A 57,671-nucleotide genomic window follows, 5' to 3' on the forward strand; every position below is an offset into this window, starting at 1 on the left:
CATTCCTTTCTTGGTCGTTGTTTGTCGTGATTCAATTATACCAAATGAAGGAATGTTTTTCTATTTTTTATGATGGAAACACTGAAAATCCAGGCCAACGCCTTAAAATACAAGTGCGAAAGTTGAGTTAATATATTTAAATAATATTGTATAATCTCTATCAAGTTTAGTGCTAAGTATCATATTACTATTTAATTTACTTGCCATCCTTAATGATTTGCATATACTCATATTCCCTAAATCCCCTTCATAGAAAGCGATACTTTATGTTTTTGTAAGTCTATTTGTATAACTTTAACATCTACTATATCTCCTATAGATACAATTTGCATTGGATCTTTAACGAATCTATCGCTCATTTGTGATTTATGAACTAATCCATCATTCTTGATTCCAATATCGACGAAAGCTCCAAAATCAACTACATTTCTAACAGTCCCCTTAAGTATCATTCCTTCTTTAATATCTTCTATTTTCAAAACATCACTTCTAAATACGGGTTTTATACTCTCCTCTCTTGGATCTCTTCCAGGTTTTTTAATTTCATTTATTATATCCTTCAAAGTTAAGATTCCTACATTTAATTCCAAACTCAAATTTTCTATATCCAAACTTTTGATTTTATCGTCTATATCTTCTATCCTTTTATTCTTTATATCATCAATTGTATATCCCAATCTTTTTATTAGTTTTTCGCATATATCATAACTTTCTGGATGGACCCCTGTATTATCTAATACATTTTTTGAATTATCTATTCTCAAAAATCCTGCACACTGTACAAAAGCTGATGGACCTAATCTTTTGACCTTTTTAAGTTCTTTTCTAGATTTGAATTCCCCTACTTCATCTCTATATAATACTATATTTTTAGCAACCGACTTACTTATTCCAGCTACACGTTCAAGTAAAGAGTAAGATGCACTATTCAAATCGACTCCTACAGCATTTACACTATCCTCAACTACACCGTCTAATACTTCCCCTAATCTCTTTTGGTTCATATCATGTTGATATTGTCCGACACCTATATGCTGTGGGTCTATCTTTACAAGCTCTGCAAGAGGGTCTTGTAGTCTTCTCGCTATAGATATTGCTCCTCTTAAAGACACATTAATGTCAGGATGTTCCTCTGTAGCTAATGATGATGCTGAGTAAATAGATGCCCCTGCTTCACTTACTATTATATATTTTATATCTTTATCTATTTCCTTTATTAAGTTAGCAACAAACATCTCTGATTCCCTTGATGCAGTACCATTGCCTATAGCTATTATATTTACATTGTATTTATTTATAAGCTCTATTAATACCTTCTTAGATCCTTCTTCATTATTTTGAGGTTTTGTAGGATAGATTGTAGTTGTATCTAGTAATTTTGAATTTTCATCAACTATAGCTATTTTACACCCAGTTCTATATGCAGGATCAAAACCCATAACAACATTTCCTTTAACGGGAGGTTGAAGTAATAATTTTTTTATATTTTCTCCAAACACTTTTATAGACCTTTCCTGTGCCTTTTCCGTTAAATAGCTTCTTATTTCTCTCTCTATAGAAGGGAAAATAAGTCTTTTATATGAATCGTCTATAGCTTGTTGAATATAATTTGATAAATCATGGGATTTATTTTTTATGTAAATACTTTTTATCTTGTCTATAATCAAATCTTCATTAAGCTCTAGTTTAACTTTTAAGAATTTTTCCTTTTCACCTCTGTTTATGGCTAAAATTCTATGGGATGCCATGGTTTTAACCTTTTCTGAGTAATCATAATACATATCATATACAGATTTTTCATCTGTACTTCCTTTACATGATATAACTCCATCACTTAAAGCTATTCTTCTTATAATCTTTCTAAGAGAAGAATCCTCAGATATCATTTCAGCTATTATATCAAGAGCTCCTTTTATAGCTTCATCTTCATTTTCGACCTCCTTTTCTTTATCTATATATTTTTTTGCTTCATTGTGTATATTATCTATATTGTAATTCATTATACAAATAGCTAGTTTTTCTAGTCCCTTTTCTTTTGCTATAGTAGCTCTAGTTCTTTTTTTAGGCTTAAATGGAGCATAAATATCCTCAACCTCTTGTAATGTTTTAGCATTTTGTATATTCAACTTTATTTTATCTGTTAAGTTTCCGCCCTCTTCTATTATTCTAACTACATCTTCTTTTCTACTCTTCAAATTTCTAAGATAATTTAATCTATCATAAAAATCTCTTAATACAACATCACTTAAATCTCCAGTCATCTCTTTTCTATATCTAGCAATAAATGGTATAGTATTTCCATCATCTATTAATTTTATAGTATTTGCTACCTGAGAAGACTTTAAATTCAATTCTTCTTGTAGTATTTTCTCTATATTCATCTTAATCTCTCCTTATTTAAACTTACAAAGTCATTATATCAAAAAAACTATATATTAAAAAACTAGTTTGATGTAAAATAATACTTTTTTTGAATTATCTTCAATTTTCACCCATTGTATTCTCTTTATATTACGAAAAAAGTCTCGCATTATTATCCATAATGCGAGACTTGTTATTACCCTTTTTCCCATCTATTCTGATTGTTCATTACATTTTCATTAACATAACCTTTTCCATACGTCATTCCAGCAACAAGCTTTGGTCCTTTATTTTCTTGTATATTATTCATATACATCTTTTCTCCAAGCTCATTCCAACCTTCGTATAAAGGTGTCATAACCTTTACAGCTTCTTCAAACTTAGATTTATCCTTCATAATATAGCCTTCAGTCATAATATTATTAACATATAAATACAAACTCTTATAGTTACTTGCTACTTCAGAATCTCCACTCAACGTAGCTATAAGTTCTGCTAATATATCTCTACACTTATCCATCAAAGTATCTAAACTTTCTTTTTCATTTATATATGTTATACATTCGTTAAATGTATCAATTAGACCCTCATATATAATAGCTACAAGCTGTGCATCATTAGCTGTTGCAACCCTTGAAGCTAAATATTCTTTTTCTATCATTTAATTACCTCCAATTCTATCCTAGTAATTTAAGAATTGATTGCGGCTGTTGATTAGCTTGAGCAAGCATTGATACACCTGCTTGTTGAAGTACATTTAATTTTTGATAGTTAGCCATTTCAAGCGCCATATCAGTATCTTCTATACGAGACATAGCAGCAGTTAAGTTTTCTGCTGTATTATCAAGATTTGCAATAGTATGTTCAAGTCTATTTTGAGTAGCTCCAAGTTTTGATCTTTCAGATGCTATTTGAACTATAGCATTATCAAATACTTTAATAGCAGCAGAAGCTTTTCTTTCGTCACTAACATCTATTGCATATTCTGATTCCGATGAAGATATTCCATCGGTAACATTTTTAACTTCAACATATGAAGCATCCTCTACACCTGGATTTCCTGTTGGTCTATCCGAACTAATCCTTAAAGCTCTTGCTCTTATATCCCCAATCTCCAGTCTGAAGCTTTGTCCTGTATTTGCTCCTACTTGAAGATTTGTATTAAAATCTTCTAATGTTCCTTCAAGTTCTATAAGATTTCCTTCAAATCCTACTTTTTCAGATACTATTACTAGTCTACTTGTATCGTCCTCATCAATTGCCATATCAATATCAGAAATAGTATCGTACATATTAGCAACCTCATTAGCTATATCTGTTGTACTTTTACCATTTATATCTATACATAAATTTGCTCCTAAATAAGGTGCTACACTGCTGTCATAAAAATCAATTTTTGAATCTCCTATTTTTATATACGACTCATTTTCTGGTATAGAATCAAATCTTATATATCCATATGAGTATTTACCTGCATTTTCTGCTGTTCCCATAGCTTCATTTGTCATACCACTTGAATCAACTGTTATTGTTGATTCATTCATATTAAGTAGTGCTGAATTTTCATATGGCGAAGCAGGATCATATGCAGGTGGTGTTATTACATATATATTATTTCCTACTAATTTTTCTACAGCACTTCCCTTTAACTTAACACTTGTATTTCCACCTATATCATTTGTTCTTATTTCTAATTCTCCAACTGAATTTATTGAAGCTGTTCCTTTATCAGTTAAAGCATCATTTATTCTTGTAATTAATTCATCCTCGCTTAATGTTCCACTTCCATCGAATCCACCTATATCTACCTTTGTTTCTTCACCATTAACCTCTATAGATAATTGTGTATTCGTTAAATCTAAAGTCCCCATATTTGTTCTTATATTATAATCTCCTTGTAATATTACAGGTGATCCAGTTGACATAGAAGAAACAGTAGTATTGCTATTAGGCTCTTCATTACCTCTTAATATATTTCTTGTATTATATTCTGTTCCATTTGCAATTCTATTTACTTCTGATGTCAATTGATTTATTTCATCTTGTACTGCTTGTCTATCAGATTCTGACATAGTTCCATTTGCCGCCTGAACTGATAATTCTCTCATTCTTTGAAGCATGGAATGAACTTCTCCCATAGCCCCTTCTGCAGTTTGAACTAAAGATACACCATCAAGTGAATTTCTCGAAGCCATCTTAAGTCCATTTATTTGAGCTCTCATTTTCTCTCCAATTGCCATTCCAGCTGCGTCATCTCCAGCTCTGTTTATTCTCTTACCTGAAGATAATTTTTCAAGTGACTTTGATGCAAAACTATTGTTAACATTAAGTAATCTATGTGCATTCATAGCAGGTATATTATGATTTATTCTCATTCTATTAATTCCTCCCCGTATTATTAATTCCATATATCTTATCGTCTTATATACATCAAAACTTTACTCTTTTTTATTCTTTCTTTCGTCTATGTTTTCAACAAAAAGTAGGACTTTAGATACAATATCTATTAATTCCTTTGGAATATCTTTATTTAAATCTTTTTCATTTTTTAAATTTTCAATATCCATAATTGTCTCCTTTAAATTTTAATATCCAAGAATCCCTTAATATCACTTTCTATTTCTTGTTCATTTTTCAAATCCATTATATTCTCTTTATCAAAATCAAATTCTATATCTTCTAAATCATATCCTATCTCTTCTAAAAATATATTTAATACACCTTTATTTTGTTTTATATACTCTATATCATTCTTATCGTCTAATCCTATTTTCACTTTAACCTTGGATTTATTTACTCCTAAATAGATATTTATATTTCCTAAATTCTTAGTATCAAGACTAATTGCCACATCCATATCATCCTTATCTATATTTTCAGATGAATTTTTTCTATTTTTATAATACATATTTAAATTTGAAAACTGCTCATTTATCACAAGAGGATATTGAATGAACTTTTCGTCTTTATTTGATATATAACTTTTTTCAATTGATTCTCTTACTTCCTTTTGTCTATCATTAATGTCTTTATTGGACTCCTTAGTCAAATCTATATTTTCACTTATATTTTTAATATCTTCACGTATATCTTCATAAAATTTGTTAGGTCTAAAATCTCCTTTTTTTACATTATCAGAGTATTTTTTAATTGTACTTTCTATTTCATTAGCGTATTTTTTCAATTGAGTATCTTCTTTTTTATCTATCTTATTAAGATTTTTTATTTCATCTAAAAAGTTTGATATTTTATGACCTAACTGATTCTTATTTTTTAAAAAATCAGATGTGCTTTGAATTTCTTTTAGAATCATATCTTTATTGTTCTTTATATTGAAAGCTATACAAGTATTTTTTTCTTTGTCTATATTCTTTATATTATCTGTTAATTGCTTAATATACTTGTGTAGTTTCATGTTCACTCTATCAATATCATTGAATTCTCTTATATAATTACCAGCTTCTTTCAAACTCATATTCTCTATAGGAGTATTCTGTTTGATACCTTCCTTAACCATAGTACTTGTTAGATTATCTTTTATATATTCATATTGATTGTATGCATTATATAACTTTTGAATATTAGCTTTACTTAAACTTAATTTATTTTGAACCAAAGACTTAGCTACCTCAAATGCTTTATTCAAATCTATAGTTTTAGTATCATTATCTTTTGTTTTAAATAAATTTATATTGTCTTTTACATGTTTTTTAACTATATTTTCACTGTTTTGTTGAAGATTTGTAGGCATATCTACTTTCTCATAATGATCATTCATCGCATTTTCTTTATTAAGAACTTTATGAGATACATATATATTGTTCAATGTCATAGGTATTGAATTTTTTAAGTTAAAAGATATATTGTTAAAGTCTAAGTTCTTCACCTCACTAAACAGTTTGGTAATATTATTTATAGATTGAACCGATGAATCTATAATGCTATCAAAGTTTTTAATTTCATCTATATTAGAATTTGATATAACTTTATTTAATTTGCTTAAATTAAAATCTACGTCTTTTTTAATCAATTTAACTAAATCAGTTTCATCCAATTCTTTTAGCTTTTGTAATTTTCCCATTATATCTGATACTTCTTTTGCCTCTATATCAGATATTTTATGTATATTATCTATATTTCTCAACTTCTCAGCTATATCTCTTATATCCATTTTTTCTATGTCTATATCTTCTTTTATAATAGATGCTATATTTTCTTTATTTAAGTTTTTTATTACATACTCTAAAGCTTCCTTCATTTCATTTATACTCTGGATATTTTCTTTTGTCAGATCTAGTTTATTCTTTATCATCTTCTCAGAAAGCTTTATATTATCATCCGTAACATTTATTTGCATTCTATCTAGACTTTCCTTTATATCATCTTTTAGCAGATTAAGTTGCTTTTGTGTAATGCTAGTTGCTTTAGGGACAAAAGATTCATAAGCTTTAACAGATATAGAGCTTATTTTATCCGCAATTTTTATTGCCCCATTTTTTACAAAATTCTTTATGTTATACAAATTATCTATTGTAGGATTTATGTTGTTCTTTACTGTATCTATAAAAGTTTCTTCTTCTACATCTTGTAATTTATCTAGTTTATAAAATATATCATTTACTCGTTCTATATTTTTTTTATTTATAGTAATATTTTTTTTATGTAGAGTTTTTACTATATCAGTTATATCTTTACCCATCTTACTTCCGTACAGTTTTTCAGTTATTTTCTCAGCTTCATCAGTTGTAAGTTCTTTTTTATTTTTAAATAGTTTTAAGAATGAAAAGCTTTCTTTCTCGCTTTTAACTTCTTTTATAGTGTCTGCTATCTTTTGAAGTGAGTCTTTCTCAATATCAACACCCTTTTCCATTATCTTAACAGCACTATCATAATCCAAATTAACTATAATATCATCTAATGATTTTTTGCTGTATACAAACGACATAATATTTTCTTTAGTTATACTTATATCATGGTTTTTAAGTGCATTAATTGCTTCTAAGTTTTCATCATTAACATCTACATCGAGTTTTTTTAGTATATCCGAGTATTCTATTTTCTCATCCTCAGTTATTTTTTGATTTCTTATGTCATTTACTTTTTTAGATTCAATTATATTTTTTTTGTCTATTACTACTGTATCTCCAGCTTTTGCATCTATATTTTCTTTAAGCTTCAAGCCAAGAAGTTTCTTATCCCCAACATCTATAGTTACATTATCTTCACTAATTTCAACAACTGTACCTCTAACCTTTGAAGTTGTATTCAAATTATTGTAGGCATCACTTACAGCAGCATATGCTGCTTCAGCTGAAACTTTATTTATCATATCCTCACCCTTTTAAAATTAGTTATATTTATTTATCGACATCAATCGATTATAAGTTTATATAATATTTGAGACTATAAATTTGCAACAAAAATAAATATAAATGCCATAAAATTTCTATTTATTTTGCCGATATTATATAATATAGTTGGTGAAAGAGAGGAGATACGATTTTGAATAAGGTTAATCCAGTTAATAACATAAATCAGATATCCAATGTTAATAAAGTTAATAAATCAAAAGAAATAAAAAGAGCGGAATTTAAAGCTAAATTTGAAAATATAAAATCTGATAAAGTAAAAGAACATCTGACAGAGCTTTATGATAAAATAAGCGAACAGTCTGATAAGATAGGAGAAAAGTTATATCTTAAAGATTTGATCCAATATAAAAAGTTAGTAAAAGAATTCCTTAACGTAGCTGTTAACAATTCTCATTCCTTCTCCCAGCAAAACTTCCTAGACAGAAGAGGCCGTCATAGAGTCTATGGGATAGTAAAGAATGTAGATAGAGAACTTAGCTCATTAACTAAAGAGTTTTTAGGAGAAGAGGTAGATAGGCTTTCTGTAATAAAAAAGCTTGATGGTATAAAAGGTATGTTGGTTGATGTGATGATGTAGTAAAAAATAAGGAAGAGACTAAGTCTCTTCCTTATTTTTTGGTATGTTTTAAATATTCATTCATAAATGGGTCTAAATTTCCATCCATTATACTTTGAACATTACCTATATCTAGATTTGTTCTATGATCTTTAACTAGTTTATATGGTTGGAATACATATGATCTTATTTGACTTCCCCATGCTATTTGTGAATATTCACCTTGTATATCTTCTATTTTTTCTTTCTGTTCAAGTTCTTTTAGCTCTATAAGCTTTGCCATTAACATCTTCATAGCTTTATCTTTGTTTAAATGTTGTGATCTTTGATTTTGACATTGGACCACAACCCCTGTTGGTATATGCGTTATTCTAACAGCAGATTCTGTTTTATTTACATGTTGACCTCCAGCTCCTGATGCTTTATACGTATCTATTTTCAAATCACTAGAATCTATATCTACGCTAGTATCATCATCAAGTTCTGGTAGTACATCTATAGATGCAAATGATGTATGTCTCTTTCCAGATGTATCAAAGGGAGATATTCTAACTAATCTATGGACTCCCTTTTCTCCTTTTAGATACCCATATGCATTAATTCCTTCTATTGACAATGTTGCACTTTTTATTCCTGCTTCAGGATCTGATATTATATCTAGTAGATCAACCTTATATCCCTTACCATCTGCCCATCTTGTGTACATTCTAAGTAACATTTTTGCCCAATCCTGAGCATCAAGACCACCCGTACCTGAATGTATAGACATTATAGCGTTATTTTTATCGTACTCTCCATTTAGAAGAGTTTTTATTTTCATTTTATCTATATCTGAATGTAAATCCTCTATAGACTTATTTACCTCTTTTTCAAGAGATAAGTCATCTTCTTCAAGCGCAAGCTCTATTAGTACATTTATATCTTCTAAAGAGTTTACAAGATTTTCAAATTCTTCTATGCTCTCTTTTAGCATCTTGTTTTCTTGAAGTAACTTTTGAGCTTTTTCGTTGTCATCCCAAAAGTTTTGATCAGACATTTTCTTTTCTTGTTCTTGTATTTTATATTCTAGTTTTGCTATGTCAAAGGGAAGCCCTCAATTCTTCTATTGAATTTCTCATCTCATCTATTCTTTGATTATACTCTTGAATATTAAGCATTTTACCCTCCTATAAATTTTTTCCACAACATTTTTTATATTTTTTACCACTACCACAAGGACATGCTTCATTTCGTCCTGTCTCATCACCCTTTACAACAGTCTTATTACCAGGTTCATCCGATGCAGTAGATAAGTTATCTATATCAACAACCTGTTTTCTTTCTATTTTCTCTTCTACTGTAAAGTTATATAAATATTTGATAGTTTCTTCTTGTATAGATTTTATCATCTCTTCAAACATATCGAATCCTTCGAATTGATATGCTCTTACAGGGTCTTCTTGCCCTATCGCTCTAAGACCTATACCTTGACGCAATTGTTCCATAGCATCTATATGATCCATCCACTTAGTATCTACTACTTGAAGTAAGATAACCCTCTCTATTTCTCTCATTCTCTCAGGTTCTATATCACTTTCCTTCTGATTGTATATACTAATAGCTATATTCATTATATCTTCTTTTATTTTATCTCTATCAAGGTCTTCTATATTATTAAACTCTATACAACCCTTTGGTAAAAATATATTGTATAGATGATCCTTTAATCCTTCTAAGTCCCATTCTTCAGGATAATCTCCATCTGCTGTATATAACATAACTGAAGAATCTATAGTACTTTGTATCATATTAGTTATATTTTCTTTTATATTTTCTCCTTCAAGAACACTTCTTCTCTCTTTGTATATTATTTCTCTTTGTTTATTCATAACATCATCATATTGAAGAACGTGCTTTCTTATAGAGAAGTTTTTACCCTCTACTTTCTTTTGAGCTCCTTCTATAGACTTTGAAAGTATTTTATGCTCTATAGGCATATCTTCTTCCATTCCTAATCTATCTACAACTCCCATAATCTTTTCGCTTCCAAATAATCTCATAAGATCATCTTCAAGTGTTATATAAAATCTAGATATTCCAGGATCTCCTTGACGCCCAGCACGACCACGAAGCTGGTTATCTATTCTTCTTGATTCATGTCTTTCTGTACCTATTATACAAAGTCCTCCAGCTTTTAATACCTCTTGCTGCTCTTTATCTGTTTCCTTTTTTATTTCAGCATATATTTTATTGTACTCTTTTTTAGCCATTTGAACATACTCATCGTCAACTTCTATAGGAGATGTTACAAGTGCTAATACCTCTTCAGTATATCCTTTTTTCTTTAATTCTTTTTTAGCTAGAAATTCAGGATTTCCTCCAAGTATAATATCAGTACCACGCCCTGCCATATTAGTTGCTATAGTGACTGCTCCTAATTTCCCAGCTTGAGATACTATTTCTGCCTCTTTCTCATGCTGCTTAGCATTAAGGATAGCATGAGGTATCCCCTTTTTCTTTAACATATTAGATAAAGTCTCAGAGTTTTCTATAGATATAGTACCTACAAGAACAGGTTGCTTATTGTTATATCTTTCTTCTATCTCTTTTACTACTGCTTTAAACTTTCCATTTACAGTTCTATATATAGAGTCTGATACATCTTGTCTTTGGATAGGTTTATTAGTAGGTATTTGCACAACATCCATACCGTATATAGATCTAAATTCTTCTTCCTCTGTTTTAGCTGTACCTGTCATGCCTGAAATCTTTTTATACATTCTAAAATAATTTTGGAATGTTATAGTAGCAAGAGTCTTTGATTCCCTCTGCACTTTAAGACCTTCCTTAGCTTCTATTGCTTGATGTAATCCATCTGAGTATCTTCTACCAAACATAAGTCTTCCTGTAAACTCATCTACTATTACTATTTCTCCATCCTTAATTACATAATCAACATCTCTCTTCATTTGATTATGAGCTTTTAAAGCTTGATTTATATGATGATATATTTCCATATTTGACATATCAGTTAAATTCTCAACCGCAAAGAACTTTTCTCCTTTATGGATACCATCTTCAGTTAATGATACAGAATTTGCTTTTTCATCTACAACGTAATCATCTTCATTTTTTAACATTTTAACAAATTGATCTGCTGCAAAATACAGTCCTGTAGACTTATCTCCAGCACCAGATATTATAAGAGGTGTTCTAGCTTCATCTATTAATATAGAATCTACCTCATCGACTATTACAAAATTTAATTTTTTTTGAACCATCTGTTCTTTATGTATAACCATGTTATCTCTTAAGTAATCAAATCCAAACTCATTATTAGTACCATAAGTTATATCGCAATCATATTGTATTTTTCTTTCTTCTGGAGTCTGTCCATGCACTATAACTCCGACACTTAATCCTAGATATTCATACAGCTTAGCCATCCACTCTTTATCACGTTTAGCAAGATAATCATTAACTGTTATTACATGCACTCCGTCTTCAGTTAACGCATTTAAGTATACAGGTGCTGTTGCAACTAAAGTTTTACCTTCTCCTGTTTTCATCTCAGCAATTCTTCCTTGATGAAGAACTATACCTCCTACTAACTGAACTCTATAATGTCTCATTCCAAGAACTCTCTTTGATGCTTCCCTTGTAACTGCAAAAGCTTCAACTAATATATCATCCAATGTTTCTCCATTTCTTAATCTTTCTTTGAATATATTAGTCATACCTTTAAGTTCTTCTTCACTCATACTTTCAAATTTACTTTCCATAGCATCTATCTTATCTACAATCTTTTCAATCTTCTTTATTTCTCTTTTACCTGAAAATCCTAATAAATCTTCTAAAAAGCTCATATTATTTACCTCTCTTTTGTATTAATTTTCATTAATATCTATTTTAACATAGCCGCGTTGATAAATAAAATTATATTATCAAATACATGTAAATTATTTGTAAATAAAAAATTCGTCTATTCGCTAACGCGATGACTCATGTCGCCAACGAGTCCTACGGACTCCGTTGCTCAAAAATAGTTGGTACTGTAATTCTTTAAGCAATATTATACACAACTTGAAAATCATATAGCTTACTAACAAGCATAATAAAAGGTGGGATATATATCCCACCTTTTATTATGCTTGTTCTATTATACCATAATCGCCTGATTTACGTTTATATGCCACATTCATTTCATTAGTCTCTGAATTTGTAAATACAAAGAAGTTATGTCCTAAAAGCTCCATTTGAAGTATAGCTTCTTCTTCATTCATAGGCTTTATTCCAAATTTCTTTCTTCTTGCTATATTTATTTCACTTTCATTATCACTTTCAATTGAACTGTCTATATTCTCAAATCTAATACTTGCATTATCATGATGTTTGTTTATAAGTTTTGTCTTGTATTTTCTAAGCTGTTTACTCAATTTATCTACAACCACATCTATAGCTGCATATAGATTTTCTTCTGAATCCTCAGCTCTTATTATATTTCCACTCACAGGGATTATAGTTACTTCTATAGTTTGTCTGCTTTTCTTAACTCTAATAGTAGCTCTAACATCTATATCATCGTTGAAATATCTTGTTATTTTACTTAACTTTTCTTCTACTGATAATTTAATTCCTTCTGTTAATTCAATGTTTTTTCCCACTATAGTTAATTTCATAAAGCCATCCCCTTTCGTTATATAAAACTATTTAATATATATTACATAAATAATTATAAAATTCGCTTTATGCTAACGCATAGCTCATATCGCCAACGAGTCCTAACGGTCTCCGTTGCTCAAAACAGTTGAAATTTTAGCCATTTAATCAACGCTATGCATAAACTGAAAATTTTATAATTTACTATCATTATAAAAATATTAAACATTATATATATATGTGTAGATTTATATAATATATTCTTACAATTTTATTTATGTAATTATTGTTAAATTACACCTATTATAATATAAATCTTGGATTTTAAAAATAGGTATTTCAAAATAAATTATATTAATAATATTTTACCCACTAATATATTATTAAAACAGTTTTTTTAGAATTAAATTAATGCTTTTTTTTTAAATTTTTACAAATAAACTATAATAAATATATATTAAAAAGCAAAATAAATTAATATTATACAATATATTAATTTAATCATACAGATGCTTGATTTTATTAAAATCTACAGTGGATAACTTTCAATAACGTCTGTGGATAATGTGTATAAACCTGTGAATAAAGTTTATAACTGCTTCTTAGATGTGGACTTTTGTTGACAAAAATCCACAAGGTTGTTAGTTTTTAATTTTTCTAAATTGTCGAACTTTTTGTTAATACATTAAAATATTCAAATTTCAACATTCAACCTAATATCTTTGCAATAAAATCACACAAAAAAAGAGCATCTATATAGATGCTCTTTCAAATATTATAGCTGACCTGGTTTTTGACCCCACACTCGCCTGCTGGAGATTTTGCTCGGGTTTGCCTCACTACTAACTCTCTCGATTTTGTACCGGCAGGGCTTACATCTAAGCCGCACCATGATCATTAACTCGCTTTTGAATTAACTTACGTGGATCCTTTTGCCTGCGACTGGCTTGGACTTTCAACCACAGACCTATAATATCAACCTCAATATTATATCAATTCTATAATTTAATGTCAATAGTATTTCCTAAATGAGGTGTAACTGATTTTTCCATAACTTTAACATTAGTATTCATCATTTCATTAATCATATCTGCATTTTGTTGGGATGTATCCATAACCTTTTTCATAACAGAAAGACTTACTTGTTGTCCAAGGTTTGCTTGACTAAGTCCAATTGACATGGCTCCAATATCCATTTAATCTCCTCCTTCTATTTTTTATTGTCTATAAATACTCCTTGAGCATGATTATATTTAGTGTTATATCCCTTATATGCCTTCATATTGTTACTTAAAGACTTCTTATCATTTTTTATATTCTTTAGATTTTCTTTTATTTTTTCTAGTTCTTCTTTTACCTTTTTATTATTTACCTTATCTATTTCATCTATTTCTTTAGTTAATTTTAATATATTTTCTATTTTACTTTTTAGTTCTTTAATTTCAGGATATTTTTGAACATCTATATTTTCAATAGAGTCTATATCTAAATCCTCTTTTAATTTTATATACAAACTATAAAACTGATTATCTAGTTTATTTATGTCCTCTATTTTATCCTGCTTTTTTTCAATATAATTAATAAGTGAATCTGAATTACTATTCTCTATATCTATTTTTTGCATTTTAGTTATTTCTTGTATTTCTTTCATTGAATTATACTTCATTTCGCTAATTTGAATTAGACTATTTATTAAATCTTTTATGTTCATCAAATTACCTACTTTCCTTGTCTTGCAAGTTTCATAGCTTCTTTCCAAGTATCTCTAAATTCAACCACAAATTCTTTAACTTCTTCAAGTATATCCTTGTCTTTTTTTAAATTGGCTTCAATTAACCTCTCCTTAAGGTAATCGTATAAAGGTCTTAAATTTTTAGATATTTCATAATCCATGTTAAGAGTTATATTAAGTTCACTTATTATATTTTGAGCTTTTATTATGTTTGTATTAGATTTTTCTATATTTTTTTCATCTATACCTACCATACCTAAATTAATAAACTTAATACAACCTTCATAAAGCTTTAAAGTAAGCTCTTCTGGTGTTGCCGTATTTATTGATTGATTTTTATATTTTGCATATGGATTTGCCATTGTCATAATTTGTTCCTCCTTACTACATATTCAAATTTTTTCTACATACCTCCCATTTGAGACATAAGCCAAGAACTTTGAGAGTTCATCTGACTCATTGCCTTTTCCATAGCCGTAAACTGTCTCCAATATCTATTTTCAACACTAGTTAATCTACTATTTTCTCTAGATATTTGCTTTTCAATATTAACTACATCTTTATCTAATAAACTTATAGAGCCACTTTTTGTTACGAAATCTACAAGTATAGTAGATTTTACCTGTCTATATAACGATGCATTATCTCCTGTCCCTGATTTATCTATTATACTTTTCATCCCATCTATTATATCATCATAAACTCTATTTATTAGTCCCGTTTCTGCTCTTTTTTCAGTGTCATCAGTTATTGTTGAATCTGGAGTTTTAAATAATAAATCCATTACTCCATCTACATCATTTGTAATTGCTTCTTTTAATTTATCTTCATCTATTTGTAATTTTCCTTTTTCTTGATAAGTTCCTGTAGTTATACCGATTTCAGCTAAGAAAGAAAATCCAGATAATTTTGTATCATTGTTAACCCCATCATCTGAATAATCACTATATACGGATTCATATAATCCACCTCTTATATTACCAAGTAATCTATTTACATGTTCATTATTTCTTAAAAGCCCTGATTTAGCTTTCTCTTCCCAAAGTTTTATTGTATCTTCATCCATAGCCTGTTTCTCTTCATCACTTAATGGCTTATAATCTCTATAAGTTTTTTCTGATGTTTTTTTATTTAGCTTATCTATAACTTCATTATATTTATCTACAAATCCTTTTATTTTATCAAATACTCCATTTACATCAGTATCTACTTTTACAGTGTATTCTGCTCCTAAATCAGCAGATTTTAAATCTATATTTATCCCATTTATAGTAAATTGATTAGATGAGTATGTTATATCTTTAGCCCCATCAAAATCTATTTTTGCATCTTCACCAGTAAGAGTAGTTGTTATATTTGTTTTTAAAACACTTGAAGCTCCTGTAAATAGATTTTGTGTGTCACCTGTAATATCAATTTTAGCATCTTTTCCTGTTTTAGTAGTAGATAAAAACATTCTTCCTGAATTAGAATCATAACTTGCTTTTACTCCAGTTGTTCCTGATTCGTTATTTATAGTATCTACTACTTCTGATAATTTCATCGTTGAAGCTAAGGTAATCGATGCCCCATTTAGAGTTATAGAACAATCACCTGTAACTCCACCTTGTAATTCTCCTATAGTTACATCTGAACTAGCGGTTGTTATCCCATCTGCTTTTTTTACTTCAGATGCACTTCCAATATTAATTCCTTTAGCCAATTGCGTTACTTTTATACTATGCGTTCCTGATACTGCACTTGATGTAGCTGTAGCATCAAGTATACTCGTATCAGAAGATGTAGCTTTTTTAATCCAAGATGCGCTACTTATTGATCCTCCAAACCCAACCCCAAGTTCTTTTTTAGTATCTAAAATAAAATTTGCTAAATCTTTATTTATATCATTATAAGCGTCTTGAGTCCATTTCTTTATTTCCTTAGCCTGATTATATTTATTAAGTCTAAGTTTTTCAGCATCCATAAGTTGCTTAACCATAGTTTCTGTATCCATACCACTTGCTATTCCACTAAATCTAATACTTGACATATAAACCCTCCCTCTATCCTCTTTTATCTAAAAAAATACCTGCTCTTTCACACATATCAGCAATCATATCTAATATTTTTTCTGATGGAATTTCTTTTATTACTTCTTTAGTTTCATCATCAATTATTTTTACAACTATTTCTTTTGTTTTTTCATGTATAGAAAATTTAAGATGATTATTTGTTCTTTCTAAACCTTCATTTGCTTTTTCTACAGCCTCTATTAATTTTTTTTCTCCAGGAAAAGACACATTGGCTTCTTTTTTCTCAGATTGTTTTACTATATCTTCTTTATTTTTTGGTATATTTTTATCGTTAACAATTTCTGATTTAGTAGGATTGATTTGATTACTAAACATAGAAGAATCTATTCTCATAATATGCACTCCCTTTATGTATTTTCTATTCTAGTTATCGGCAATAAATATATTTAAGTTTACATTGTATATTTAATAAAGATAATTTAATTTTTTTTTGGTATTTTTTATTATTTTGCCTATTATGATGTATATTATGATGGTTTATCTACTAACATAATAATATTCACATATAAAAAGATGATTAAATAACTTTTATGTTTTGTATTCTTTCAATACTATGACAAGTTAATTAATCACCCTTAAATATATAACATTTTAATGTATCTATATACGTTTTCTAAAAACTCAATGTATTTTTTAGTAAAGACTATACATTTTTTATATAATTATCTATGTTTGATATAATATTTTCTACACCAGCGAAAGATATTAATTTACTTGATTTATTATTAAAATCTTTTCTTAAAATATAATTTTCTATTAAATACTTAACTCTATCTGATAATTCTCTATCTCTTATATCTTTAAACCATCCCAAATCCATCATTGCCCCTAATTCATTCATTTTCTCAGCTACTTTAATCTGGTTATCAGCTTGTACAATTAAAATAGTAGGTATTCCTAATACTCCTAATTCATAAGTTGTAATTCCTGCAGCAGATATAGCTATATCATTTTTAATCATTATATCTTTTATATTTGAAGGATTAAAAATCAAAATAACATTATCATTTTTATATGCAATTTCTTTTAAGTCATCTATACATTTAAATCCAGGTCCTACAATCACATTTAGATTTACATCTAATTTTTTTAGAGAATTTAATATAAATGAAGTATAGTTATTTATATCGTTTCCTCCCATTGTAATTAATATATTTTCAACATTTTTTTTAATCTTGATTTTAGATACATTTCTAAATTCTTCTCTTAGCAAAATATAATTAGTACCTAATAAAAATTTAGTATCATCAAATACTTTTTCATATTTCAAATCTTCAGCATAAATATTTCCATTTATAACAATATTACTTGGATATTTATATAAATTATTGTCATCTATAGAAATAAGTAATTTAACTGATTTTCTAATTTCATATAAATATTCACTACTTAACCAATAAGAATCAGTGATAATTATATGTAAATTTTCTTTATTTATAATATTTTTGACTTCATCAATTTCTTCTTCTAAATTATCAGAATATAAATTTATATAATTAAACCCATTGCATTTTAATACTTCGTTTACGTTCTCATTATTCTTGGTTAAAAAAATTATATTGAATCCTCTTTTTTTTAATTCTTTAGAAAGTGCCATACATCTCATAATATGACCCATTCCTTTTCCTTCTCCTCCATCAGCTCTTATAGCTATTTTCATTATTTAATCTACCTTTCCAATTAACTTAAAGGCCTATATGTGATCTTTTCACATATAGGCCAAGATTTTATAGCTACTATAGTATATTAATTTATTCAAGCATATCCCATTTTAAAGGAGTCCCTCTTTCTATATCTTTAATAGATTTTTTGCCTAATACATCTTCATAATACTTAGGCTTTAGTCCATAAGCAGGCCTAATAACTCGTATATTATTTTCTGTTAATATTTCTCCTCTTTTTATATCTTCTACAACAAATATAGATCTTCTAAACTTTAAGTTCTTACTTTCTCTTTCTGATCTATCATAGCTTATTTTTCCTATTGTTCTTTCTGCACTCCTAATATCTTCAACCATTCTTTTAAATTCATCTGGTTCCATAGAGAATGAAGAATCTGGATTCTCTATTTTCCTACTTATGCAAAAATGTTTTTCTATTACTTTAGCTCCTAATGTAACACCACACACCGCTCCAATTGAACCCATTGAGTGATCTGATAATCCAACTATTACATTAAATGTTTCTTTTAAATGTTGCATAGTCTTAATATTCATATCATCAGAAATAGCAGGATAAGAACTTGAACATTTTAATAAACACAAATCATTATTCCCTTGTTCCTTTACCTCCTTTACAGCTTCTTCTATCTCTCCTAAAGTAGCATTTCCTGTTGACATTATAATAGGTTTTCGTTTTGAAGCTATATACTTTATTAATGGTATATCAGTTATTTCAAAAGAAGCTATTTTATAAAATTTCACATCTAGATTTTCTAAAAAATCTACAGAAGTTTTATCAAAAGGCGTAGATAAAAAATCTAACCCAATTTTTTCTGCTTCTTCTTTCAAATTCACTTGCCACTCCCACGGTGTATATGCTTTTTTATATAAATTATATAAATTTTCACCTTCCCAAGTTCCTTCTTTAATTTTAAAATATTCTTTATCGCAGTCTATAGTCATAGTATCAGGAGTATATGTTTGTATTTTAATGCAATCTGCACCTGATTTTTTAGCTGCATGAATTATTTCTATAGCTCTATTAAAATCACCTGCATGATTAGCTGACATTTCAGCTATTATATACGCAGGTTGATTTTCTCCTATTTTCTTATTACCTGTATTTATAATTTTATTCATGTGCATCACCTAAATTTGTAATAAATTCTATATAATCTTCCTTTTCATTTTTAATATAGCCTGATTTTTCAAAAGCTTTAATAGAAGGTATATTTTCATGCTTTATTCTTCCAATTAAATTCAGATTTGAAAACTTCAGTCTTATCAATCCTAAAATTTTTGTTCCAATCCCTAGCCCTCTATAGTTTTTATCTATGCTATAAGCAATAATTCCAATATCATCTTCTATCTCAATTCTAATTTGGCCCACTTCTTTATCTTCTAACATACATATATATATTTTCGAATTATTTGATTCAATTTTAGATTTAAACCAATCTTTATGTTTGTGATAATCTATTTTTGATGAATTGAAAGAGTTTTTTCTAACTAAATCATCATTTGTCCAATCAAATAATAAATCACAGTCTTTGTAACTAGCTAATCTAAGTTTTATGTTCATAAAATCAATCCTTTATTTAATCTTTTTTTGTTCTATATGAGCATTTATTTTAGATATTTCTGGATTTTTAATTATAAAATTAACTATTTCATCTAAGTAAAAATCATGTTCCCCTTTATAAAACTTATCATATACTCTGCTTATTAATTCAAAATCTTCTTTTGTATCTAATGTCCATCTATATTTTGAATAATTTTTATCATTTAAATAATAATATATACTATTTATATTTTCATAAATATAAGGAGTAACATGCTCCCTTTGATAATTTAATTTTGCATTCACAAATGCATCCTGTAAAGTTTTAAATAAAAATACCTCTATATCTAATCCTCTTGGATAAGTTCTTTGACTTAAATCTACTCCTGCATTAGTTACTAATTCATAATTATTATCTAAATAAAACTTTATTATCACATCAATAACGTTAGGATCTATCAATGGACAATCTGATGTTATTCTTACTACAATATCTGCATTATTTTCTTTAGCAGCATGATAATACCTACTTAAAACATCATTTTCGCTACCTCTAAAATATTTAACTCCACAGTTTTCACATTCTTCAGCTATTATATTATCTCTTTCTAGTGTAGTTGTACCTATTACTATTTCATTTATAAGCTTAGATTGTTTCACTCTGTTTATAACATGTTCTAATATAGTCTTCCCCATTAAATTTTTCATTACTTTCCCTGGTAATCTCGTAGATCCCATCCTTGTTTGAATTATAGCTACTACTTTTTTCATATAATCAACTACTTTCTATAGTAAGTTATAACCTTATTTATAGCATTTACTACATCTTGTAAATCTTTATTACTCATTTTAGGGAATAGCGGGAGAGTTATAATTCTTTCATATAAGTTTTCTGCATTTAAACATATTCCCTTTTTATACCCTAGTTTTTGATAATAAGGAAGTAGATATACAGGTAAGTAGTGAACATTCACTCCTATATTTTCAGCTTTTAAAGCTTCAAATATTTCTTTTCTAGTGCACTCCAACTTGTCTAGATTAAGTTTTATTACATATAAATGCCATCCTGAATTTGAATATTTAGCCTCAAAAGGAATAGTTATTTCTTCTATATCCTTAAAAGCATTATTGTATATATTTGCCATTTCTCTTCTTCTCTTTATAAAATCACACAATTTATCCATTTGACTTAATCCTAAGGCACATTGAATATCTGTTATTCTATAGTTATACCCTAGTTCTATTTGTTCATAATACCATGGCCCCTCATTATACGTTAATAGATTTTCGTCTCTAGTTATTCCATGACTTCTAAACAACATCATTTTTTTATATAATTCTTCATCATTAGTAACTATCATTCCACCTTCTCCAGTAGTTATAGGTTTTACTGGATGAAAACTAAATGTAGTTATATCAGCCAAAGTTCCTACTTTTTTATCTTTATATTCACTACCTAGAGAATGTGCTCCATCTTCTATAATTATTAAATTATGCTTATCTGCTATTTTTCTTATTTCATCCATATCAACTGCTTGTCCTGTAAAATCTACTGGAATTATAGCTTTTGTTTTATCCGTGATTTTTTTTTCTATTTCTCTAGAATCTATATTATATGTAGTAGGATCTATATCTACAAATACAGGCTTCCCACCACAATAAAGAACACAGTTTGAAGATGCCGCAAATGTTATAGGTGGTACAATTACCTCATCACCTTCTTTTATTCCAGCTGCTAAACAAGCTATATGCAACGCTGCTGTTCCATTAGATACTGCAACTGCATATTTTGCACTTACATAATCTGCTACTTTTTGTTCAAATTCTCTTACAGTAGGTCCTGTTGTTAAATAATCTCCTTTAAGTGTATTGACAACTGCATTTATATCATCTTCATCAATATGTTGTTTTCCATATGATAAAAAGCTATCTCTAATAGCCTTACCACCATATATAGCTAATTTTTCTTTCATCGCTATAATCTCCTTTATGTTACATTTAAAATTGTAAACTTCGGTAAAATACCATGATAATTTACCAAATATTCACCATTTTTAGTTTTTATATTAATATCATTTTGTAAATCTATTGAACAATCTTTATCAAAAGTATCTGCAAACTTTTGATAAGCTAATTCAAATAGTTCTAAGAAATCCGCATCTAACCCATGGTTTGTTGATTTAAATATCTTGCCATCAACTCTCTGTACATTTATTTCATTATATGTACAGTTTTCTATAGATTCACAAAAACTTTTTTTATATTTATGACTAATAAGATTATCTGTAATACCATGATAACTAACTATATTACAATTATTTTTAAAGTTAGAATATAAATAAGATAAAGATATCAAATCCTCATCTATATCTATAGTTTTAGCCAAATAATCAAATTCAACATTTAGGATCATATTATTTATTGGCATAATAATACATCTATTTTCTTTAATATAACCCGGATATAACCAAGCAGAATTATCTATTATTAATGAAAATAAAGTAGGGGCAAATATATTACATAAATATGCTAAATATGCACCATGAGAATGCCCATATATTATTACCTTTTTTGTATTAAATTCATAGTTATTATTATATAATACAGCCATAACTTTTAATACCGCTGTAATATTATCTATAGCTTGCATTATACTCATATCATTAAAATTACTTAAATTTTCATTAGATAAATCTGCTCTTAATTTTACATTTATATTATAATTACTAGCCATCTCTAAATATCTATATATGTCAAAATTACCATCTTTGTAAATATACTCTATCTCTTTAACAGAAAAATTTTTTTTTAGTTCATCTATATTGAAATTTGGAGAATATATACTTTTTTGTTCTTGCATAAACTCCCATCCAAAATAATCACATTGCACGGTAACCATATTGTATTTATCAGCAAATTCTTTTCTCATTTTCTTATATACATTTGAATTTGCATTTCCCCCAAATCCAGATATAAACAATATTATTCCTGTATCTGAATTTACACCATTATCTGGTATAGAGAAACATACATTGAATTTTCTATCATTGTAATTAACTTGTTCATCTTTAACATAAATACTCTTATGCCCCTCTGTTTCAAAACTATATTCTTTACTCATACCTAAACCCCTCTAACATCTTTTTATATTAATTGTGTTGTTTTTATCCACGTTTTAGTTTCTTCTATTCCTTCTTCTAATGTATATTCAGGTTCCCAACCTATTAATTTATTTGCTTTACTATAATCACATTTTAATTTCATAATTTCACTTTGAGGATGAATATGCTTAACGTGATTTATACTAACACATCCTTTGGATATAATATCCGCAAGTTTCTTTATAGTAACATCTCTGCTTGTTCCAGCATTTACAATTTCTCCATTTACTTTATCACAATATCCTGATTCTACCACGAAGTTTGCACAATCTTTTACATAAAGTAAATCTCTTGTTTGCTTTCCACTTCCATATATGTCTAAATCTTTTCCTTCAAGTACATTTTTAGCAAATATTGCTACAACTCCACCTTCTCCTCCAGTTTTTTGGAAAGGTCCATATGTATTAAAAGGTCTAATAACTACTGTTGGTATTCTATAAGAATAATGGTATGAGAGTACCATATTTTCAGCAGCTATTTTACTAGCTCCATATGGAGAAACTGGTTTTGTTGGATGAAGTTCATTTATTCCTTTTTCATCAGATTTATCATAAACCATACATGTACTCATAAATACTACCTTACAAGAATATTTTTCTTCTTTTTCATCTAAAATCCATTTATCTCCGTCCATTTTTGCATTTTTACCAAACATTTGAATTTTAGCTCTTTCTAATATATTAAAGGTTCCTACTGTGTCATTATAAAATGTAGTTTTTGGATCATCTATACTATCTTGTACGTTTATAGAAGCTGCTAAGTGATAAATTATATCAAATTTATTATCATTAAATATTTTATCTAAAAGAAGTTCATCTTTTATATCTCCTTCTATAAATTTAAATTTATTATCATTTTTAAATTCTTCTATATTCTCAATCCTTCCATTAGATAAATTATCTAATGCTGCAATACAATGTCCCTCTTCTAATAATCTTTTAACTACCCATCTTCCTATAAATCCAGCTCCACCAGTTACTAATATATTCATATTAAATTTCACACTCCTACATACTATATTAATTTTTCACTAAGTATTAATCTTCTAACTTCTTCTTTATCTATAGGATTTTTCCCATGTGAACTATACTTTCCTATATCTGCTTTTTTATATTTTGAATATGCTTTTTCATAATTCTCTAATCCACAAGTAATAGATCCTACAGCATACATATCTCCCCTATCATAAGCAAATTCTGATTCTTCTTCTGTCATTAATTCCTCATACATTTTTTCTCCAGCTCTTAACCCTATAGTTCTTATATTTACATCATCAATATCTATACCATACTTTTTGCAAATTTCTTCAACAACAACTTCTGCTAAATCTTTCAGCTTGATTATAGGCATTTTAAGTACAAATATTTCTCCACCTATACTTTGCTCTCCAGCAATCATAGTAAGTTTTACTGCATCTGTTAATGTCATCATGAACCTACTCATGGCATGATTTGTTACCAATATTTCTCTTTGTTCTAATATTAATTTCTTAAATAATGGTATAACAGACCCACGTGATCCCATAACATTACCAAATCTTACTGCTGCAAATTTTGTTTTAGCTTTCCCTTTTGTATAATTAGCAGTTTGGATTAGCCTTTCTGCTAAAAGCTTAGTAGCTCCATAAGCATTTGTAGGGCTTATTGCTTTATCAGAACTTGTTAAAATAACACTTTCTATATTGTGATGTATTGCAGCTTTTATTACATTTTCTATTCCCGTTACATTTGTTTTTATAGCTTCTGAAGGGTTATATTCACATGAAGGAACATGTTTCATAGCTGCTAAATTAAATACTATATCTATATCTTCCATAGCTCTTTCTACTCTATCGTAATCTCTAACATCCCCTATTAAAAATCTTAATTTTCTTTTATTTATATCATCTATTTCCTTTTCCATAATAAATTGCTTATATTCGTCTCTACTCAGTATCCTAATAACAGATGGTTCTTGCTTTAATAATTCTTTTACCATCCTTTTACCTATTGTTCCTGTTCCACCTATTATAAGTATTTTTTTATCTGTATAGTAATTCATCTTAACACCTACTTATCAAAATAATGTACCTTTTATCGTTCTTATATTTATATCGGTAGAAGTTTTCATATGTTTTACTATAATTATACCAAAATATCAATAAATCGACACAATCATATAACGGAATATATGTTATAATTTATCCTAAATTACAAAAACTCCTATATTTAACTTAGTTAAGTTAAATATAGGAGTTTATTATAAGTCATTCTATTTAAAATCATATAAATGTTAATAATATTTATTTTTTAATACTTCAATTAATTTTTCTAAATACTTCTGTATTTTTGAAACGGCCTCATATCTTGTTTTATATAAATTTAAGTTCCGATTAGATATTCTAATAACTGCATCTCGGTCATTTTCTTTTATTTTTTCGCTATAATTCAATGTAATATCTATCATGCTAGGTTGCAAATAATATGTTAAAAGATTATTCTCTTGACAGCTTTCTATTGAATTGTCTAATTCATCCATTTTATTTAAAACACGATCAATATCGATGTCGCTTTTCAAAACATAATAATCAATTAATTTCATAGATAAATTCATATTTTCATATATATTTTTTTTATTGTTTTCTAAATTATTATATACATTATTTAACATTTCTACTTTTTCTTTAATTTGATTATTACTTTTATAACTTATTAAATTATCAATACATTCATTTATGTTAATTTCACATTTGCAATATGTATCTATTGCATCATCTAAACTCATGATTTCTGTACCTTTAATATTTGCTCCACCTTCGGTTGCATTAATATATATACTATCATTATTGTTCATTATAAATTCTTCGAACCAGCATAAAAAATAATATAAACTAGAACTTGTTAATATATCATTATTGTTTATATCTTTTATAGTAATTAAATCATTATCAAATTTGTTAATTTCATTTTTACCTATAGAAGCTATATCACTATGATATTTGTTTCCAGTATATGCAAGATCTTGTCCTACAAATATTATTGGATTACATCCTAAATAGTTTGCAATACAAGTTGCATAGTTTGCAACTGAAGCACCTGATTCAAGTGTGTCATATCTCTTCTTTTCTATTTTACATATTAGATCCTCACAATACTTATCATTAGTAAATATAATTTTTCCTTTATATTTATTTATAAGCTTATTGTTAGCATTTAATAATGTTATAAGAGGTATATCGCATATATGATTTTCAACCAATTCATATGCAATATCATTAGGATCAATATTACATATAAAATGAGGTCTTATTCCTTTTTCTAAAAGAGGCTTTAATGTCCTTACCCCAGAGATTATAATAGAGTTATTTTGTGCTTTTTTTAATTTATCTATGTTTTTTTCTAAAGATGGCCCTGCTGAAACTATAATAGCTGATTTACCTTTAAATTTATTTTTCAATTTGTTTATATCGTTTCCTCTATATATAAGATGTTTTATATTAAATATAGAATTTTTAGTTATTTTTTCAGCTAAAATATTCGCAGTATCTATATGAAACTTTAATTGTTTTTTTTGTATATAAATTATGTCTTCTATGTTATTGAAATAGTTTTTATATATGTTTTCGTAAGAGTTTAGTCTATATAATTTTATATTTCTATATTGATTTTTCAAGAAAATATTTTTCAGTTCAAATTCGAAACTTTCTATATCTTCTTCTAATATAACTTTTATATTTGATTTTTCAAGAATTTCTTTTATTTCTATATTTTGATTTGCTAAATTAAATATTTCTCTATTAGGTTCTAATACTATTATGTCTGCATTTTCATTTACTAATTTATCTAGTTCTATAAGATTATATCCAAGACCCATTCCTAATAGTATAAATATATTATCTACATTACATTCTGTTATATCTTTAATATTGTTTATAGCTTCATTTATAGGATCATATTTACTATGAATATAAACTTGCCTATCTTCAAATTCTGCTTTTATTGTATATCCTCTTTTTTTAGCTTGTTCTATATGTATAATCATAAAGCTACTTCCTCTCTTTTAGAATATACTCTTCTATAAAATCTTCTAGCTTTATATGTTTACATCCATCAATAAAAGCTCCTTCTTCTGTGCAATTTATAAAATCTACATTTAGAGTATCTTTTATTTTATTTTCAATCCAATACTTAAAACTCAAAAGACCTAAAGTTGTATTCAAAATTTCTCCATTTTGACCTTTAACCTTTCTCATATTAGGAAGGCTTTTTACTTTTTCTTCTTCTCCATACATATCTCCTTTAGCATGATGTTGATTATTTGTATATGCCAAATCCTGCCCTATAAAAACTATTGGATTTCCTCCAAATTTTATAGCTATATCCATAACTGCAGTAGCTACAGAACCACCAGAATCTATCAAATAATCTTTATTTTTTATTCTATTTATATCATTACACACAACATATTTAGGTCCTAAATATCTAGAAACAGTATATGAACTAGCTGTATCTAAAAATACTAAAGGTATATCTAAATTTTCATATCCTTCTATTTGGTTGTATGTTATTTCTTGTGGATCTATTATGCAAAACATATTTGGTTTAAATCCTATCTCTAAAAGAGGTTTTAAAGCTGACCCCACTGCAAATATAAAAGCTTTATTTTTTATATTGTGAAGTAGCTGTTTATTCTTATTTAAAGAAGGTCCTGCCGATACTATAACTATAGGTATATTTTTATATTTATTAAACAAAACACCTATGTTTTCACACTTAATGCTTTTATTTTTTTCAAAATTTTTAGATAATAAATTTACCCATTTATCTGTAAGACTTTTCTTAATATTCCAATTTTCAATAGCAAATTTAAATTTGTCATATCTATTAGGTATTGTTTTTATAGATGCTGGATGAATAAAAAATTTATTTCCTTCTATCAATAAACCTTTTAATTTACTCGAAAGATATTTTTCATCATCAGAGATTATAAGTTTTAATCTATTATCTAATAATATTTCACTTAAATTCCTCAATTTTAAAGCTAATTTAAAAACTTCTAAGTTAATATCTACTACATACAATTTTTTATTTTTATCTAACTTTTTTAATATTTCTTCTATATGATATCCAAGACCAAACCCATAAACTATATTAACACATGCTTTATTGTCCAATTGAGCATTCGCAAATAAAGTAGCCTCTTTTTGTGGATTATATTTGCTATGTAAAAAACATTTATAATTATTTAATATATCATTATTTATAATTTCCAAAGTATAATCATTGGCTTTAGTTTTTACAATATTATATGTATAATCAGATTTATTAGTTTTTGATATTTTATTAAATAAGTTAAAATCTATTTTTTTTAAAATATCTATATTATTATTGTAAAAATTCATTTTTTACATTCCAATCATATCAGTTATTTTATTTTGCCACTTTTCTAATATTGGATTAATTTCATATTCTAACAAATCAGCTATAAGTACATAATCTCTATTTTCTAATGCACATACCATTTCCATAAGCTGTTCATTTATTTCAGAAATATCTATTTTTCCATTTTGTATGTCACTTGTAATATCTATACCTTCTGTTATATCCTTTAAAGCTTGTATAATTTCTACCACCCTTTCATTTCCTTTACCTTCATTTCCATTTTGAAATAATTCAATTGTATCTCCTATATCTTGAATAAGTTTCCCTAAATACTCACCAATAGTTTTTAATATTTCTAGTTTTTGATTATCCATTATCAATACTCTCCTTTAGTTTTTTTATAGATTTATCTATTAATTCACACGTAACATCTACATTCTCATATATCCCTTTGTATAATAACTTACTTTTCATAGCTAATCTCATACCTTGTTCTCGTTCTGTTTCATTTATCTTTTCTTTTAAGGTTTTATCTAAATTTATGTTTAAAATAACAGGCTCTACTAAATAATTAATCGCTATATTGCTATTCTTAGATTTCAACATATTATTATCTATTTTTTCTAACTTAATCAATATATCTCCTAATTTTTTTGATTTATCCTTTTCATATAATCTATACATTTCATCACTTAATTTAATTGCTTGTTTGGCATATTTTTTTAAATTTAATATATCATGTTTAACTTTGTTCAAATTAAATATTACTTTATCAATTTTTAACCTATCTATATTTTTACTTTCCAATTTACTATCTAAAACACATTTAGCATTTATATATTCTTTGCAATATTCTCCTATAGTTTCATTTAATGTTAATATATTTGTTCCTTTTATTTTCGCTCCACCTTCTGTTGCATCTATAACAGTTTTATTTGGTATACTTTCTATATAATTTTCAAACCATTTTAAATATGTATATAGAGGAAAACTAGTAAACACTTTAGCTCCATATATATCTTCTACTTCTAAATGTAGTTCTTCTGATTTATTATTACTTCCCTCAGTCTTTGAATTTTCTGCATGACTTTTCCCTTCTGTAAATGCTAAATCCTGACCTACCAAAATCAAAGGATTACATCCCATATAATCACCTAATGAAAAACATGCATTTGCAACCGATCCTCCCATAGATATAACATCCATATATTTATCGGTTATATCATTTATTAACCCTATAGTTTCAGGACAGTTTATATATATTTGTTTTCCTTTGTGATTTTTCATTACTTTACTGTTGGATATCACTGTAGTAACTAATGAAATTTTACTATGTTTATGCTTTAAGCTATCCTTTATTACATCATAAGCCATTTCTCCTGGATCTACAGAAACTATAATATCTGGAATAATATTGTTTTCAAGTAATGCTTTTAATGTTCTTCCTCCAGTTATAATAACTGACTTATCCTGTGCTTTTTTTAAATATTTTATATTTTTATCCAAAGATGGACCAGCCGACACTATTATTGCAGGTTTTTCTGCAAATATGTCTTTTAATTTTTGTATCTCATTCCCATGTGTAATACTATCTATATTCTCAAATAAATTTTGATTAAATTCATAAGAAAAATAATTTGTTGTATTAGCTTCAACTTTATTATATATTACTGAATATTTTAATTCTTTTACTGTCTCTAAATAAAACTTTTCGTATATTTTATCACATTGAGAAAATGTTAAGAAGCTAATATTTGATAAATCATTTACAGATACGAAATCTTTAAATGCTTTTTTAACTTTGTTTATATCCATACCTATACAAAAATAAATATTTTTTGATTTTATCAGTTTTGTAAAATCATTTATACTGATAGCTTTTTTAAAAACTTCTATACTCGGCTCAATAATTATAATCTTATTATTTTCTGTTAACAAATCAAATAATTTTAATATGTGATAACCTGGTCCCATACCAAATATCACAAAAACACTTTCCCCATTATATTCACCTATATTCTCTATAAATCTATAAGCTTCTTTCTTAGGTGAATATTTACTATTTATATATCTAGTCTTGCATTCATTTATTAATTTCATTGAATATGTATTTTCTTTAGTTAATTCAATTTCAATTTCATAATTATCATTAAAATCCACAATATAATCTACATAATCTTTTTCATAATATTCTTTTAACACACCTATGTTTCTTTTAAACATTTTTCCCATCTGTGTCCACCCTTCAAATCCAATATATACTTATATATCGTCAAAATAAAATAAAAGTTAATGTCGGGTAGGAGGAAAATAATTATTTTATTTTCTGTCCTCTCACACCACCGTACGTACCGTTCTGATCACACCCAGGTCAAGTGTACACGTAAAAAAAACGTATTATTCGACCTGATTACTATATTCAATAAGAGTCAGGTTGTTTAATTTTAACCGTAATCTCTCATTATTATAAAAATTTATATATTTTTTTACAGCACTAATAACTTCTTTTAGATTTTTAAAATTCTTAAAGTGAAATAGCTCGAATTTTAAATGGCCAAAGAAGCTTTCTATACATGCATTATCTAAGCAGTTACCCTTTCTAGACATACCAAATGACATGTTATTTCTTTTTATTAAGTTATTGTATCTTCTAGATGTGTATTGAAATCCCCTATCACTATTTAATATGACATTTTTAGTATCGCGTTTTCTTTTTGCTAATTTTACAGTATCAATGACTAAATCTATATCATTTTTATCGCTAATTTTAAATGCTACTATTTCATTATTAAATAGATCAAGAATTACGGATGAATAAAGCCTATATTTTCCGAATATTAAGTATGTAATATCTGTTACCCATTTCTTACCTTGTCTATCTGTCTTAAAATCACGATTTAAAAGGTTATCCGATACTACATTCTCCTTGGATTTAAAATATTTAGGTTTACGTTTGAGAATCTTTGCTTTAATGTCTAATTATTTCATTAGACGATAAACTCTTTTATGGTTTATAGTTAGTTTATCCTCACGTTTTAGTCATATTTTGATCCTTTTATATCCATAAATACCTTTATATTTTTGATGGCATATTTTAATTAATTCTTTTATATTATTGTCTTCAATATCTTTAGGAGTTTGAATTTCTTGTCTATGTATCCATTTATAATATCCACTTCTAGAAACTCTTGCAATCTTACATAATATCTTAATTGAGTTTTTATGTGCTAATTCATGAATAACTTTATTCATAAAATTATGCCTGCTAGATTAGACTATACGGTTTTTCTATATATGTCTACCTATTAGGGATAATATCAATTTTACATTGGAGTTTCTATTTTTTCTACTCATAACTATAAGCTTTTTTGAACCACAGGTCTAACCCGTGGTATTCCTTATACAAAAAAAGTAGAAGATTTAAATCTTCTACTCAGACTGTTAACAAAGAGATGTTAATTCTAAGTAATTAACATCTCTTTGTTTGTCCATAATCATAAATAGATATTTAAGCAAAAATGAAAATAATTTAAATACCGCTACTTAATCAATCTTTTAATAACACTAGAGATTGTATCGTTTAAATATCCGTTAAGAAACTTCGTTGTTTGACCGTAAGGGAGTTTTAGAAGTTTTTAGGCTATTTAAACGATACAATCTGGGTTTCATAGTAAAAGATTAATCAAAAGTAGCTAACATTTAAATTACCTTCATTTTAAGTTGGTTGATATAGAAATTTTATGATTTTGGAGGTTGATTTTATGTTATATAAAAGTTTAGAAGATGCTAGAAATGAAATGAACTCATTCTGCATTAATGACTTGGTATCCAAGTATAATCGAGTTAGAAAAATTGAAAATGCTATGAATTTTGATTTTATATATGATTTAGTTGAAAGCTGTTATTCTCCCGACAGGGGCAGCCCTAGTTTAGATCCAGTTATATTAATAAAAATAGCATTAATACAATATATGTTTGGAATATCTTCTCTGAGAAAAACTATTAATATACACGATAGTGTTATGTTTGATCCCCTATATAAATGACTTAAAGAAAAGTTTAAACCAAAAGCTATCGCTGTTGATGCTGAATATAAAGTCCCATATATATGTAAAACTTCATTAGATGATAATGTTATTCCTGTTACTCCGTATAAAAGACCTATGACTAAAAAAGGATTTTTTAAGAAATATGAGTTTGTTTATAATGAATACTATGATTGCTATCTTTGTCCTGAAGGTAAGATATTGAAATATACAACAACTAATAGAGATGGATATACAGAATATAAATCTGATAAAAATATATGTGAAAATTGTCCTAATCTAAATAAATGTACTAATAGTAAGAATACGACTAAAGTTGTAGCTAGACATGTTTAGGAAGAATATATGGAAGAAGCTAAACACTTAAGACACACTTCCTACAATAAAGAAGTTTATCCAATTAAATCTCAAACAATAGAAAGAGTTTTTGCTGATATTAAAGAAAAGCATGGTATACATTATACGAGCCTTAAGGGGGTTAAAAAAATAAAATGTAGGCTTTGCTTGTTTTTACTTACCTTAATTTTAAAAAATTAACTCTTTGGGTATGGAATCCTACTCCAAAAGAGGTGATTTTGTGTATGAATAGCAGAATAAAAGCTATATACCATGTGATTTTCACCAATAATAAGAAAAACTTATGTATAGCATAGCTAAATACATAAGTTTTGTCTTTAAACTGAGTAAAAGATTTAAATCTTCTACTTTTTTATTAACTATCTTAATAATTGAAGTACTCCTTGTGGAGCTTGGTTTGCTTGAGCAAGCATCGCTTGAGAAGCTTGAGATAAAATACTTTGCTTAGATTGGTTCATCATTTCCTTAGCCATATCAACATCTCTTATTCTTGATTCTGCTGCTTGTAAGTTTTCAGATGCGTTATCTAAGTTCTTAATAGTATGCTCTAATCTATTTTGGTATGCACCAAGCTTAGATCTTTCCGAAGATACTTTATTTATAGCGTCATTTATTTTTGTTACTGCACTACCAGCTTTAGTCGCAGTACTAACATCTAAGTTATTTACCGATAAAGCTCCAGCACTCATTGTTTTAATAGTTAATGCAATAGTTTGTCCTTCGTTAGCACCAATTTGGAAATTTTTACCTGCAAAGCTTCCAGTTAATAGTTTTTGAGTATTGAATTCTGTTGTACTTGCAATTCTTGATATTTCTTTTTGTAATTGATCAATTTCTGATTTTATAGCACTTCTATCTTTTGTAACATTAGTATCATTTGCTGCTTGCACTGATAATTCTCTCATTCTTTGAAGTATAGCATGAGTTTCATCTAATGCTCCTTCACCCGTTTGAATAAGTGATATAGAGTCTTGAGCATTTCTAGAAGCTTGATTTAAACCTCTTATTTGTCCTCTCATCTTTTCAGATATAGAAAGTCCTGCTGCGTCATCTCCAGCTCTGTTTATTCTCATACCTGAAGATAATTTTTCGATAGATTTAGCTTGTTGCCCTTGAGCTGAACCCATTCTTCTGTGTGCATTCATTGCATTCATATTATGATTTATTATCATTTTATATTCCTCCTTGAATTTTTTTGGCATCCTTGCCTAATTTTTTAAGTCATTGGCCAATAACTTTTACATGATATATATCGAATATATATTTATATACTTTATAGTTTTTTTATAATTTTTTTAATATTTTTTTCAAATTATTCATATCTATTTTTCCAACTGCTTTTTTATTCTCATTAACCACAGCATCTTTAACTTCTTTTCTAAGTATTTCAACTTTTCTAGGAGCTTCTATCCCAATTTTCACTTTCCCATCAGATATTCCAATTATTTTTATTTCTATGTTTTCATTGATTATTATGCTTTCATCTAACTTTCTACCTAGTATGAGCATATCACTCACCTACCTTTTCAAATATCATATATCTTAAAGGATATCTTTCATCTAATATTAATTGTTTTCCTTTTTTAGATTTAGTATTTATAACAATAGGCCCTTGAAGATTAGTTCTCATCTCTTTTATATTTTCTGGTATTATTACTATTGTATATATTAATACATCTTCTTGTTTTTCTATGTCTAGTTTTTTTATAGTATTGTCTGGTATTTTAAACTCATACTCTTTATTTATTAAGAATGGATTTATTATAGGAAAAGTTATATCTTCTTCTATACATTGAAGATAATCTATAACTAACTCTTCTTCTCTTATTATTATAAATTTACTTAAATGCTCAAATCCTGGCATTCCATCGTCAAAGTTTATTATTTCACTATCTTCTATATCTATTTCACCAAAATACGTAGTATTAAGTTTCACCAAGATCACCCCATGTATAATTTATTTTAAAATTCGCTTTATAATAAGTATGACTTATATTTCTAGTTCTTGTAATTTAACCTGATTATAAGAATACTATGCTTAAATAACCATACTTAAAAATGATGCTCATTAAAATGTTAGATACTTTTTATTAATATTTTTCAATAAAACTTAGATTATGCTGTTAAAATATCCGTTAAGAAACTTATTTGTCTGACCATAGGGAGTTTAAGAAGTTTTAGGATATTTTATAAAGCAGAATCTATTAGTTTTATAAAAATATTGATTAAGTAGCGGTATTTCAATGAGCTTCATTTTTCGCTTCAGCACTATATTATTAAGAATCCCTAAATACTATTTTAAATAATATTTAGGGATTCATTTATCTTATAAAGTCTACAAGTGTTGGTTGTATAATTTTTGCACCTACATTAAGAGATGCTTGATATACGCTTTGCATTGCCATAAAATTCATAGATGTTTCCGCCATATCAGTATCTTCTGTTTCTGACAATAATTTTGCAAAGTTAACCTCAGTTTGCTCTATTCTATTTTTTATTGTTTCTGCTGTATTGCTTCTAGCTCCTATTTCACTTTTTAATCTAGATATATTTTCTCTGTGTCCATCTACTTCATCTAATATTCCAGATACTTTATCAGTATCTCCTTTTTCAAGGTGACTTATAAGGTCATTCATAGTATCCATAAGAGTTTTATCTCCAACTCCATCCTCATCTGTATCAAGGACAGCTCCAAATACTTGGTCTCCTCTTATATTTATATCTAAATCTGCAGATATTCCTACATGGTATTTTATTTTTTCATTACTCTGAGATACATTTAATGTTTCTAGCCCTAATTGTTTTTGAAGTTCTTTACTATCTATTTTTAATGCAAACTTTTGATCATCTTTTATATTCTTATTAGTTATGACTAAATTGTTGTTTTCTATTTTAACTTCAAAGGTTTTGCTACCTGCAGGTAAAGGAGTATTGATAGCTGATTCTAACTCAGTTCTTAACTCTTCTGTATTATTGTAAGCTTTATTAGTTAAACTAACTGTATATTTTTCACTAGTTTTAATACCATCTGCACTCTCAACCCCAGTTACTGTAAGTTCAAATTTATCATCCGGAGTTGCTACTGTAAATGGCACCTTTATATTATCACTTCTAATTTCTTTATCCATCGTTAGATTGTAACTTCCGTTTTCATTCATATAACTTTTATCTGTTTTGTAACCCGAATAAATATGTCTTCCAACATATGTATCATTAGATATTTTAATTATCTGCTCTTTAAGTTGCTCAACTTCTGCTTGAATATTTTGCGTATCCCCTTTTGTTAAAACTCCATTCGATGCTTGTGTTGTAAGTTCTCTAACCCTCAATAATACAGAATTCAATTCCCTAAGAGATGTTTCTGTTTTATCTAGTATCGAACTGGCATCATTTATATTTTTCTTAAATTGTTCATTTTCCGCTATATCAGTATTTATTTTAAGACTTCTAGCTACAAGTACAGGATCATCAGAAGGTCTGTGTATTTTCTTTCCTGTAGCATAATCTTCATACATCTTGTTCATTTTACCTAGATTTTTATTCATATTCATCATCATTCTGTTTACCATCATAGAGTTAGTTACTCTCATATTATACTACCTCCTACATACCTACTTTTCCCATTCTGTTAACTATAACATCTATCATTTCATCAACTGCTGTTATCATTCTAGCCGAAGCATTATATGCATGCTGAAATTTAATCATGTTAGACATTTCTTCATCTATAGATACTCCCGATATTGATTGTCTTGTATTATCTATTTGAGTTACAAGAACCGCTTGATTATCAACCATTCTTTGAGATTCTTGAGCTTCAACTCCAAGATTTGAAACCATAGATTTTATAAAGTCATCTGGAGAACCCCATGTAAACATGCCATCATCATGTCTTAAATCCCAAACTGCATTTATATTTGAATTATCTCCTGCTATACCTTTGCCGTCATCAGTATGTTTTTTTGCAGCTGCTATATAGTCTACATCTTTATCTATTTTAGATGATATTTGTAAGTCTTTAGCTGATAATTTTTCTACTTCATACCAGTTACCCTCATCATCAGACGCTAAAGTGTATCCTTTATATGTATCTTCCCATTCTTTTATAGCTTCACTTTCTGTCTTGCCTAAGTCTTTTTGTTTTTGTATATAATCTTTTATAGATGTTACAGCAGGTGTAGGTGCTGGACTTATTATTCCTGTAGGATCATGTATTTCACCTAAACCAAGCTTTTCATTAGTTGTAAATTTAGTAGAATCCATTGTATCTTTTGCTATATCTCTTTCTTTAAAGAATAGATTTCCAGTTCCTGCTGAGTCTAGTCCATATCCAGCAAAATGCTGAACATCAAGTTCTGCTGCAAATCTACTTACAAATTCATCTAGTTTATTCATATAATAAGGAATTCCTTTGGCTCCATCTGCATCATTAAGATTGTCTCTCATATCTATTTGAGCTTTTAATGTACCTTGTATATTATTAGTATTTATTGGAGAACCAGATTTAAAACCTATACTTTTAACGTCAAATTCTATCCCTAATTCATCTTTGTATTTATGAGGCTGTTTTTGGATAACTATAGGGTCTACTTTATCGTGAGCTACTAGAGGTTGTCCATTTATACAAATTCTCATCTTCTTTGAAAGATTATCATTGCCTTGACTAACTTCAGTTATTTCTACATCTACAAGCTCTGATAAATCATCCAGCAAAACATTTCTTTGATCTCTTAAATCGTTAGCATTAGATCCGCCTAGTTCAGCTTGATATATCTGATCATTAAGATGTGCTATATCGTTTGCATACGTATTTATTTGATTTACTGTATATTCTATTGATGCATCAGTATTTTTTAACATATTATCAAATTGGGAATGCATTTGATTTATTGAGTTAGTAAAAGCTATAGCTCTTTCTCTAACTACTGTTCTAGTTGTTATTGATGATGGATCCTTTGATAATTCTTCAAATGAACTAAAAAAATCATCCATAACCTTTCTTATTCCACTATCCCCTGGTTCATTCATTATAGCTTCTATTTCCTCAAGTGATTTATTTCTAAAATCCCATTGTCCGTATACTGTATTTTCGCTTCTGTATTTTATATCTAAAAATTCATTTCTTATTTGAGTAACATGTTTTGAGTCAACCCCAGTTCCTATCATTCCCGATCCATTTGGAGAACTTAATGGGTTGCTAGATACTAATTCTATCCTCTGTCTACTATATCCACGAGTATTTGCATTTGCTATATTATGGCCTACTGTATTTAATGATTTTTGAGCTGCAAACAATCCTGATTTAGCTATATTTAATCCGAAAAAACTAGACATAATTGCACCTTCCTTTTAATATTTCGCGTCAAAGAACGTATTATCTTTATTCTTTTGTTCACTTGCAGATTTCCCATATATCTTCGGCTCTGCTCTTGATGTTAAAAGATTTATATTGAGGTCTAAATATTCAAGTGTAATATTTAAAAGCTTATTGTTTAGATTATTGTTATGCTCAAGCTCTTTTAATACCTTTCTAAGCTCTTTTGCTATTAAATCTACTTCTATACATTTGTCTTCATTTATACCATTTATAACTTCTTTTATATTTTCTATCTTACCTATACCTAATTCTTTTTGTATATTAAGAGTAAGTCCGGCTCTTAGCTTCTCAAGTTCTATTATTCTCTTAACATAATTTTGTTCTTTTATCATTAGGCTCGAAAGTTCTTTTGAATTATTATTTATTATAAGATCCTTTTTTTCAATAGCTATTTCTAAAAGTTTTTTGTTAATAATCAATTCTTCATTTAAAACTTGTATGAATGAATCTATAGATTTCATATTAACTTCTCCAATTCAAATCTTCTTGTATCATAGATTTTGCAAGTTTATGCTTATCGATTGTATAAGTTCCATTTTCTATTCTTATTTTTATATCATTTACCTTATTTTGTCTTATTTCTTCAACATTTTTTAATGCATCCATTGCAAATTTATAATCCTTACCTTTTTGAGATATTTCTATTTTATCTTCTGTTAAGGAAACTTTATTTACGTTTTGAGTTTTATTAGTTTTATATGCATTCATAACTTTGTGTATATTACTGATACCATTTATTTTCATAAAAAAAACACCCCTTGATTAGTCTTATGCTACTATTATCGACTAAATAGGATGTTTTCTTTACATAAATTTTTATTTATTATTATGAGAATGATATTTTACTTTAGATCCTTTGCCTTCATTTAATGATTTAACAGCTTGAGTAAGTTCTTTTTTTATTTCAGCCTTACAAACTTCACAATATCTACCTGTTTTTATGCTTTTTGAGCATCTCTCACACGAAAGTATAGAATTCCCATCTTCAATTATTTCTATCCTCTCCTGTTTTAGAAATTTTATTATAAGTGTTTCTGATACACCAGTTCCCTCTGCAACTTCTTGAACAGATGCACCTGGATTATCATATAAATACTCTCTTACTTTTTTAAAATCAGCATTATCATCTACTCTACATTTAGAACAATAAAGCTCTCCATTTTCACTTCCAAACATTCTACCACATTCTTTACAATTTGTAAGTTCCATAGAACATATCTCCTTTTTAATATATATTTTTACCTGTTGCAAATGTAATTACATATATTTTACTTGCTCCAGAATTTAATAAGTTTTTAGATATTTCATTGGTAGTAGTACCTGTTGTAAATATATCATCCACTATTAATAAATCTTTTTTATATATTCTATTCTCGTTTTTAGATAATGTAAATACATTTTGCAATTTTTTAATTCTTTCTTTTTTAGACAGCTTTGATAAGAAGTCTGTGTTCTTACTCCTAACAACTATATCCAATACTTCTTTTTTGTTAATTTTTGATAATTGATTAGCTATAAGTAAGGATTGATTGTAACCTCTTTTTCTCAACCTTTTTTTATGAAGTGGGACAGGTATAATATAATCAACATTTATATTTTCGTATTGCAATTTATCATTCATAATTTCAGCAATATTATATGACAAATAAGTTTTCGCTCCATATTTGAGCGAATATATAAGTTTGTGGATGTTATCATCGTATTCAATGCACGATAAAGCTCGTGTAAAAACATATTCATTAGTTTCACAATTTAAGCATATATCATTCTTATAAAAATCAGTTAATGGTTTCCCACAAATTAAACATCCCTTATTTATAAAGTTTAATTTATTAAAACAATCTTTACAAAGAGAATACGAGTTATTCTTTGATATTGGATTTTTGCATATTATACATTTTATATTTCTAGGGTATATATAATTTATAATATCACTTATCATTCTATCAATAATCCTTCCTCCTTAAATCTTGAAAGCTTGATATTGAGGTTTGAATATCTATCATATATTTTATTATTTTTTATCATATATTCCAAGTATTTAACATCTCCAACTAAAACTACTAATTTTTTAGCTCTTGTAACAGCTGTATATAAAAGATTTCTAGTTAAAAGCATAGGAGGAGCCCATGTTATAGGCATTATTATCACAGGAAATTCACTTCCCTGACTTTTATGTATTGTAGTACAAAAACTATGATCTATTTCATCAAGTTCATTATAATCATACTGTGCAATTTTATATTCATCAAATAACACATATACTGTTTTTTCTTCTTTATCTATATGGTATACATATCCTATATCTCCATTATAAACACCTTCACCATCTTTTGTTTCATCCTCATTTTTCCATTTCTTCGTATAGTTGTTTTTTATTTGCATTACTTTATCGCCTACTCTAAATGTCCTCTTTTGAAACTTTTCTTCTAGTTTACATTTATCATTTGGATTTAGAACATTTTGAAGAGATAAGTTTAAATTGAACACCCCAGTATCTCCCTTTCTCATAGGAGATAATATTTGTATATCCTTTAAATTATCTATTTTATAATATTCAGGAAGCCTTTTATAAGCTAGATTCACTATTTCTTTTAATATATCTTCTTTTTCATATCTTGGAATAAAATAAAAATCTTTCCCTTTTGCATTAAGCTCTAGTTTTTCACCTTTGTTTATTTTATGTGCATTAACTACTATCATGCTCTCTTTTGCTTGTCTAAATATTTCATCAAGTTTTACAACCTTTATTATATTAGAATCTGTTATATCCTTTAATACATTTCCTGCTCCAACTGATGGAAGCTGGTCAGAATCCCCAACCAATATTACTCTGGTTCCAGCCTTTATAGCTTTAAGTAAATTATACATAAGTAGAATATCTACCATAGATACCTCATCTATTATAACAACATCTGCATCAAGTTGATCATCTTCACCTTTCATAAATACTAGTTCTTCATCTTCCGATGAGTACCCCATTTCGAGTAATCTATGTATTGTTTTAGCTTCTTTTCCAGTTGTCTCACTCATTCGTTTGGCAGCTCTTCCAGTTGGTGCTGCTAAATATATATTCATTTTTAAATTCTCAAATATTTTTATTATAGTATTTATCGTAGTAGTCTTTCCAGTCCCTGGTCCTCCAGTTACCACCAAAACTCCTTTTTGTAAAGCTTGGGTTACTGCTTCCTTTTGATTTTTCGCAAGAGTTATATCATCTTCTTTTTCTATTGAAGATATTTCTTTGTCTATATCTAATTTTAAATCATCGAATTCATATTGAGAAAGCTCTATTAACTTCTTACAAACTCCATTTTCAGATATGTAATATGGAATTAAATATATATTATCTTCGATTGGACCCTTCTCTATTTGGATTTTTTGATCAAGTGCAAGCTTAAATATAATGTCTTTTATATATTCATTTTCTATTTCAAGTAATTTAGAAGCATCTCTTAAAAGATTACTTTTAGGTAGGTATGTATGTCCCTCACTCAAACTTTGAGTTAGTGTATATATTATACCTTGAGATATTCTATCTTTTGAATAAGGATCTATTCCCATTTTTGTAGCTATATTATCTGCAAGTTTAAATCCTATTCCTCTTATATCTTCGGCTAGTTTATATGGATTTGTCTCTACTATCTGAATAGATTTATTTTTATATTTTTTATATATTTTAAGACAGTAATTAGGCGTTATTCCGTACTTTGACAGACTTATTATTAGATTTCTAAGTTCTCTATTATCTTGAAAGCTCTTTCCTATTGTTTCAGCCTTCTTTTGACCTATTCCATCAACTTTGGTTAGTTTTTCAGGATTCATCTGTATTATATCAAGTGTATTTAATCCGAATGTCTCTACTATTTTTCTAGCCATTTTAGGACCTATACCCTTTATCATACCAGATGATAAGTATATATATATCCCTTCCTCAGATTCAGGTGTACAAGGAATAAATGAACTTACTTCAAATTGAGGCCCGTACATCTTATGATTTATCCATTTCCCATCAAGTTCAATAGTCTCTCCTACTGTTATAGTGGGCATACATCCTACTATTGTTACCTCCTCATTTGGACGTTCAAGGGCGGCTACTGTATATCCATTATCATCATTTTTAAATACAATCTCAACTACCATTCCCTTTATTTTTTCCATAATATCTACTCCTAAATAATTATAATAGTATTATTATATCAAAAAAGAGGCTTATTCAAGCCTCTTTTATAAAATATATATATTATTGTAATGCTTCTTTTTTAAGTATTTCAGCCTTATCAGTTCTTTCCCAAGCAAAGTCAAAATCAGTTCTTCCAAAGTGTCCATAAGCTGCTGTGTGTCTAAATACAGGCTTTCTAAGATCTAAATCTCTTATTATAGCTCCTGGTCTTAAGTCAAAATGCTTTTTAACAAGTTCTACTAGTTTCTCTTCTGAAACTACACCAGTTCCAAATGTCTCAACCATTATAGATACAGGTTCTGCAACTCCTATTGCGTAAGCTAGTTCTAACTCACATTTTTTAGCAAGTCCTGCTGCAACTATATTCTTAGCAACATATCTTGCTGCGTAAGCTGCTGATCTATCAACCTTAGTAGCATCTTTTCCTGAGAAAGCTCCACCACCGTGTCTTGAGTATCCACCGTAAGTATCTACTATTATCTTTCTTCCTGTAAGACCTGCATCTCCACAAGGTCCTCCTATAACGAATCTTCCTGTTGGATTAACTAATATTCTAGTATCAACTAATAATTCCTCTGGTATAACAGGCTTTATAACATTCTCTATTAAATCTTTCTCTATTTGTTCTCTAGTTACGTCTGGGCTGTGTTGAGTTGATATTAGAACAGTATCTACTCTTACAACTTTATCTCCATCATACTCAACTGTAACCTGAGTCTTACCATCTGGTCTTAAGTAATTTAGAGTTTTATTTTTTCTAACTTCTGATAGTCTTCTAGATAATTTATGAGATAACGATATCGGCATAGGCATTAATTCTTCTGTCTCATCACAAGCGAATCCAAACATTATACCTTGGTCTCCTGCTCCTACTGCTTCAACTTCATCCTTCATATTTCCTTCTTTACTCTCTAATGCTTCATCAACTCCCATGGCAATATCCGAAGATTGCTCATCTATAGCAAGAAGCACTGCACAAGTATCTCCATCAAAACCATATTTAGCTCTATCATATCCTATTTCTTTAATTCTGTTTCTAACAACTCTTTGAATGTCTACATAAGCACTTGTAGTTATTTCTCCTGATATTAAAACAAGTCCTGTTGTAACTGATGTCTCACAAGCAACTCTTGAATTAGGGTCTTGCTCAAGTAAAGCATCTAGTATTGAATCTGATATTTGATCACATATTTTATCTGGATGCCCCTCCGTAACTGATTCTGATGTAAATAATCTTTTAGCCATTTTAATACCTCCAATTTTTTATTTATCTATATTTTGTCCTAAAGCTAAAAATTCTAAAACTCCATATCATTTCAATAGGAGATAAGATATTATCAGCTTTTAGTTTGTATGTTTTTATATAATAAAAAAAGTTTCTTCCACAAAGAAGAAACTAATTTATATTTAAATTAGACCTCATCTTCCAAAGCTTCGCTTTGTAGGAATTAGCACCATTTTCCATTACTGGATGGTTGCTGGGTTTCATCGGGCCTATTCCCTCCACCTCTCTTAATAAGGTATTAAGATTCTATTTAATTAACTAACTTAGTTCATAATACTATTTTCAAATTTATTTGTCAATCAATATTTAAGTAAAATTTAGTGTAATAAATGAAACTATCACTCCAGCTAATATATTACCTATAACGATTCCGAGTACAGCATCTTTAATCCTCATATTGAAAACAGAGGCAACCATGGCTGCCGTCCATGTCCCTGTAGTAGGAAGTGGTATTCCAACGAATAGTATTATACCCAATAATTTCTTTTTCATTATCTTTTCACTGTTTTTGTTAACCTTATTATCTAAGTACACCCCAATCTTTTTAAAATATCTATTCTTTTTCAACCATTTAAGCAAATCCTTAAAGAACATTATCAAAAATGGAGCGGGAATTATAGCTCCTAGAACACACGATATGTATACATACAATGGATTAAGCTTTTGGATTATTCCAATAGGTATAGCACCTCTAAGCTCAATTATTGGAACCATTGATATAAGCATTAGATGAATATATTCTGAAATCATCAATATTGTCACTCCTTATTTTTAAAATCTAACACCTTTATTATATATTAAAATTTAATATTATTGTAATTGAATTTATATTATTTTTAATATAAACTCATTGTATAGATTTAAATATTGTATACAAAACCAGTCTGCAACTACATATTGAGGAGTGCCAAAATGAAAAAAATAATAGGAAAAATAAGACGAGCCTGTGATGATTATAATATGATACAGGATAACGATAAAATAGCAGTAGGATTTTCCGGAGGAAAAGATAGTATAGCTCTTATATATGCTCTTAAACTATTTCAAAGATTTTCTCCTAACAAATTTGAACTAGAAGCTATAACAGTAGACCCTGGATTTGAGAATATGAACTTAGATGCGGCTAAAAAATTTTTAAAAGAAATAGAGGTTCCATACACTATAATCAAAACAGATATATCTAAAATAGTATTCGATGAAAGAAAAGAGTCTAACCCCTGTTCATTATGCTCTAAGATGAGAAGAGGAGCCTTAAATGAAGAAGCAAAAAAAGAGGTATAAATAAAATAGCACTAGGACATCACCTTGATGATGGAATATCCACCCTATTTTTAAGTATGTTCTACGAAGGAAGAATGAATACGTTTAAACCGGTTACATATCTTGATAGAATAGATATAACTACTATCAGACCTTTAATATACATAACAGAAGATACTATAATAGAATCAGTTACTCATAATAATTTGCCGGTTCTTAAAAGTCCTTGTCCTGTTGATGGAAAGACAAAAAGAGAGTTCGCAAACGATATTGTAAAAGATATTTCAAATAAAGTTCCGGATTTTAGAAAGAGAATGCTCAAAGCTATGCAAAATAAAGAGCAAACTCAATTATGGTTTAAGCCTGAATAAGATAAATAAAAAATTCGTCTAGTTGCTACGGACTGACTCATATCGCAACGATCGGCTACGTTGCTTAAAATTTTGTTTATACTGTAGTTGTTTCAGCAATGTTATGTGCAAATTAAAAACTATATAGTTCCTAACTGGATATAAAAGGAGTGATTTTTAATGAATAAAAAACTTATAAGCTTTATATTAACAGGTTTCTTTATACTTTCATCTTCAACTAGTATATTTGCAAACTCAATTGTAACTGAAAGCAAAAAAGAAATGATGCTCGCAAAGGGTGTGACATACAAAAATGTGTACTCTCTTACAGAAAGTGGTATACAGAATATAAATCTAGTTTATGTGGATTTGAACAATCCTGACATAAAATTAGATTTATTGTTCAATAAACAAGGATTTCATACAACTCAAAAAGTTAGTGATATGGTAAAAAATGATTCTTTAGATCCTAATAACGGGGACATACTTGCAGCTATAAATGCTGACTTCTTTAGTATGTCAAACCCTGCCTTTTCACTTGGCCCTATGGTTAAAGACGGAAAAGTTTTATCAAACCCTCATTACCAACCAAATAAATACTCTACATTTTTATTTGATAAAAATAAAAATACATTCTTTACATACGTTAAGCCAGATGTTAGTATATCTGATTTAACAAAAAATACACAACTACCAATAGCCGCTATAAATAAACCTAGTAAAAATTATGCAAACATAGTCATGTACACAAATGAGTACTTCAAAAACTCACCAGGTGCTAACAATACTTACTACGACCTTACTGAAGTGGTTGTAATAGATAATATAGTTACAGATGTAAGATACGGACAACCTTCAGTGGCAATACCAAATAACGGTTATGTGTTATTAGCAGCTGGAAATAATGGTATAACACTTAGAAATTCTTTGAGTGTAGGTGATGAGTTGAAACTAAACTCTGCCTTTAGCCTTGATTATGCCAATAATATAGACCTTGCAGTAGGAGGCGGAAGTTTAATACTAAAAGACGGACAGCTATACCCTCCAACACAAAAAGTTCCTGGTAAAAGCCAACGATCTGCACTAGGTGTAACTTATGATAATAAACTTATTCTATTCACAACAGACGGAAGACTACCTAACGTTATAGGTATGCAAGAAACAGATGTAGCTAATTATATGAAATCTTTAGGTTGTAAGGATGCTATGCTTTTTGATGGGGGTGGCTCTACCGAACTTATCGTAAACGATAATATAGTAAATAATCTTGTTGGCGGGACTGAAAGAAGAATAGTCGATTCTTTAGCGGTTAAATCAACAGGTGAAAAAGGGGAATTTTCATCTATTCAAGCATTCATAGACAAGGATTTTGGATATGTTAATGATAAGTTTAAACTTACTGTAAATACGTTCGATTCAGATCTTGATCCACTTAATATACCTATTGGAAATATGAGTTTTAGTGTATCAGGAATAAATGGTACATTCGACAAAAATATATTTACTCCAACTAGTTCAGGAGAAGGTATTATCCATGTAAAATACAAAGATAAAGATGCTTCTATACCTATAACTATAGTTGGAAAATCTAGTACAGATCCTAATTTAGTAGATGAACTCGGAAAAGAAGGCATAAATATAGCGTTTTTAAGTGATATGAATCAAGTAAGTACTCTACTTGATAATTTAGTTCATATAAAATATAGGGATGATATAAATCAAAATGCAAATAATTTATTCTTATTATCTAATTCAAATGCTGGATTTGAACAAGAACTAAATAAACCTCACTACAACTTTAAAGGCTCTTATTCAAGTCAAACTGTAGACAACAACCTTATAGTAAATCTTAATAGCTCTAATGGAGGTTTCTTTAAATCACAGGGACAATGGGACTTTCTTAGAAATTCAATCAATACTAAAGCTGATAATATATTTATAGTTCTTAATTCTAAAGAATCATTAAAGATAAAAGAAGAAGCTTATGAATTCAAAAGAACTTTACATGAAACTTCAAAAAACAAAAATGTTTATGTTATTTATAGAGGAGATGCCTTTAATCAAACATTAGAAGACAATGTGAGATTTATAAGTATACCAGACTACAAGGATGTCTATAAAAATAATTTCTTAAACGATTATAAATATCTTATGGTTAATATAAATGGAAAAGATATAAAATATACCTATAAAAAGGTCTTTAATTAAAAAATTTTCCAAGAACCATATCATAGTTTTTAGCATAATATATAATATGAGAAAGTGTAGATTTAAACTTTCTCATATTTTTTTATTTTCTCCATATAATTAATTAGGAGGTAACTAAACGGTTATAAAAAAATTAATAAACACTTTAAGAATTTATTGATTTTTTACAACTTAACCTCCCATGTTCATAAAGAGCATGGAGTGATAGGATAAACCTATCCAAAATCCTTTGAACTGCTGGAAACCCTTAAAGCTAGTTGAACCACAACATGACCATGAAATAAAGGTGAGTGTGAAGGTTGCGAAAGTAAAAAAAATCAACTAGATGGCATACGGTTAAATCCTAAGTGCTAAAATAATAGGCAATCAGCATCCAAGACCCGAATAGGGTAAGGTTCAACGACTATCCCTTAATGGGAGTACATTCAAGCGAATGGAAGTGGAGGACACCTAAAACACTAAATTTTAGTGAATGGTGATGATATAGTCTACACTCATATGAAAGTATGAGAAGTTCATAAGAGAACTGCATAGGTAGTAGCGAACCTATGTGAATACGCGTAAATTTTATAATAGTTCTTTGAAAACTTTATATAAACCTATAAAAAATTCGCTTTATGCTAATGCATAGAGTATGTCAGCAGCTAGTTCTAAAAAATTCTTTCATGGTAAGAAATAACATTATTTAATCATCATCTAAGTAATATATATACGATAAAAAAGTGGTATCATATATATATATAAGGAGGTGAGAAGAAAATGATAAAAGCTATTAAAATACGATTGTTACCCACTAAAGAACAAGAAATATTAATGTTTAAATCTACCGATATAGCTAGATTTGCATATAATTGGGGTTTAGCTAAGTGGGAAGAAATGTATAAGCAAGGGTTAACGCCATCAAAATCTAAAATCAAAAAAGAATTTAATAATACAATTAAGAAACAAGAAGAATATAAATGGCTATATGAAGTAAGCGGGCAAGTAATACCACAAGCTTTTGATGATTTAAATACTGCTTATCAAAACTTTTTCAAAGGTAAAGCAGAAAAACCTAAATTTAAAACCAAGAAAAAATCTAAAAAATCTTTTTATGTTAGGTATGATGCTATTAAATTTAAAGATAATCAAGTTAACATGGAGAAGATAGGTAAAGTAGCATACACATCTAATTATGACATTCCCAGATTAGATAAGTACAAAAACCCTAGATGCTATTTTGACGGGAAATACTGGTATCTAACATTAGGATTTGAACACGGTGAAAAACAAACTGAATTAAATAAAGATTTGAGTATAGGTGTTGATTTAGGAATAAAAGATTTAGCAATAGTGAATTGCCTAGATAAGCCTATAAAAAACATTAATAAATCAATCGAAGTTAGAAGGTTAAAGAAAAAGCTTAAGCGCTTGCAAATACAAGTATCAAGAAAATATGAAATGAATAAAAACGAAAAACAATTTATTAAGACTAACAACATCATTAAATTGGAAATGCAAATTAAACTTATTTATAGAAAGCTATCAAATATAAGAAACAACCATATTCATCAAGCCACTAATAAAATAGTTAAATTAAGACCGTATAGAGTAGTTATGGAAGATTTAAATATAAGTGGAATGATGAAGAATAAACATTTATCAGAAAAGATACAAGAACAAAAATTATATGAATTTATAAGACAAATGAAATACAAGTGCGAATTTAATAAAATAGAATTTGTTCAAGTAGATAGATTTTATCCAAGTAGTAAAACTTGCTCTTGTTGTGGAAATATAAAGAGTGATTTAAAGTTAAAAGATAGGATATATGTATGTAATAATCATGATTGCAAATTGGTTATTGATAGAGATAAAAATGCTAGTATAAATCTTGGTAATTATAAGTTAGCATAATGTCGCACTAACAAGACAGTGCTAATATGTAGGATGCGTTGTATCCGAATTTAAGCCCTCGGACTACCACATAAAACTAAAGTAAAGTAGTTTTTACTATTTGAACTAGGGTAGGTTGAACAGGGAATCAAATAAATTTATAGGGTTATATAAAGTTTTTATAGACTTTTATAAAGTTTATGCAACGGTGCTATCTGTGTATTTGGCTAAGGCAAATTATAAAGAAGAAAATGTCATTTGTGTTTTAAAAGAAATTTTAACAACTATAATCAACGATAACACGGTTATAATTTGTATAGGAACAGATAGATGCATAGGCGATTCTCTAGGTCCCCTAGTTGGAACTATGCTAAAGAACAGCGATTATAAATATCCTATTTACGGAACTTTAGATGATCCTATTCATGCCTTGAATATTCATGAATCACTAAATTATATAAAAAACAAACATCCGAAAGCTAATTTTGTAGCTATAGATGCTTGTTTAGGAGAAGTTAATAATATAGGCAATATTCAAATCAGAGAAGGCCCTATACTTCCGGGAAAGGGAGTTGGAAAATCACTTCCTAAAATAGGTGATTACTCAATAGTTGCCATAGTTGATGAAATTGATGAAAACAGTAAATTTGCATTTAATAATATACGTCTTAGTTTTATAGTTCAGATGTCAGAATTAATAGCAACGTCTATTATACTTTCATCATAAAAAATTCGTCTAGTCGATGTTTTAGTACTTATTGTTCATCAGAAATACGATTAACGGTATTGTTATTACAGATAAAAGAGTAGTTATAAATATACCTTGAGATGCTAATATATGATCATTCTCGTATTTTGTTGCAAATATAGCACAGTTTGCAGCACTTGGCATTCCAGACACAATAGATGGTATCCCTAATAATAAACCATTTAGATGAAATACATTTTTTAAAGTAAAATATACTATAAATGGAATAATCAAAAGTCTTAAACAAGATACTATTAATAAGTATTTATTCTTAAGAGCATCATTTATACTGGATTGAGCTAGTATTGACCCTACTAATATCATAGACATCGGTGTTGTTGTATTTGCAAGAACATTCAATATATTGTATATAGGAGTAGGTATTTTTATAGATAATAAAAATAAAGTGTATCCAATTATTATAGCAAGCATTCCAGGATTAATAATTATTTTTTTTAAGTTCATATCACTTGATTCTTCAGAATGTCTAGACATTATCATAACCCCAAAACTCCACACCAATATATTAAAAGGCATATTAAATAAAGCTGTATAAAAAACTCCAGAATCTCCATAAATAGCACTTATAACAGGATATCCCATAAATCCTACATTAGGAAATATAATCAAATACTGTAATATATCTTTAACCTTTCCTTTAACATCTATGTTCTTTATAACAAGAAAAGATATTAGTATGGACATCAAATACATAGCTATAGATATTATTATTATTCCTATACTGCTTTTTAGCATTTGTATTGAAAACTCATACTGCATAGATTTTATTATTAAACAAGGAAGTGTTATATATAAAACTATATTACTAAGCTCTTTATTGAGATTCTGAGTTATAAGTTTTTTCTTATTCGCTGTATATCCTATTAATATTAGTGCAAACAACATAAATACCTGATTAAATGTAGACACGAAATTCATATTATACCCCCAGTAAATTTTTATTATCTTACTATAATATACTATATAAAAAGAATTTGTCTATAAATTTTCTTTATAAGTTAAAGTATTATACTTGTGTATGTATTCAAAATCTTTATTTAAAAACTATATAATGCAGATTTTTGGAATCTATAACCAAAATTAAAAAAATGAAGCTTATTAAAATGTTAGATACTTTTGATTAATACTTTTCTATAAAACTTAGACTGCGTCGTTTAAATACCCGTTAAAAAACTTCATTGTTTGAACATAGTGAGTTTATGGAGTTTTAGGGCATTTAATAAGACGCTGTCTTTAGTTTTATTAAAATATTAATTAAGTATCGTTATTTTAATGAGCTTCATTTTAGCTTAAGAACTATACTTATATAATTAAAATTTTAGTTTTTATCTACTAATGCAAACATTAAAGTTCCACTGCAAGCTAATTCTTCTCCTACATAAGCCTTGGCTTCTGCTTTTCCTATTCCTCTTCTCATGGCTATCATTTCAACTTCCATCTTAAGAATATCTCCAGGTCTTACTTCTCTTCTGAATCTAACTTTATCTATTCCTGTAAAAACTCCTAATTTTCCCTTATTTTCTTCTACTGTCATCATTGCAACTGCACCTACTTGAGCCATAGCTTCAACAATTAAAACTCCTGGCATTAATGGATAATCAGGAAAATGACCTTGGAAAAATGGCTCATTTACAGTTACATTCTTTATTCCAACAGCTCTTTTACCTTCTTCTAACTCAACTATCTTATCCACTAGTAAAAAAGGATATCTATGTGGTATTATCTTTTTTATTTCATCTACATTAAGCATATTTTAAAACCTCCTTATAGTATCTAGTACTAATTTTATAATTAGTATACCATAAAAATTCGCTTTATGCTAACGCATAGCTCATGTCGCCAACGAGTCCTCCGGGCTCCGTTGCTTAAAATAGTTGCAAGTGTATAATATTCAATATATGTTATGCATAAGTTAAAAGTCATATATTTACTATGAAAAAAATAGCCTATATCTAATAGATAATGGCTATTTCTTTATATATGTTTTATTAAATTGATCATATATAGTTTTAGCTAGTCCTAAGGACGATCCCTTTGAAGATTTTACTGCAAGTTCTTCTACATATAAATCTTCAAAAATCTCTCTTCCTTGAGATCTTTCAACCAAAGAATCCTTAGGGATAGTCTTTTTCATTTCCTTTAGCATTATTTTTAAAAACTCGGCTTCTATATCCTCACACGCCTTCATAAGTTTTTTATCATCTTCTTTAGTATTATTAGCCTTTGTCTTTAATACTTCTAAATTTGTGTAATTATTAGTAACATTCACTTAAATCACCAACCTACCTTCTAAGGTTATTAGCCATTTGCATCATATCATCTGCTGTTTGTATAGACTTTGAATTCATCTCATACGCTCTTTGAGCTGTTATCATCTTTATCATCTCATCTACTACTTGTACGTTTGAAGTCTCTAAAAATCCCTGATATACGCTAGTTTCTGCATCTTCTTCATCAAGAACTATTTCTTCTCCAGATGCCCCTGTTGCTTTATATAGGTTTTTACCTGTAGCTTCAAGCCCCGCTGGGTTTAAGAACTGAACAACCTTGATTTGACCTAGTTCTTCAAATTCCCCATCCGAATTCTTAACAGTGATTTTACCACTTGCATCTACATTTAAATCCGTTTGACCGTTCTCTATTATTATTTCATCATCATCTGCAGATAAAACTGTATAGCCTTCTGTAGTGACAAGTTTTTTAGTATCCTCGTCTACACTTAGTTTAAAAGACCCATCTCTTGTATACAGATTTTGACCATTAGGGTTTTGTATTGCAAAGAATCCTGCTCCATCAAGAGCTAAATCTGTTGGATTTTCTGTTCTTTCAAGATTTCCATTTTCAAATATTCTACTAGTAGCAGATGTCATAACACCATGTCCTATTTGTAAGTTAGATGGACTCCCTTGTCCTTCTACTAAATTAGATTTTTTTATATTCTCGTATAATAAATCCTTGAACTCTACCCTTTGTTTTTTGTAACCCGTAGTATTTACATTAGCTAAGTTATTGGAAATATTATCCATATTAAGTTGCTGTGCTTTCATCCCACTAGCAGCAGTCCACAATGCTCTCATAATCTACACCTCCAATTAAACTTTTCCTATTTCATTTACTGCCTTTCCTAACATTTCATCATAAGCTTTTACAACTTTTTGATTACTTTCATACTCTCTAAATACAGTAATCATATCAACCATCTCATTTATAGAATTTACATTAGAAGTCTCAATAAATCCTTGAAGAAGTTGTCCATCAAATTTTTGCTCATTCGGATTGATTCCTTCTTCTACCTTATATAGATTATTCCCTTCTTTTCTAAGAGCATTGGTATTTAGTATGTTTACTACATCTATTGTTTCATATGGTTGATCATTTACATATATTTCTCCATTTTTGTTTATCTTAAATTCTTCATCGATAGTTATTATCCCATTTTTACCAAGTACATAATTTCCATCAGAATTAACTAGTTCACCTTTATTATTTAATAAAAAAGAACCGTCTCTTGTATACCTAATTCCATCCTCTGTTTGTACTTTAAAGAATCCATCACCTTTTATCGCAAAATCTAATTGATTATCAGTTTGATTTATCTGTCCTGAAATAAAATTTGTTTGAATTCTATCAAGTCTTAATCCTCCATTTATAGTTCCTATAACATTCTTAGATGGAGTATAAATAAGATTTGCTACTACCCTACCATTTGATGTGACATTTCCACTTTTTTCATCAACTTGAATATTATTATTATCAACTTTTATTCTATTTTTCTGAGAATCTAATATATAAAATCCTGTACTCGTATCTATTCCTTTATTTATATCTCTAGTATATGTTTTTAAATATCCTTGCTCATCCAAACTAAATTTTACTGATTTATTATAGCTCGTCCCCATAGGACTATCCACAGTAAAAAAACCGTTATTAGTTTTAATATAAAATCCTTCGCCGTCTCTTTGAATATCTAGTTGAGTATTACCACTTGTGTTATTTAAATCATTTTGTACCTTCCCATTTATCTTACTTATTAATAACTCTGGGAAAGCTTCTGAAATTACTACATCTTTTTTAAATCCTGATGTATTAGCATTTGCTATGTTATTACTAATAACATCTAATTTTTTTTGATTAGTTTGCATACCTGATGTAACAGTATAAAGGCCTCTAAACATAATATCACTCCAAAAAAGTTTTTACTGAGTATATATCGACATAAACATAAAAAAGTTTAATTAATTTAGCTATACTATATAGTATTTTAGGTTTATTTTTTTATGCTACTTTCTGATTACTTTTAATATACCTGAGTTGACATATTCTCCCGTTCCCTTAGCAACACAAGATACAGCATCATCTGCTATATGCACATCTATACCTGTTCTTTGAGATATTAGTTTATCGAGTCCCCAAAGTAAAGATCCTCCACCTGTCATTACTATTCCATTATCACTTATATCAGCAGATAATTCTGGAGGTGTTTTTTCTAGCACACTATGGACTGCATCAGCTATTTGTACTATGCATTCGTTTAAAGCCTTCAGCATTTCATTAGAACTTATTTCTATAGTTGTAGGCAATCCCGATACTAAATTTCTACCTCTTACTTCCATAGTCTCTTGAGGCTCTTTAGGATATGCTATTCCTATATTTATTTTAATATTCTCTGCTGTTCTTTCTCCTATAAGCAAGTTGTGTTGTTTTCTCATATATTTTATTATAGCTTCATCAAATTTGTCTCCTGCTACCTTTATAGAAGTGCTTACAACATTTCCACCGTACGATATTACCGCTACATCAGTTGTTCCTCCGCCTATATCTATAACCATATTTCCTTGAGCTTGAGATATATCAAGTCCAGCCCCTATTGCTGCAGCTGTTGGTTCTTCTATTAGTTCTACATATCTTGCTCCTGCTTGCTTTGTAGCTTCTTCAACAGCTCTTTTTTCAACTTCTGTAACTCCAGACGGAACACATACAACTATCTCCGGCTTAAAAAATTTAAAAAACCCTTTTTTTACTATAACCTTATCTATAAAATATTTAAGCATTTTTTCTGTAACATCATAATCAGATATTACTCCATCGCGAAGAGGCCTTATAGCAACTATATTTCCAGGCGTTCTTCCAATCATCCTTCTCGCTTCTTCTCCAACTGCTAAAACCTTCTTTGATTTTTTCTCTATAGCAACTACAGACGGTTCTCTTAGGACTATCCCCTTACCTTTTACATACACAAGAACAGTTGCTGTACCTAAATCTATTCCTATATTCGGATTAACCATTAAGTCATTCTCCTACCTTTCACTTGAATTATTCTACATTTCTTCCTTCTACAAAAATATACAAAAATCTGGATTTCGTCAAGAAAAAAATACAGGCAATTTATCCTGTATTTTTAGTAGTGCTTTCATATTTTAATTTTGTAGCCATTCCTCCCCTTATATGCCTTTCTGATTTATTCTTATCTAAGACATTTTTTACTTCTTCCGCTAATACCGGATTTATAGATTCTAACCTTTCGGTTATATCTTTATGTACTGTACTTTTGCTAACTCCAAATCTCTTTGCAGTTTCTCTCACTGTAGTTTTTTCTTCTATTATATATCTAGCTATCGTTACTGTTCTTTCTTCTATATAAGCCTTCAACGGTCCCCCTCCTTAAAGGAATAGTCTTTATTGATATATATGTGTTTTGTACAAAAAATAGAACAGGCTTAACCTTATTTAAAGGTTAAGCCTTATTAATTAGAATTTATTATAGACAAAGGATCTATATTTTTATTGTCTTTTAGGACTTCAAAATGTAAATGAGCTTCTTCTTTGCTCTCTATTATAGATGTATTTCCTACATTTCCTATAATATCTTTACACTTTAACATCTGGCCTTTTTTAACTTTAGTGTCTGAAGATAAATTGCTATAAACACTTACTATATTATCTTGATGTTTTAATTTAACTGTTATACCTTGTACACTATCCTTTAATACCTCTAATACTTCTCCATCCATGAAAGCGCCTACAGGAGTTCCTTCTTTAGCTTGTATATCTATTCCCTTATGTAGCTCCCATTGTTCCAATGTAGCAGAATAAGTAGGTTTACTATCAGAGTAATCTCTTCCTAATTTACCTTCAACTGGCATAATAGCTTTTATTTGTTTAACTTTTGTACTTGCAACTTCTGTATCAGGGTCTTTTTTAGCTTCATTTTCCTGTTTTAATTTTTCTTTTGCATTAGCCAAGTTTTGTTTAGAATCTGTTGCTGTAGGTACAGCTTGCTCATCTTCTTTTATAAGATGGATTTCATCCTCATCATTACTAGCTACTTTATCATCATCTATTAACTCTCCTTGTTCATAGTTAACAAAGCCATTCTGAGATGCTATATTGTCTATACTATTCTTAGTAACCCATACAGCAGTTAATGCTACTAAACATACACAGACAAATAGAACTAAATAAAATCCATCTTTCTCTAATAATTTTTTAAATTTATTTTTTTTGTTATCCATTAATTTCACCTCCATCTATATTCTTACCGAATTTTTAAATTATATACTTTACTAAATAAAAAAAGAAGGACTTATTTAGTCCTTCAATACTTAGTTTCTATGCTTACTCCCTTAAAGTAATGTTTTAATATTTCATCGTATTTATAACCTTTGTGAGCCATTCCATTTGCTCCCCATTGACTCATTCCTACTCCATGACCATACCCCTTAGTCATTATATTTATTACATTACCATCTACTTTTATATCAAAATCTGACGAGTTAAGACCTAGTATGCTTCTAACTTCACTACCCTTTACAACCTTATTTCCTATTCTTATTTCTTTTACAGATCCACCTTCGCTTCTTGACATAATATTTATATCTTTATCAACATCATCAGATAATACAATTCCAACATCTTTGAATTTGTTTATAAAATCATTCTTACTTATTTTCATATTTGATCTAAACTTTGGTGATTCTTGCTCATATGGGCTTTCAACTGATCTTAAATAAGGAAGACTTGAGCTAAATACTTCTTCAGAGTTTTCCGTTTTACCTCCGCTAGTTGAATGATATAAAGGTTGTATAGTTTTTTGTTCAAACGTCAGTACCATCCCCTTAGTATCATCTACGGTTTTCTTTATTTTAGGCCAAGATTCACTCATCCATTTTTCATTATGTAATTTTTCAAGTGTGTTAGTATCTAAGTATTCTTGACAATGTTTATGATCTGTACAAACTACAGCTCCTTTATGCTGAGGTATTTTATCTCCTCCATTCTCAATTTTATGAAAAACATAAGATCTTGCTGCTATAGCTTGAGCCTTTAAAGCTTCTTCATCAAAGCTTGCTGGCATTTCAGATGCAACTACATTATATAAATACTGCTCTATATCTATTTCTTCTACATTGTCTGTTTTTACATTATAAACTTTTATGTTCATAGAATTATTTATTTTAGTTTGTACAATTTCTTTTTGAAATATATCA

Annotated in this window: 55 protein-coding genes, 3 pseudogenes and 1 riboswitch (1 of these 59 running past the window's edge); of the genes and pseudogenes, 7 read left to right on the plus strand and 51 right to left on the minus strand. The window is 28.3% G+C overall.

What is annotated here, in order from left to right; genetic code table 11:
- Positions 1-102 precede the first annotated feature (102 nt).
- The 6 genes from Tmeso_RS16925 to Tmeso_RS08450 all read right to left on the minus strand — a co-directional run bounded on the left by Tmeso_RS16925 (position 103) and on the right by Tmeso_RS08450 (position 7,690).
- Complete coding sequence (locus tag Tmeso_RS16925) at positions 103-231, minus strand: hypothetical protein (RefSeq protein ID WP_278281421.1); 129 nt, start codon at positions 229-231, stop codon at positions 103-105.
- 5 nt (positions 232-236) lie between these two features.
- The gene (locus tag Tmeso_RS08435; RefSeq protein WP_099190166.1) at positions 237-2,381 is read right to left on the minus strand and encodes a Tex family protein; all 2,145 of its coding nucleotides are present in this window, start codon (positions 2,379-2,381) and stop codon (positions 237-239) included.
- Between the two features lie 176 nt (positions 2,382-2,557).
- The gene (locus Tmeso_RS08440) at positions 2,558-3,022 is read right to left on the minus strand and encodes a flagellar export chaperone FliS (RefSeq protein ID WP_099190168.1); all 465 of its coding nucleotides are present in this window, start codon (positions 3,020-3,022) and stop codon (positions 2,558-2,560) included.
- A 16-nt stretch (positions 3,023-3,038) separates the two neighbouring features.
- Entirely contained in the window at positions 3,039-4,736 is a 1,698-nt protein-coding gene (locus tag Tmeso_RS16930) for a flagellin N-terminal helical domain-containing protein (RefSeq protein WP_187296282.1), read from the minus strand.
- Between the two features lie 63 nt (positions 4,737-4,799).
- Entirely contained in the window at positions 4,800-4,928 is a 129-nt protein-coding gene (locus Tmeso_RS16935) for a hypothetical protein (RefSeq protein WP_278281422.1), read from the minus strand.
- 11 nt (positions 4,929-4,939) lie between these two features.
- Positions 4,940-7,690, minus strand: coding sequence for a DUF6240 domain-containing protein (locus tag Tmeso_RS08450; protein WP_099190172.1), 2,751 nt, complete (start codon positions 7,688-7,690; stop codon positions 4,940-4,942).
- Positions 7,691-7,863: 173 nt separating this feature from the next.
- Here Tmeso_RS08450 and Tmeso_RS08455 point away from each other — a divergent pair, with 173 nt between their 5' ends.
- A complete protein-coding gene (locus Tmeso_RS08455) occupies positions 7,864-8,310 on the plus strand; it encodes a YaaR family protein (protein ID WP_099190174.1) in 447 nt (148 codons plus the stop codon).
- Positions 8,311-8,341: 31 nt separating this feature from the next.
- Here the strand turns inward: Tmeso_RS08455 and prfB are convergent.
- From prfB to Tmeso_RS08565, 23 genes and pseudogenes are all read right to left on the minus strand, one after another.
- Positions 8,342-9,446, minus strand: a protein-coding gene (prfB, locus tag Tmeso_RS08460) for a peptide chain release factor 2 (RefSeq protein WP_187296283.1) whose coding sequence is annotated in 2 segments (ribosomal slippage) — positions 8,342-9,370 and positions 9,372-9,446 — 1,104 coding nt in all. Because the reading frame shifts where the segments join, the coding sequence is not laid out codon by codon here.
- 9 nt (positions 9,447-9,455) lie between these two features.
- On the minus strand, positions 9,456-12,134 hold the full coding sequence (gene secA, locus Tmeso_RS08465; RefSeq protein ID WP_099190178.1) for a preprotein translocase subunit SecA: 2,679 nt from the start codon (positions 12,132-12,134) through the stop codon (positions 9,456-9,458).
- Positions 12,135-12,413: 279 nt separating this feature from the next.
- The gene (gene hpf, locus Tmeso_RS08470; protein WP_099190180.1) at positions 12,414-12,947 is read right to left on the minus strand and encodes a ribosome hibernation-promoting factor, HPF/YfiA family; all 534 of its coding nucleotides are present in this window, start codon (positions 12,945-12,947) and stop codon (positions 12,414-12,416) included.
- A 978-nt stretch (positions 12,948-13,925) separates the two neighbouring features.
- A complete protein-coding gene (locus Tmeso_RS08475; RefSeq protein WP_099190182.1) occupies positions 13,926-14,123 on the minus strand; it encodes a YjfB family protein in 198 nt (65 codons plus the stop codon).
- A 14-nt stretch (positions 14,124-14,137) separates the two neighbouring features.
- Positions 14,138-14,638 carry a flagellar export chaperone FlgN gene (gene flgN / locus Tmeso_RS08480; RefSeq protein ID WP_099190184.1) on the minus strand — a complete coding sequence of 167 codons (501 nt, stop codon included), beginning with the start codon at positions 14,636-14,638 and terminating at the stop codon, positions 14,138-14,140.
- Between the two features lie 8 nt (positions 14,639-14,646).
- The gene (fliS, locus tag Tmeso_RS08485) at positions 14,647-15,027 is read right to left on the minus strand and encodes a flagellar export chaperone FliS (protein ID WP_099190186.1); all 381 of its coding nucleotides are present in this window, start codon (positions 15,025-15,027) and stop codon (positions 14,647-14,649) included.
- Between the two features lie 35 nt (positions 15,028-15,062).
- Positions 15,063-16,115 (minus strand): flagellar filament capping protein FliD, encoded by a 1,053-nt coding sequence (gene fliD / locus Tmeso_RS17150; RefSeq protein ID WP_408646054.1) that lies wholly within the window; start codon positions 16,113-16,115, stop codon positions 15,063-15,065.
- Positions 16,110-16,688: pseudogene (locus Tmeso_RS17155) on the minus strand (flagellar cap protein FliD N-terminal domain-containing protein); the annotation flags it as partial. The pseudogene Tmeso_RS17155 and the gene fliD, both read right to left, overlap by 6 nt.
- 13 nt (positions 16,689-16,701) lie before the next feature.
- Entirely contained in the window at positions 16,702-17,064 is a 363-nt protein-coding gene (locus Tmeso_RS08495; RefSeq protein WP_242967897.1) for a flagellar protein FlaG, read from the minus strand.
- Between the two features lie 310 nt (positions 17,065-17,374).
- Positions 17,375-18,391 carry a UDP-2,4-diacetamido-2,4,6-trideoxy-beta-L-altropyranose hydrolase gene (gene pseG / locus Tmeso_RS08500; protein WP_099190190.1) on the minus strand — a complete coding sequence of 339 codons (1,017 nt, stop codon included), beginning with the start codon at positions 18,389-18,391 and terminating at the stop codon, positions 17,375-17,377.
- A 91-nt stretch (positions 18,392-18,482) separates the two neighbouring features.
- Positions 18,483-19,532: a pseudaminic acid synthase gene (gene pseI, locus Tmeso_RS08505; RefSeq protein WP_099190192.1), complete on the minus strand. Its 1,050-nt coding sequence runs from the start codon at positions 19,530-19,532 to the stop codon at positions 18,483-18,485.
- Positions 19,525-19,974, minus strand: coding sequence for a GNAT family N-acetyltransferase (locus Tmeso_RS08510; protein WP_099190194.1), 450 nt, complete (start codon positions 19,972-19,974; stop codon positions 19,525-19,527). The genes pseI and Tmeso_RS08510 overlap by 8 nt, the downstream gene beginning before the upstream one ends.
- A gap of 12 nt (positions 19,975-19,986) precedes the next feature.
- Positions 19,987-20,724, minus strand: a complete 738-nt coding sequence (locus Tmeso_RS08515) for a cytidylyltransferase domain-containing protein (RefSeq protein WP_099190196.1) — start codon at positions 20,722-20,724, stop codon at positions 19,987-19,989.
- 8 nt (positions 20,725-20,732) lie between these two features.
- Positions 20,733-21,926 carry a UDP-4-amino-4,6-dideoxy-N-acetyl-beta-L-altrosamine transaminase gene (gene pseC, locus Tmeso_RS08520; protein WP_099190198.1) on the minus strand — a complete coding sequence of 398 codons (1,194 nt, stop codon included), beginning with the start codon at positions 21,924-21,926 and terminating at the stop codon, positions 20,733-20,735.
- A 14-nt stretch (positions 21,927-21,940) separates the two neighbouring features.
- Entirely contained in the window at positions 21,941-23,074 is a 1,134-nt protein-coding gene (locus Tmeso_RS08525) for a DUF2920 family protein (protein WP_099190200.1), read from the minus strand.
- A gap of 23 nt (positions 23,075-23,097) precedes the next feature.
- Positions 23,098-24,105, minus strand: a complete 1,008-nt coding sequence (locus tag Tmeso_RS08530) for a dTDP-glucose 4,6-dehydratase (RefSeq protein WP_099190202.1) — start codon at positions 24,103-24,105, stop codon at positions 23,098-23,100.
- A gap of 23 nt (positions 24,106-24,128) precedes the next feature.
- Entirely contained in the window at positions 24,129-25,154 is a 1,026-nt protein-coding gene (locus Tmeso_RS08535) for an SDR family NAD(P)-dependent oxidoreductase (protein WP_099190204.1), read from the minus strand.
- 231 nt (positions 25,155-25,385) lie between these two features.
- A complete protein-coding gene (locus Tmeso_RS08540) occupies positions 25,386-27,134 on the minus strand; it encodes a motility associated factor glycosyltransferase family protein (RefSeq protein ID WP_099190206.1) in 1,749 nt (582 codons plus the stop codon).
- 4 nt (positions 27,135-27,138) lie between these two features.
- Positions 27,139-28,494, minus strand: a complete 1,356-nt coding sequence (locus Tmeso_RS08545; RefSeq protein WP_099190208.1) for a motility associated factor glycosyltransferase family protein — start codon at positions 28,492-28,494, stop codon at positions 27,139-27,141.
- Between the two features lie 3 nt (positions 28,495-28,497).
- Positions 28,498-28,848 (minus strand): hypothetical protein, encoded by a 351-nt coding sequence (locus Tmeso_RS08550; RefSeq protein ID WP_099190210.1) that lies wholly within the window; start codon positions 28,846-28,848, stop codon positions 28,498-28,500.
- Positions 28,841-30,706: a motility associated factor glycosyltransferase family protein gene (locus tag Tmeso_RS08555; RefSeq protein WP_099190212.1), complete on the minus strand. Its 1,866-nt coding sequence runs from the start codon at positions 30,704-30,706 to the stop codon at positions 28,841-28,843. The genes Tmeso_RS08550 and Tmeso_RS08555 overlap by 8 nt, the downstream gene beginning before the upstream one ends.
- 165 nt (positions 30,707-30,871) lie before the next feature.
- Positions 30,872-31,447: an IS3 family transposase gene (locus Tmeso_RS17160; protein ID WP_099190214.1), complete on the minus strand. Its 576-nt coding sequence runs from the start codon at positions 31,445-31,447 to the stop codon at positions 30,872-30,874.
- 66 nt (positions 31,448-31,513) lie between these two features.
- A complete protein-coding gene (locus Tmeso_RS08565; protein WP_099190216.1) occupies positions 31,514-31,726 on the minus strand; it encodes a hypothetical protein in 213 nt (70 codons plus the stop codon).
- Positions 31,727-32,235: 509 nt separating this feature from the next.
- Between Tmeso_RS08565 and Tmeso_RS16830 the strand changes: the two are divergent.
- A pseudogene (locus tag Tmeso_RS16830) lies at positions 32,236-33,086 on the plus strand (transposase); the annotation flags it as partial.
- Positions 33,087-33,236: 150 nt separating this feature from the next.
- On the opposite strand, the gene Tmeso_RS08585 reads toward Tmeso_RS16830, so the two are convergent.
- From Tmeso_RS08585 to Tmeso_RS08640, 13 genes and pseudogenes are all read right to left on the minus strand, one after another.
- Complete coding sequence (locus Tmeso_RS08585; RefSeq protein WP_099190224.1) at positions 33,237-34,049, minus strand: flagellin N-terminal helical domain-containing protein; 813 nt, start codon at positions 34,047-34,049, stop codon at positions 33,237-33,239.
- Positions 34,050-34,161: 112 nt separating this feature from the next.
- Entirely contained in the window at positions 34,162-34,386 is a 225-nt protein-coding gene (gene csrA / locus Tmeso_RS08590; protein ID WP_099190226.1) for a carbon storage regulator CsrA, read from the minus strand.
- Between the two features lies 1 nt (position 34,387).
- The gene (gene fliW / locus Tmeso_RS08595) at positions 34,388-34,813 is read right to left on the minus strand and encodes a flagellar assembly protein FliW (protein WP_099190228.1); all 426 of its coding nucleotides are present in this window, start codon (positions 34,811-34,813) and stop codon (positions 34,388-34,390) included.
- Positions 34,814-35,198: 385 nt separating this feature from the next.
- On the minus strand, positions 35,199-36,467 hold the full coding sequence (gene flgL, locus Tmeso_RS08600; RefSeq protein WP_099190230.1) for a flagellar hook-associated protein FlgL: 1,269 nt from the start codon (positions 36,465-36,467) through the stop codon (positions 35,199-35,201).
- A 13-nt stretch (positions 36,468-36,480) separates the two neighbouring features.
- Positions 36,481-38,211 (minus strand): flagellar hook-associated protein FlgK, encoded by a 1,731-nt coding sequence (gene flgK, locus Tmeso_RS08605; RefSeq protein WP_099190232.1) that lies wholly within the window; start codon positions 38,209-38,211, stop codon positions 36,481-36,483.
- A 15-nt stretch (positions 38,212-38,226) separates the two neighbouring features.
- A complete protein-coding gene (gene flgN / locus Tmeso_RS08610; protein WP_099190234.1) occupies positions 38,227-38,715 on the minus strand; it encodes a flagellar export chaperone FlgN in 489 nt (162 codons plus the stop codon).
- 1 nt (position 38,716) lies between these two features.
- A complete protein-coding gene (gene flgM / locus Tmeso_RS08615; RefSeq protein WP_099190236.1) occupies positions 38,717-38,998 on the minus strand; it encodes a flagellar biosynthesis anti-sigma factor FlgM in 282 nt (93 codons plus the stop codon).
- A 72-nt stretch (positions 38,999-39,070) separates the two neighbouring features.
- Entirely contained in the window at positions 39,071-39,463 is a 393-nt protein-coding gene (locus tag Tmeso_RS08620) for a flagellar protein (protein WP_099190238.1), read from the minus strand.
- 16 nt (positions 39,464-39,479) lie between these two features.
- Positions 39,480-39,875 carry a ComF family protein gene (locus Tmeso_RS16835; RefSeq protein WP_242967901.1) on the minus strand — a complete coding sequence of 132 codons (396 nt, stop codon included), beginning with the start codon at positions 39,873-39,875 and terminating at the stop codon, positions 39,480-39,482.
- A 138-nt stretch (positions 39,876-40,013) separates the two neighbouring features.
- A pseudogene (locus Tmeso_RS17120) lies at positions 40,014-40,196 on the minus strand (double zinc ribbon domain-containing protein); the annotation flags it as partial.
- Positions 40,193-42,415, minus strand: coding sequence for an SF1B family DNA helicase RecD2 (recD2, locus tag Tmeso_RS08630; protein WP_099190242.1), 2,223 nt, complete (start codon positions 42,413-42,415; stop codon positions 40,193-40,195). The pseudogene Tmeso_RS17120 and the gene recD2, both read right to left, overlap by 4 nt.
- Positions 42,416-42,497: 82 nt before the next feature.
- The gene (gene metK, locus Tmeso_RS08635) at positions 42,498-43,682 is read right to left on the minus strand and encodes a methionine adenosyltransferase (RefSeq protein WP_099190244.1); all 1,185 of its coding nucleotides are present in this window, start codon (positions 43,680-43,682) and stop codon (positions 42,498-42,500) included.
- A gap of 171 nt (positions 43,683-43,853) precedes the next feature.
- A riboswitch (SAM riboswitch) is annotated at positions 43,854-43,959 on the minus strand.
- Positions 43,960-44,028: 69 nt separating this feature from the next.
- Positions 44,029-44,472 (minus strand): COG2426 family protein, encoded by a 444-nt coding sequence (locus Tmeso_RS08640; RefSeq protein WP_099190246.1) that lies wholly within the window; start codon positions 44,470-44,472, stop codon positions 44,029-44,031.
- 162 nt (positions 44,473-44,634) lie between these two features.
- On the opposite strand from Tmeso_RS08640, the gene Tmeso_RS17070 reads away from it, so the two are divergent.
- From Tmeso_RS17070 to yyaC, 5 genes are all read left to right on the plus strand, one after another.
- Positions 44,635-45,003, plus strand: a complete 369-nt coding sequence (locus Tmeso_RS17070; protein ID WP_330400332.1) for an adenine nucleotide alpha hydrolase family protein — start codon at positions 44,635-44,637, stop codon at positions 45,001-45,003.
- A 56-nt stretch (positions 45,004-45,059) separates the two neighbouring features.
- Positions 45,060-45,353, plus strand: coding sequence for a hypothetical protein (locus Tmeso_RS17075; RefSeq protein ID WP_330400333.1), 294 nt, complete (start codon positions 45,060-45,062; stop codon positions 45,351-45,353).
- 159 nt (positions 45,354-45,512) lie between these two features.
- Positions 45,513-47,540 carry a phosphodiester glycosidase family protein gene (locus tag Tmeso_RS08650; RefSeq protein ID WP_099190248.1) on the plus strand — a complete coding sequence of 676 codons (2,028 nt, stop codon included), beginning with the start codon at positions 45,513-45,515 and terminating at the stop codon, positions 47,538-47,540.
- Positions 47,541-48,299: 759 nt separating this feature from the next.
- A complete protein-coding gene (locus Tmeso_RS08655; RefSeq protein WP_099190250.1) occupies positions 48,300-49,436 on the plus strand; it encodes an RNA-guided endonuclease InsQ/TnpB family protein in 1,137 nt (378 codons plus the stop codon).
- A 196-nt stretch (positions 49,437-49,632) separates the two neighbouring features.
- Positions 49,633-50,142 (plus strand): spore protease YyaC, encoded by a 510-nt coding sequence (yyaC, locus tag Tmeso_RS08660; RefSeq protein ID WP_099190341.1) that lies wholly within the window; start codon positions 49,633-49,635, stop codon positions 50,140-50,142.
- Positions 50,143-50,163: 21 nt separating this feature from the next.
- Here the strand turns inward: yyaC and Tmeso_RS08665 are convergent, their stop codons facing one another.
- From Tmeso_RS08665 to spoIID, 9 genes are all read right to left on the minus strand, one after another.
- Complete coding sequence (locus Tmeso_RS08665; protein WP_099190252.1) at positions 50,164-51,102, minus strand: AEC family transporter; 939 nt, start codon at positions 51,100-51,102, stop codon at positions 50,164-50,166.
- A gap of 400 nt (positions 51,103-51,502) precedes the next feature.
- Entirely contained in the window at positions 51,503-51,934 is a 432-nt protein-coding gene (fabZ, locus tag Tmeso_RS08670; RefSeq protein ID WP_099190254.1) for a 3-hydroxyacyl-ACP dehydratase FabZ, read from the minus strand.
- Positions 51,935-52,150: 216 nt separating this feature from the next.
- On the minus strand, positions 52,151-52,453 hold the full coding sequence (locus tag Tmeso_RS08675; protein ID WP_099190256.1) for a rod-binding protein: 303 nt from the start codon (positions 52,451-52,453) through the stop codon (positions 52,151-52,153).
- A gap of 13 nt (positions 52,454-52,466) precedes the next feature.
- Positions 52,467-53,261, minus strand: a complete 795-nt coding sequence (flgG, locus tag Tmeso_RS08680; RefSeq protein WP_207653838.1) for a flagellar basal-body rod protein FlgG — start codon at positions 53,259-53,261, stop codon at positions 52,467-52,469.
- Positions 53,262-53,276: 15 nt separating this feature from the next.
- Positions 53,277-54,359 (minus strand): flagellar hook-basal body protein, encoded by a 1,083-nt coding sequence (locus Tmeso_RS08685; protein WP_099190260.1) that lies wholly within the window; start codon positions 54,357-54,359, stop codon positions 53,277-53,279.
- A gap of 105 nt (positions 54,360-54,464) precedes the next feature.
- Positions 54,465-55,469 carry a rod shape-determining protein MreB gene (gene mreB, locus Tmeso_RS08690; RefSeq protein WP_099190262.1) on the minus strand — a complete coding sequence of 335 codons (1,005 nt, stop codon included), beginning with the start codon at positions 55,467-55,469 and terminating at the stop codon, positions 54,465-54,467.
- A gap of 100 nt (positions 55,470-55,569) precedes the next feature.
- Positions 55,570-55,833 (minus strand): sporulation transcriptional regulator SpoIIID, encoded by a 264-nt coding sequence (spoIIID, locus tag Tmeso_RS08695; RefSeq protein WP_099190264.1) that lies wholly within the window; start codon positions 55,831-55,833, stop codon positions 55,570-55,572.
- Positions 55,834-55,928: 95 nt separating this feature from the next.
- On the minus strand, positions 55,929-56,696 hold the full coding sequence (locus Tmeso_RS08700; RefSeq protein WP_187296284.1) for a M23 family metallopeptidase: 768 nt from the start codon (positions 56,694-56,696) through the stop codon (positions 55,929-55,931).
- Positions 56,697-56,779: 83 nt separating this feature from the next.
- Positions 56,780-57,671, minus strand: the 3' portion of a protein-coding gene (spoIID, locus tag Tmeso_RS08705) for a stage II sporulation protein D (RefSeq protein WP_099190268.1). The gene runs 86 nt beyond the window's last position; only the last 892 of its 978 coding nucleotides appear in the window; its start codon lies beyond the right edge, outside the window — the gene reads right to left on this strand; it ends in the stop codon at positions 56,780-56,782.

This window comes from Tepidibacter mesophilus, assembly GCF_002724055.1.
Classification (GTDB): domain Bacteria; phylum Bacillota; class Clostridia; order Peptostreptococcales; family Peptostreptococcaceae; genus Tepidibacter_A; species Tepidibacter_A mesophilus.

Bases quoted from the DNA above. Each gene is read 5' to 3' on its own strand.
- Tmeso_RS17070 (WP_330400332.1), top strand. From the start codon at position 44,635: ATGAAAAAAATAATAGGAAAAATAAGACGAGCCTGTGATGATTATAAT.
- Tmeso_RS08585 (WP_099190224.1), bottom strand. From the start codon at position 34,049: ATGATAATAAATCATAATATGAATGCAATGAATGCACACAGAAGAATG.
- flgN (WP_099190234.1), bottom strand. From the start codon at position 38,715: ATGAAATCTATAGATTCATTCATACAAGTTTTAAATGAAGAATTGATT.
- Tmeso_RS08650 (WP_099190248.1), top strand. From the start codon at position 45,513: ATGAATAAAAAACTTATAAGCTTTATATTAACAGGTTTCTTTATACTT.
- Tmeso_RS17075 (WP_330400333.1), top strand. From the start codon at position 45,060: ATGTTCTACGAAGGAAGAATGAATACGTTTAAACCGGTTACATATCTT.
- Tmeso_RS08655 (WP_099190250.1), top strand. From the start codon at position 48,300: ATGATAAAAGCTATTAAAATACGATTGTTACCCACTAAAGAACAAGAA.
- Tmeso_RS08540 (WP_099190206.1), bottom strand. From the start codon at position 27,134: ATGATTATACATATAGAACAAGCTAAAAAAAGAGGATATACAATAAAA.
- mreB (WP_099190262.1), bottom strand. From the start codon at position 55,469: ATGGTTAATCCGAATATAGGAATAGATTTAGGTACAGCAACTGTTCTT.
- Tmeso_RS08515 (WP_099190196.1), bottom strand. From the start codon at position 20,724: ATGAAAAAAGTAGTAGCTATAATTCAAACAAGGATGGGATCTACGAGA.
- Tmeso_RS16935 (WP_278281422.1), bottom strand. From the start codon at position 4,928: ATGGATATTGAAAATTTAAAAAATGAAAAAGATTTAAATAAAGATATT.
- Tmeso_RS08620 (WP_099190238.1), bottom strand. From the start codon at position 39,463: ATGGAACTTACAAATTGTAAAGAATGTGGTAGAATGTTTGGAAGTGAA.
- metK (WP_099190244.1), bottom strand. From the start codon at position 43,682: ATGGCTAAAAGATTATTTACATCAGAATCAGTTACGGAGGGGCATCCA.
- fliS (WP_099190186.1), bottom strand. From the start codon at position 15,027: ATGACAATGGCAAATCCATATGCAAAATATAAAAATCAATCAATAAAT.
- pseI (WP_099190192.1), bottom strand. From the start codon at position 19,532: ATGAATAAAATTATAAATACAGGTAATAAGAAAATAGGAGAAAATCAA.
- pseC (WP_099190198.1), bottom strand. From the start codon at position 21,926: ATGAAAGAAAAATTAGCTATATATGGTGGTAAGGCTATTAGAGATAGC.
- Tmeso_RS08535 (WP_099190204.1), bottom strand. From the start codon at position 25,154: ATGAATTACTATACAGATAAAAAAATACTTATAATAGGTGGAACAGGA.
- flgK (WP_099190232.1), bottom strand. From the start codon at position 38,211: ATGTCTAGTTTTTTCGGATTAAATATAGCTAAATCAGGATTGTTTGCA.
- secA (WP_099190178.1), bottom strand. From the start codon at position 12,134: ATGAGCTTTTTAGAAGATTTATTAGGATTTTCAGGTAAAAGAGAAATA.
- Tmeso_RS08450 (WP_099190172.1), bottom strand. From the start codon at position 7,690: ATGATAAATAAAGTTTCAGCTGAAGCAGCATATGCTGCTGTAAGTGAT.
- Tmeso_RS08495 (WP_242967897.1), bottom strand. From the start codon at position 17,064: ATGAGAATAGATTCTTCTATGTTTAGTAATCAAATCAATCCTACTAAA.
- Tmeso_RS16835 (WP_242967901.1), bottom strand. From the start codon at position 39,875: ATGAATGATAAATTGCAATACGAAAATATAAATGTTGATTATATTATA.
- flgL (WP_099190230.1), bottom strand. From the start codon at position 36,467: ATGAGAGTAACTAACTCTATGATGGTAAACAGAATGATGATGAATATG.
- flgN (WP_099190184.1), bottom strand. From the start codon at position 14,638: ATGAACATAAAAGATTTAATAAATAGTCTAATTCAAATTAGCGAAATG.
- recD2 (WP_099190242.1), bottom strand. From the start codon at position 42,415: ATGGAAAAAATAAAGGGAATGGTAGTTGAGATTGTATTTAAAAATGAT.
- Tmeso_RS08555 (WP_099190212.1), bottom strand. From the start codon at position 30,706: ATGGGAAAAATGTTTAAAAGAAACATAGGTGTGTTAAAAGAATATTAT.
- Tmeso_RS08525 (WP_099190200.1), bottom strand. From the start codon at position 23,074: ATGAGTAAAGAATATAGTTTTGAAACAGAGGGGCATAAGAGTATTTAT.
- Tmeso_RS08475 (WP_099190182.1), bottom strand. From the start codon at position 14,123: ATGGATATTGGAGCCATGTCAATTGGACTTAGTCAAGCAAACCTTGGA.
- flgG (WP_207653838.1), bottom strand. From the start codon at position 53,261: ATGAGAGCATTGTGGACTGCTGCTAGTGGGATGAAAGCACAGCAACTT.
- Tmeso_RS08565 (WP_099190216.1), bottom strand. From the start codon at position 31,726: ATGAATAAAGTTATTCATGAATTAGCACATAAAAACTCAATTAAGATA.
- Tmeso_RS08640 (WP_099190246.1), bottom strand. From the start codon at position 44,472: ATGATTTCAGAATATATTCATCTAATGCTTATATCAATGGTTCCAATA.
- flgM (WP_099190236.1), bottom strand. From the start codon at position 38,998: ATGAAAATAAATGGTATCAGTAATATACACAAAGTTATGAATGCATAT.
- Tmeso_RS08685 (WP_099190260.1), bottom strand. From the start codon at position 54,359: ATGTTTAGAGGCCTTTATACTGTTACATCAGGTATGCAAACTAATCAA.
- fliD (WP_408646054.1), bottom strand. From the start codon at position 16,115: ATGTTTTTATCTACTACTAAAACAGGAAAAGATGCTAAAATTGATATT.
- Tmeso_RS08665 (WP_099190252.1), bottom strand. From the start codon at position 51,102: ATGAATTTCGTGTCTACATTTAATCAGGTATTTATGTTGTTTGCACTA.
- Tmeso_RS08440 (WP_099190168.1), bottom strand. From the start codon at position 3,022: ATGATAGAAAAAGAATATTTAGCTTCAAGGGTTGCAACAGCTAATGAT.
- Tmeso_RS08510 (WP_099190194.1), bottom strand. From the start codon at position 19,974: ATGAACATAAAACTTAGATTAGCTAGTTACAAAGACTGTGATTTATTA.
- Tmeso_RS08700 (WP_187296284.1), bottom strand. From the start codon at position 56,696: ATGGATAACAAAAAAAATAAATTTAAAAAATTATTAGAGAAAGATGGA.
- fabZ (WP_099190254.1), bottom strand. From the start codon at position 51,934: ATGCTTAATGTAGATGAAATAAAAAAGATAATACCACATAGATATCCT.
- Tmeso_RS08545 (WP_099190208.1), bottom strand. From the start codon at position 28,494: ATGAATTTTTACAATAATAATATAGATATTTTAAAAAAAATAGATTTT.
- csrA (WP_099190226.1), bottom strand. From the start codon at position 34,386: ATGCTCATACTAGGTAGAAAGTTAGATGAAAGCATAATAATCAATGAA.
- Tmeso_RS08550 (WP_099190210.1), bottom strand. From the start codon at position 28,848: ATGGATAATCAAAAACTAGAAATATTAAAAACTATTGGTGAGTATTTA.
- pseG (WP_099190190.1), bottom strand. From the start codon at position 18,391: ATGAAAATAGCTATAAGAGCTGATGGAGGAGAAGGAAAAGGAATGGGT.
- Tmeso_RS08435 (WP_099190166.1), bottom strand. From the start codon at position 2,381: ATGAATATAGAGAAAATACTACAAGAAGAATTGAATTTAAAGTCTTCT.
- hpf (WP_099190180.1), bottom strand. From the start codon at position 12,947: ATGAAATTAACTATAGTGGGAAAAAACATTGAATTAACAGAAGGAATT.
- Tmeso_RS16925 (WP_278281421.1), bottom strand. From the start codon at position 231: ATGAGTATATGCAAATCATTAAGGATGGCAAGTAAATTAAATAGTAAT.
- Tmeso_RS16930 (WP_187296282.1), bottom strand. From the start codon at position 4,736: ATGAGAATAAATCATAATATACCTGCTATGAATGCACATAGATTACTT.
- Tmeso_RS08530 (WP_099190202.1), bottom strand. From the start codon at position 24,105: ATGAATATATTAGTAACTGGTGGAGCTGGATTTATAGGAAGATGGGTA.